41 protein-coding genes and 1 tRNA gene (2 of these 42 running past the window's edge) are annotated in these 57,671 nt (G+C 46.5%); 26 read left to right on the top strand and 16 right to left on the bottom strand.

Annotation, left to right across the window (positions count from 1 at the left end):
* The 8 genes from BF9343_RS14925 to pheS form a co-directional block, all read right to left on the bottom strand.
* A protein-coding gene (locus tag BF9343_RS14925; protein WP_010993270.1) for a tetratricopeptide repeat protein crosses the window boundary here: on the bottom strand, positions 1 to 2,128 show its 5' portion. It extends 71 nt beyond the left edge of the window; only the first 2,128 of its 2,199 coding nucleotides appear in the window; it begins with the start codon at positions 2,126 to 2,128; its stop codon lies off the left edge, out of view.
* A gap of 3 nt (positions 2,129 to 2,131) precedes the next feature.
* Positions 2,132 to 3,322, bottom strand: coding sequence for a DUF418 domain-containing protein (locus tag BF9343_RS14920; RefSeq protein ID WP_005789307.1), 1,191 nt, complete (start codon positions 3,320 to 3,322; stop codon positions 2,132 to 2,134).
* 23 nt (positions 3,323 to 3,345) lie between these two features.
* Positions 3,346 to 4,383 (bottom strand): porin family protein, encoded by a 1,038-nt coding sequence (locus BF9343_RS14915; RefSeq protein WP_010993269.1) that lies wholly within the window; start codon positions 4,381 to 4,383, stop codon positions 3,346 to 3,348.
* Between the two features lie 16 nt (positions 4,384 to 4,399).
* Positions 4,400 to 5,422 (bottom strand): ABC transporter substrate-binding protein, encoded by a 1,023-nt coding sequence (locus BF9343_RS14910; RefSeq protein ID WP_005789302.1) that lies wholly within the window; start codon positions 5,420 to 5,422, stop codon positions 4,400 to 4,402.
* Positions 5,423 to 5,429: 7 nt separating this feature from the next.
* Positions 5,430 to 6,689: a phosphoglycerate kinase gene (locus BF9343_RS14905; RefSeq protein ID WP_005789299.1), complete on the bottom strand. Its 1,260-nt coding sequence runs from the start codon at positions 6,687 to 6,689 to the stop codon at positions 5,430 to 5,432.
* 89 nt (positions 6,690 to 6,778) lie between these two features.
* Complete coding sequence (nth, locus tag BF9343_RS14900; protein ID WP_005789296.1) at positions 6,779 to 7,456, bottom strand: endonuclease III; 678 nt, start codon at positions 7,454 to 7,456, stop codon at positions 6,779 to 6,781.
* The gene (locus tag BF9343_RS14895) at positions 7,453 to 8,649 is read right to left on the bottom strand and encodes an MFS transporter (RefSeq protein ID WP_005802840.1); all 1,197 of its coding nucleotides are present in this window, start codon (positions 8,647 to 8,649) and stop codon (positions 7,453 to 7,455) included. The genes nth and BF9343_RS14895 overlap by 4 nt, the downstream gene beginning before the upstream one ends.
* Positions 8,650 to 8,760: 111 nt before the next feature.
* Positions 8,761 to 9,780 (bottom strand): phenylalanine--tRNA ligase subunit alpha, encoded by a 1,020-nt coding sequence (pheS, locus tag BF9343_RS14890; protein ID WP_005789293.1) that lies wholly within the window; start codon positions 9,778 to 9,780, stop codon positions 8,761 to 8,763.
* A 622-nt stretch (positions 9,781 to 10,402) separates the two neighbouring features.
* Between pheS and BF9343_RS14885 the strand changes: the two genes are divergently transcribed.
* Positions 10,403 to 11,743, top strand: a complete 1,341-nt coding sequence (locus BF9343_RS14885; protein WP_010993267.1) for a hypothetical protein — start codon at positions 10,403 to 10,405, stop codon at positions 11,741 to 11,743.
* 162 nt (positions 11,744 to 11,905) lie between these two features.
* Here BF9343_RS14885 and BF9343_RS14880 read toward each other — a convergent pair.
* Positions 11,906 to 11,979: transfer RNA gene (locus tag BF9343_RS14880), tRNA-Ala, on the bottom strand.
* A gap of 113 nt (positions 11,980 to 12,092) precedes the next feature.
* Between BF9343_RS14880 and BF9343_RS14875 the strand changes: the two genes are divergently transcribed.
* The 10 genes from BF9343_RS14875 (at position 12,093) to BF9343_RS14830 (ending at position 27,146) form a co-directional block, all read left to right on the top strand.
* On the top strand, positions 12,093 to 12,395 hold the full coding sequence (locus BF9343_RS14875; protein ID WP_029327278.1) for a DUF4286 family protein: 303 nt from the start codon (positions 12,093 to 12,095) through the stop codon (positions 12,393 to 12,395).
* Positions 12,392 to 12,958: a crossover junction endodeoxyribonuclease RuvC gene (gene ruvC / locus BF9343_RS14870; RefSeq protein ID WP_005789290.1), complete on the top strand. Its 567-nt coding sequence runs from the start codon at positions 12,392 to 12,394 to the stop codon at positions 12,956 to 12,958. The genes BF9343_RS14875 and ruvC overlap by 4 nt, the downstream gene beginning before the upstream one ends.
* A 59-nt stretch (positions 12,959 to 13,017) precedes the next feature.
* Positions 13,018 to 15,018 (top strand): type I pullulanase, encoded by a 2,001-nt coding sequence (gene pulA, locus BF9343_RS14865; RefSeq protein WP_010993265.1) that lies wholly within the window; start codon positions 13,018 to 13,020, stop codon positions 15,016 to 15,018.
* A 240-nt stretch (positions 15,019 to 15,258) separates the two neighbouring features.
* A complete protein-coding gene (locus BF9343_RS14860; RefSeq protein WP_005798859.1) occupies positions 15,259 to 15,819 on the top strand; it encodes an RNA polymerase sigma-70 factor in 561 nt (186 codons plus the stop codon).
* Between the two features lie 90 nt (positions 15,820 to 15,909).
* Positions 15,910 to 16,908, top strand: coding sequence for a FecR family protein (locus BF9343_RS14855; protein ID WP_010993264.1), 999 nt, complete (start codon positions 15,910 to 15,912; stop codon positions 16,906 to 16,908).
* Between the two features lie 137 nt (positions 16,909 to 17,045).
* Entirely contained in the window at positions 17,046 to 20,483 is a 3,438-nt protein-coding gene (locus BF9343_RS14850; RefSeq protein ID WP_010993263.1) for a SusC/RagA family TonB-linked outer membrane protein, read from the top strand.
* A gap of 14 nt (positions 20,484 to 20,497) precedes the next feature.
* Positions 20,498 to 22,363, top strand: coding sequence for a RagB/SusD family nutrient uptake outer membrane protein (locus tag BF9343_RS14845; protein WP_010993262.1), 1,866 nt, complete (start codon positions 20,498 to 20,500; stop codon positions 22,361 to 22,363).
* Positions 22,364 to 22,463: 100 nt separating this feature from the next.
* Positions 22,464 to 24,020, top strand: coding sequence for a beta-N-acetylhexosaminidase (locus BF9343_RS14840; protein ID WP_008769624.1), 1,557 nt, complete (start codon positions 22,464 to 22,466; stop codon positions 24,018 to 24,020).
* A gap of 15 nt (positions 24,021 to 24,035) precedes the next feature.
* The gene (locus BF9343_RS14835) at positions 24,036 to 25,550 is read left to right on the top strand and encodes an arylsulfatase (protein WP_005789275.1); all 1,515 of its coding nucleotides are present in this window, start codon (positions 24,036 to 24,038) and stop codon (positions 25,548 to 25,550) included.
* A gap of 141 nt (positions 25,551 to 25,691) precedes the next feature.
* Entirely contained in the window at positions 25,692 to 27,146 is a 1,455-nt protein-coding gene (locus BF9343_RS14830) for an ATP-binding cassette domain-containing protein (RefSeq protein WP_010993261.1), read from the top strand.
* 141 nt (positions 27,147 to 27,287) lie between these two features.
* Here BF9343_RS14830 and BF9343_RS14825 read toward each other — a convergent pair whose 3' ends face one another.
* A complete protein-coding gene (locus BF9343_RS14825) occupies positions 27,288 to 29,630 on the bottom strand; it encodes a PDZ domain-containing protein (protein ID WP_010993260.1) in 2,343 nt (780 codons plus the stop codon).
* 156 nt (positions 29,631 to 29,786) lie between these two features.
* Between BF9343_RS14825 and gpmA the strand changes: the two genes are divergently transcribed.
* Both gpmA and BF9343_RS14815 read left to right on the top strand, forming a co-directional pair.
* A complete protein-coding gene (gpmA, locus tag BF9343_RS14820; protein ID WP_005789269.1) occupies positions 29,787 to 30,533 on the top strand; it encodes a 2,3-diphosphoglycerate-dependent phosphoglycerate mutase in 747 nt (248 codons plus the stop codon).
* Positions 30,534 to 30,691: 158 nt separating this feature from the next.
* Complete coding sequence (locus tag BF9343_RS14815) at positions 30,692 to 31,744, top strand: class I fructose-bisphosphate aldolase (protein ID WP_010993259.1); 1,053 nt, start codon at positions 30,692 to 30,694, stop codon at positions 31,742 to 31,744.
* Positions 31,745 to 31,819: 75 nt separating this feature from the next.
* On the opposite strand, the gene BF9343_RS14810 is transcribed toward BF9343_RS14815, so the two are convergent.
* Positions 31,820 to 34,744, bottom strand: a complete 2,925-nt coding sequence (locus BF9343_RS14810; RefSeq protein ID WP_005798848.1) for a ligand-binding sensor domain-containing protein — start codon at positions 34,742 to 34,744, stop codon at positions 31,820 to 31,822.
* 176 nt (positions 34,745 to 34,920) lie between these two features.
* On the opposite strand from BF9343_RS14810, the gene BF9343_RS14805 reads away from it, so the two are divergent.
* Positions 34,921 to 36,570, top strand: a complete 1,650-nt coding sequence (locus BF9343_RS14805) for a beta-N-acetylhexosaminidase (RefSeq protein ID WP_010993258.1) — start codon at positions 34,921 to 34,923, stop codon at positions 36,568 to 36,570.
* Positions 36,571 to 36,692: 122 nt separating this feature from the next.
* Here the strand turns inward: BF9343_RS14805 and BF9343_RS14800 are convergent, their stop codons facing one another.
* A complete protein-coding gene (locus BF9343_RS14800) occupies positions 36,693 to 38,159 on the bottom strand; it encodes an arylsulfatase (protein ID WP_005789261.1) in 1,467 nt (488 codons plus the stop codon).
* A 414-nt stretch (positions 38,160 to 38,573) separates the two neighbouring features.
* Between BF9343_RS14800 and BF9343_RS14795 the strand changes: the two genes are divergently transcribed.
* The 6 genes from BF9343_RS14795 to BF9343_RS14770 all read left to right on the top strand — a co-directional run bounded on the left by BF9343_RS14795 (position 38,574) and on the right by BF9343_RS14770 (position 49,554).
* Positions 38,574 to 40,157 (top strand): sulfatase family protein, encoded by a 1,584-nt coding sequence (locus tag BF9343_RS14795; RefSeq protein ID WP_041926330.1) that lies wholly within the window; start codon positions 38,574 to 38,576, stop codon positions 40,155 to 40,157.
* Positions 40,158 to 40,201: 44 nt separating this feature from the next.
* Positions 40,202 to 42,517, top strand: coding sequence for a glycoside hydrolase family 20 protein (locus BF9343_RS14790; protein ID WP_005814993.1), 2,316 nt, complete (start codon positions 40,202 to 40,204; stop codon positions 42,515 to 42,517).
* Between the two features lie 77 nt (positions 42,518 to 42,594).
* Positions 42,595 to 45,657 carry a glycoside hydrolase family 2 TIM barrel-domain containing protein gene (locus BF9343_RS14785; protein ID WP_010993256.1) on the top strand — a complete coding sequence of 1,021 codons (3,063 nt, stop codon included), beginning with the start codon at positions 42,595 to 42,597 and terminating at the stop codon, positions 45,655 to 45,657.
* 49 nt (positions 45,658 to 45,706) lie between these two features.
* Positions 45,707 to 47,524, top strand: coding sequence for an alpha-L-fucosidase (locus BF9343_RS14780; RefSeq protein WP_005789248.1), 1,818 nt, complete (start codon positions 45,707 to 45,709; stop codon positions 47,522 to 47,524).
* 65 nt (positions 47,525 to 47,589) lie between these two features.
* A complete protein-coding gene (gene fsa / locus BF9343_RS14775) occupies positions 47,590 to 48,246 on the top strand; it encodes a fructose-6-phosphate aldolase (protein ID WP_005802861.1) in 657 nt (218 codons plus the stop codon).
* Positions 48,247 to 48,384: 138 nt separating this feature from the next.
* A complete protein-coding gene (locus tag BF9343_RS14770; protein ID WP_005789244.1) occupies positions 48,385 to 49,554 on the top strand; it encodes a mechanosensitive ion channel family protein in 1,170 nt (389 codons plus the stop codon).
* Here the strand turns inward: BF9343_RS14770 and BF9343_RS14765 are convergent.
* Together BF9343_RS14765 and BF9343_RS14760 are read right to left on the bottom strand one after the other, a co-directional pair.
* Positions 49,539 to 50,573, bottom strand: coding sequence for an endonuclease/exonuclease/phosphatase family protein (locus BF9343_RS14765; protein ID WP_010993255.1), 1,035 nt, complete (start codon positions 50,571 to 50,573; stop codon positions 49,539 to 49,541). The genes BF9343_RS14770 and BF9343_RS14765 overlap by 16 nt on opposite strands.
* Before the next feature lie 167 nt (positions 50,574 to 50,740).
* Positions 50,741 to 52,207, bottom strand: a complete 1,467-nt coding sequence (locus BF9343_RS14760) for an aminoacyl-histidine dipeptidase (RefSeq protein ID WP_005798834.1) — start codon at positions 52,205 to 52,207, stop codon at positions 50,741 to 50,743.
* A 161-nt stretch (positions 52,208 to 52,368) separates the two neighbouring features.
* Between BF9343_RS14760 and BF9343_RS14755 the strand changes: the two genes are divergently transcribed.
* The 5 genes from BF9343_RS14755 (at position 52,369) to BF9343_RS14735 (ending at position 56,745) form a co-directional block, all read left to right on the top strand.
* Entirely contained in the window at positions 52,369 to 52,602 is a 234-nt protein-coding gene (locus tag BF9343_RS14755) for a hypothetical protein (RefSeq protein WP_005789240.1), read from the top strand.
* Positions 52,603 to 52,629: 27 nt separating this feature from the next.
* Positions 52,630 to 53,235 (top strand): OmpH family outer membrane protein, encoded by a 606-nt coding sequence (locus BF9343_RS14750; RefSeq protein WP_005789239.1) that lies wholly within the window; start codon positions 52,630 to 52,632, stop codon positions 53,233 to 53,235.
* Between the two features lie 143 nt (positions 53,236 to 53,378).
* Positions 53,379 to 54,278 carry a LytTR family DNA-binding domain-containing protein gene (locus BF9343_RS14745; protein WP_010993254.1) on the top strand — a complete coding sequence of 300 codons (900 nt, stop codon included), beginning with the start codon at positions 53,379 to 53,381 and terminating at the stop codon, positions 54,276 to 54,278.
* Positions 54,279 to 54,380: 102 nt separating this feature from the next.
* Positions 54,381 to 56,324 (top strand): TonB-dependent receptor plug domain-containing protein, encoded by a 1,944-nt coding sequence (locus BF9343_RS14740; protein ID WP_044136468.1) that lies wholly within the window; start codon positions 54,381 to 54,383, stop codon positions 56,322 to 56,324.
* A gap of 13 nt (positions 56,325 to 56,337) precedes the next feature.
* Complete coding sequence (locus BF9343_RS14735; RefSeq protein WP_005802866.1) at positions 56,338 to 56,745, top strand: DUF2141 domain-containing protein; 408 nt, start codon at positions 56,338 to 56,340, stop codon at positions 56,743 to 56,745.
* A gap of 68 nt (positions 56,746 to 56,813) precedes the next feature.
* Here the strand turns inward: BF9343_RS14735 and BF9343_RS14730 are convergent, their stop codons facing one another.
* Both BF9343_RS14730 and BF9343_RS14725 read right to left on the bottom strand, forming a co-directional pair.
* Positions 56,814 to 57,158, bottom strand: coding sequence for a hypothetical protein (locus BF9343_RS14730; protein WP_005789226.1), 345 nt, complete (start codon positions 57,156 to 57,158; stop codon positions 56,814 to 56,816).
* Positions 57,155 to 57,457 carry an FtsB family cell division protein gene (locus tag BF9343_RS14725; protein ID WP_005789224.1) on the bottom strand — a complete coding sequence of 101 codons (303 nt, stop codon included), beginning with the start codon at positions 57,455 to 57,457 and terminating at the stop codon, positions 57,155 to 57,157. The genes BF9343_RS14730 and BF9343_RS14725 overlap by 4 nt, the downstream gene beginning before the upstream one ends.
* 147 nt (positions 57,458 to 57,604) lie before the next feature.
* On the opposite strand from BF9343_RS14725, the gene BF9343_RS14720 reads away from it, so the two are divergent.
* On the top strand, positions 57,605 to 57,671 hold the 5' end (the start) of the coding sequence (locus tag BF9343_RS14720; RefSeq protein ID WP_010993252.1) for a DNA polymerase III subunit gamma/tau. It continues 1,778 nt past the right edge of the window; 67 of the gene's 1,845 nt are visible here — the first part of the coding sequence; its start codon is at positions 57,605 to 57,607; its stop codon lies off the right edge, out of view.

The following is a 57,671-nucleotide window of genomic DNA, read 5'->3' as shown; positions in this document are numbered from 1 at the left end:
TACGGAACACTTCAAGGAACAGCTCTTTGCTGCCATATAGTTCTGCGGCTTTGGTATATAGAGAGAGGGTTTTTTCCACGTCTCCCAAAGACCATGCTACATGACCGGCGTTCAGGTAATCTACCGGCATTGGGCTTTGATCAATCACTTTATCATAATACTTCATGGCCTGTTCGCGTTTAGCGATCATGAACGAACACCAACCGATGGCACGCCAGGCTTTGACGCAGTTACTCTCCAGAAAATCAAGTTTAAAGAAGTAGTTCAACGCTTCTTCAAAATTCCACATTTCCGCCAGACAACTACCTATGTAAAAAATCACTTTCGTATCTTCCGGCAACACTTCTTCCACTTTCCGATAATATTTCAGGGCCTCTTTGAATTGCCTGTTGAGGCGATAGCAAGTGCCCAGATGATGGTTGGTCCATACGTTGTTCGATTTCAGGATATCTGCTTTCCGGTAGGCCTTGATGGCTTCGTCATATCGTTTTAGTTTCTGCAAGGAGTAGCCCTGCTTCTGGCAGATTTCTGCTTCTTCTTCATCCATAAGCATATCAACTATCGTATCGTAGGCTTCGGCGGCTTCTTCCCAGTGCTTCTTCTTGAAGTGAAAATTAGCTATGGCTTCCATGGCTTCCGGATTGAATAGAATATCTATCAAATCCGGTTCGTTGTAGAGGCAGATGGACTCTTTGAATAAGTCACGAAATTCCAGTCTCCGGGCATAGAGTTTAAAGAAGCGGTACAGATCGTGCAGATATTGGTTGCTTACCGTATCGGGACGTTCGGAGAACTTCTTTAGCGTTTCGGCTTTCGACTGGTCTGCTAATTCTTCTATCTGCTGATCCGTAAGCTGATTCAGCATCATGTCCCGCTGCGATTGTGGCAATTGCTGCATCGTGAAGAAAAGTGAGTACTTATCGCTGTTGCAGAAGAAACCCGATTGCAGGATGATTTCCAATAGGCTTCCTCCCTCTTTTCCCCGATGACGGAACTCTTTGATCACATCCGATTGCTGCTTGTCGAAAGGATAGAACCAGTTGGAGATCTCTCTGAAGAATGGATAACTCTTGAGTTGTGAGAAAGTGCTCATATATACGTCGGCTCCTTCTAGTTGCAATTCGTTCATTTCACGCAACTTGTCACCTAGCCCCGACTTCTCGATGGCATCTGCCCAGTCAGGATTGGTGTCATCTTTCTCTTCGTCGGACTCTTCGAAGCCGAATTTCATGTTGCGCATAGGCGACATGCTTTTCAGCATTTCGGGGATGATCTCCTCACGCATTTTCTTGTCGATTTTTTCCGTCTCCTGGCTGAGCAGTATCTGGATATGTATGCGTAACAAGTCTCTTTCAAATGCAGTTTCTTCCATCAGCGCTGTGATGCGCAGATTGATCTCCGGATAGAAAGAGATGCGTGGCGAATAGGCATGCAGGATAAAAGTAATTCCTACCAGGGCTCGTTGGCTGACCTGTACATTGGGATGACGGTAAGCATCTATCAGCCACAAGAGTTTCTTGAGATCGAAACACTCCATCACACTGAGGGTAACGGCGCTTGTGAAGAGGCAAAGATCGTTCACCGGAAGCAGTTCGGACTGAAGCATGGCTTGTGCGGCCGCCACTTCTTCCGCAGTCCAGTTAGTATGGGTCCAGGTTTGCAAAAACAAAGTCTTCAAACTGTCTTCATGGCGTTTCAGCACTTCCTCCATGTTTTGGTCTGAGACGAATCCGCTTACGGCAAGATCGTCATTGAACGATTCGAGCGTATGCATCAGCATCTCCAGAGTGAGGGGGGATACCTCTTCGGAAAGGCGGGTACGGTACTGGTGATAGTAATGGTTCGATACGCTGTCCAGCAACGTAATACGCGCCTGGTCGGTAATCTCGAGTGTGTCGGTCAGCAGTTTCTGATACAGCTTTCTACGTTCCGGGTCTTCTACGCCCTGGCGCATGTATTGCAACATGTAGCTGTACGAAGTCTGTATTTGTTCCAGACGGGTACGGAGCGACCATTCGGGGCACTTCCATAGGAATGATTCCAATTGAGTTAATGCTTCCTTCAGGCGTTTTTGCCCGATCAGTCGGAGAATATATTGATATTGTTCATTGATAAGTTGTTCGTTCATAATTTACTTCCGTTTATTGTTTCCAATCCATGTAAGGCGTTTCCATAAACCTTCAAAGGGGCCGTGTTTGAAGTGGCTGAGCCACCAGGAACAAAATGCCATTTGAAGAAGTACAAAAAGGATGCCAAAAAAGAAACTATAAGTAATTCCCAGGAAACGTCCTAGTTCGAAGCCCCAGTGATAGAAAAGGAGGGACCCAATGACGGATTGTCCGATATAGTTTGTCAGGCTCATCTTTCCGTACGAGGTGAAGCGCATCAGAAATCTGCGGTCTTTGATGCGATAAAAAGTGATAAGCAGTCCGCTGACCAGCAGTACCATGAAACTAAGGTTGCTGAGAGAGCTGATGATCAATTGCAGAGGGACCCGTATGGCGTTGCGGGTGATAAACTCCGGCAACATATTATTCAGTCCATACAGAGGAAAGAAACAGATTAACGAGATGCCCAATGCTTTGAGCCAGTGCTGCTCGTTTTGTTCGCTATAAAGAAATAATCCCTTACGTCCTACAAGCATACCGAAGAGGAAGAGGGCAGGGGTCTGCAAGATACGTCCATGTTCCAGTGCCCAGGTCAGGTTGGCGAGTTGCCCTTCCCAGAGATTCATACGGATTGTTTCGAGGAAGGTGCCGTTTTTCTGTACATCGAAGGCAATTCCGAAGTAATGGGAAGCCAGACCGGGACCGGCTACATAATCCGGATTGCAAAGGGCATAGATCACTTTGCACCAGTCTATCGGTTGTATGATGAGCAGAGTGGCGAAGATAGCTATGCTCCGATCGCTGAGACGACAGGACAGGGGAAGTATCAGACCGAGCATGGCGTACATCGTCAGTATCTCACCGGTAAAGAAAGCTGCATTGAACTGCCCGATGATAAAGAGCAGCGCCATTCGCCAGATGAACCGGAGACGAAAGTCTTTGCCGCGGCGTTGCTGATTGTTGTCTTGTATATAGAAACTAAAGCCGAACAGTAGGGCAAATATGGCGTATGCTTTGTTGCTGAAGACAAAAAAGAGTCCGTTCCAGATAGCTTTGTCGGTGAATTTCATCCATTCGCAGGGAACAGTGTCCGGAAAGGAATAGAAGTTGAAATGTTCGATACTGTGTAGGATGATGATGCCCATCACAGCCAGTCCTCTCAATACATCGGCCACGTCTACACGGGCATTGGGTTCGCTGATTTTGTGTTCCATTGGTTATTGTTATTATGATTATTTCAGAATCTTACCTGTACCTGCGCCTGAAACAGATTGCTGTCTTTGCCTTTATTCCGGTCGCAGAAAGTGTATTGTGCTTGCAGCCTGCACTTGGGATAGAACCAATATTGCAGTCCGGCTATATAATTGGTCTGTTTCCTACTGACGGCTTTGTTTGCATTGAAATAGTCATACGAAGCCACAAGGTCGAAATTGCGTAGCATCCGGTAGCATCCGGTGGCATAAAAACCATCACTCTTCACGCCTCCATCCTTTCCGGCCAGATATTCGGAACGGAGGCTGAACGGTGTTGTCGTGATGACGCCTCCTATGCTCCAGCGATTTTTGGTATAGTTTTCTCCTGCCCGGATGTCGGTTATTTCGGAGTCGGCAATGGCGTGTCCGGTCCCTTTGATAAACGAACCACCCACCGACAGCCATTTCAGGGGATTCACCATCAGGTTGCCGATGATATCTTTTTGATTGTTTTTATCCTTGATGTTAAGTCCTTGTCCATTCATTATGGCTAGTTTGTAGCATAGCAGATCATTCAGCAGGCCTCCATGAACCATGGCCCCGATGTCGCGTCCCGATGTCATGCCACAGGCGACATCACTGCCGCTCACCCCTGCCAGATAGCAGACTGACTGAGAATAGCAGTTGATCAGTTCTACGGTAGTGGGCGACAATTCATTTTCGATGGTATAAGGAACCTTAAATTCGCCGATACGCACTTTCAGCCCGGGTAGAATCCGGTAATCGGTGTAAACTTCGAGCATCATGCCGCCGTTGTAAAAGTCGTACATAAAATCACAGGTCCAGCGGTCCGTGATCTTTCCGTGAGCCATGAAAATGATTCGTTTGATGTCGAACGTATTCATTTTTTTTGCTGCATCGTCATAGGTATATCCCAACTGCGCGTATCCGGCCAGAGTGATTCGCTCTTTCAGTGTGTTGACCACTTTATTCAGTGTAGCAGCCTCTTCTTTCTCCTGCGCTTTCAGGGGGCTGCCTGCCAGGAGTATCAGTGCGAATGTTAACAGGAATGTGTTTTTCATCTTTACTTTGTTGTATTTATTGTGGTTTGAGTGTGCCGGGAATGAAGGTGGTATCCACTAAATTTTCTCCCGGATAATAGTCGGGGATTGCCCCTTTACTCTTCAGCCAGGCAATGATTTTTTCTATGTCGTGGTAAGACGGACGGGTAGCAGGCCGATAGTCCGGCAAGTCTATCTGCATGGCCGCCTTTTCCTGCAGTCCGAATTCTTTTACTAAAATTTCCGTCCATTCGTTTTGAGGACGGGTTTGCAAGTATTTCACGCCGAGATTGTAGCCGGTGATAAACCGCCTGATCTCTTCGTCTTTTTCCGTGATGGCTTTTTCTGAGAAAACAATTCCGGTGCAACGCAGTCCCATTTGTCTTGTGTTCAGTAATGCTGTATGCCCATCGTTCAGGGCAATTGCCGTTGCCGGTCCGGGTAAGAAAGATGCGGAGATCTGTCCATCCTCCAACATCATCAGCCTCAAGGGGATATTGTTTATTTCAGGTTTGTTCACTTCTCCGGGGTGCAGGCAGGCCCGTTTCATTACTTCGTCTGTGGCATATTCTACAAAGGTATTGCCGGAGACAGAAATATTCTTCCCTTTCAAGTCGTCCGGATTCCTAACATTGCTTTTTTTACTTGCTATCAGACTGAGGCTGCCATCGGTTTCCATAACCAGACGTAAGCGGCTTCCTTTTGCCTGCAACAGAGTTGCACCTGGGTAGTCGGTGAGCATACCATCCAGTTTCCCCGATAAAAAAGCGGCATCGCGGTCAGTTGCCGAAGCATAAGTAATGAAATCGATTTTGATATCCAGCGAGTCATAAATACCCTGACGGACAGCAACCAGAGAAGGCAGTCCATCGAAAGAAGGCATCAGTCCGAAAGTCAGAGTTTGCAGTTCCGGCAAAGCGGAATGCTTCTCTTTCTTTCCTGTGCAGGCTGATAGAAAGAAAAGGAACAGGATACTGAAAAGGAGGCTCTCTCCCCATTTCCGGCTTTTAAAAAAGGCAACTCCGAGCGGGGTTGCCTTTTCTGTCTTATAGTGATTCACTTCAGTCTTATTCCTGGATAGCGGCAATACCCGGAAGAACTTTTCCTTCGATTGCTTCGAGCAGTGCTCCACCGCCTGTAGAAACATAAGATACACCATTTGCCAGACCGAACTTGTTGACACAAGCTACAGAGTCGCCACCGCCAACGAGTGAGAAAGCGCCGTTCTTAGTAGCTTCAACGATAGCTTCGCCTACTGAACGAGAGCCGTGAGTGAAGTTTTCGAATTCGAATACACCTGTCGGACCATTCCAAAGAATTGTCTTAGAATTCTTGATCACTTCGGCAAAGATCTCTTCAGATTTCGGACCGATGTCAAGACCTTCCCATCCGTCAGGAATTTCGTTAACCGGGCAGAATTTAGTATTGGCATCGTTAGAGAAAGCGTCAGCAATCTTAGCGTCAACAGCTAATACCAGATTTACACCTTTGTCTTTGGCTTTCTGCATCAGTTCGCGAGCCAGATCCAGTTTGTCATCTTCGCAGATAGACAGACCGATCTGTCCACCCATTGCTTTGGTGAAAGTGTAAGTCATACCGCCTGTGATGATCAGGTTGTCTACCTTGTTCAGCAGGTTTTCGATGATTTCGATCTTAGAAGATACTTTTGATCCACCCATGATGGCAGTAAACGGACGCTTGATGTCGTTCAATATCTTATCAACGGCTTTCACTTCTTTTTCCATCAGGTAGCCAAACATCTTATTGTTGGTGTCGAAGTATTTAGCGATCAGTGCTGTAGAAGCATGAGCACGGTGAGCTGTACCGAATGCGTCGTTTACGTAGCAGTCTGCATACGAAGCCAATTTCTTGGTAAATTCTTTCTGGCTCTCTTTTACGGCTTTCTTGGCTGCGGCTTTTTCTTCGTCGGTTGCGTCTTCAGCCAATCCTCTTGGTTTGCCTTCTTCTTCAGCGTAGAAGCGAAGGTTTTCAAGCAACAGCACTTCGCCCGGTTGCAGAGCAGCGGCTTTTACAGCAGCTTCTTCGCCCATACAGTCGTTGGCAAACTGAACTTCAACGCCCAGTAACTCTGATACATGCTTAACAATGTGTTTCAGAGAGAATTTGTCAGCAACGCCTTTCGGACGGCCCAGGTGAGAACCGATGATGATGCTACCACCGTCTGCCAGAATCTTCTTCAGGGTAGGAAGTGCAGCACGGATACGAGTGTCGTCTGTAATGTTGAAGTTTTCGTCCAAGGGTACATTGAAGTCCACGCGAACGAATGCCTTTTTACCGGCAAAATTGAAATTGTCAATTGTCTGCATAATACTTTATTTATTTACTTTAAAAGTGTTAGTTTCTTTTATGATGACCGCAAAGTTAGTATTAATTTCTCTTTTTTGCTATGAAATCGTTATTTATTCTTCCTCTTCGGTGTGTCTTTGCTAACTTTATACTTCTCACAGTAATATTTACACATCAATTGTAAACCACAGGTTTCACATTTGGGAGTGCGGGCCTGACAGACGTAACGTCCGTGCAGGATCAGCCAGTGGTGAGCGATGGGAATCAGCTCGTCGGGGATGTTCTTCATCAGTTCTTTTTCTACACTGAACGGGGTGGTGCAGGAATTACTTACCAGTCCGATGCGGTGACTCACGCGGAAGACGTGAGTGTCTACCGCCATGGCAGCTTTGTTGAACACGACGGACTGAATGACATTGGCCGTTTTGCGCCCTACACCGGGTAACTTGATCAGTTCTTCAAGAGTATCGGGTACTTCGCTGTTGAAGTCGTTCACCAGCATGCGTGCCATGCCCACCAGATGTTTCGACTTGTTATTGGGGTAAGATACGCTGCGTATGTACTCGAATATCACCTCCGGTGTGGTAGCAGCCAGTGCTTCCGGTGTGGGGAAATCCTGATAAATTCTAGGGGTGATCATGTTCACCCGCTTGTCTGTACACTGTGCGGAGAGGATAACGGCGATCAGCAGTTCGTACGGGTTGTTGTAATGCAGTTCCGTTTCGGCCACGGGCACATTTTCCTGAAACCAGGCGATTACTTTTTCATAACGTTCTTTCTTTGTCATCTTAGTTTGTTCTTATGATAATGGGGTGCGACTTTCAGGTTGAAATAAAAGGTGGAAACCACCGTCAGGCAAGCTCCGAAGAAGTAAGCCATGTCGAACGAAGTCAGTTGGGCGATATATCCGCCCAGTATCAGGCCGATGCCGATGCCTACATCCCATGAAGTCAGGTAGGTGGAAGTGGCCGTGCCGCGTTGGCTATTAGGGGCCAGGTTGACAAACAGGGTATTGAAGGCCGGAAACATGGTGCCGAATCCGACTCCCAGCAACAGAGCCACCATAAAGAAAAGCACATCTGTCAGTTCGGGACTCAGCGACATCAATTTGCCGCAGGCTGCCAGTGTGAAAAAGCAGGCACACACCAGATAGAGTCCCAGGGTGATGACTTGTGTGATACGTCCTTTGTCCACCTGACGTCCGGAAAACATGCGTGAGACAGCCATGCCCACTGCCATAAAGGTGAAGAACAGCCCGGAGCTGAGTGTGATCCCGATCTCCTTGGCATACATGGCTATATAAGTACTCGTCATGCCGTAGGGAATGGAGAGTAGGAGCAATGCCACTCCCGCAGGTATACCTTTAATTAATACGAACCGGTCCAGTGAAATCGGTTCACGTTTTACCGGTTCCTTAACAGGTGTCTTTACCAGGCAGGCAGCCGCAAACCCCACTGTACCGGAGAGGAGTGAACACAGGAAGATGGTCTCGAACGAACAGGTGTCGTGCATAAAAAGTCCGATCATCGGTCCGAAGCTCATGGCCGTGTTGTTCATCAGTCCGTAGTAGCCTACCGCTTCTCCGCGGCGGGAAGAAGGAGTGATGTCGATTACGATGGTATTACCCGCTACGGTCACCATTCCGAAAGCCAGTCCATGCACCACCCGGAGCATGATGAACAGTGACAGCACCCCGGCAAGGATGTATCCGGCAAAGACGGTGATGAACAGGAAGTAGGCGATCAGGTAGAGTGGCTTGCGTGCCAGCGTGTCCAGCAGATAGCCCGAGAAGGGGCGGATACAGAGTGAAGCTACGGTGTAGCAGGATAAAATGACCCCTACGGCTGCATTTCCGGTTTGGAAAATTTCAGTCAGATAGAAAGGCAATACAGGCAGAATCAGATAGAAGGCAAAGTATAAAAGGAAGTTTGCTGCCAGTATCAGAACATAGCTGGGGGTGACAAGCCTATCTTTGGACATAGTATGGTGGTTTTGATTGGACCGCAGAGTAACACAAAGTCTCACAGAGAGCCTCTTTTAATTTTAAGAAAACCCTGTGAGACTCTGTGTTCATGTCTGCGGCAGTAAAATTTAATAGGCCGCTTCGAACTCCTTCAGGAAACGTGTATCGTTTTCGGAGAACATGCGGAGGTCTTTCACCTGATATTTCAGGTTTGTGATGCGTTCGATACCCATACCCAGAGCATATCCGCTATACACTTTGCTGTCTATTCCGTTGGCATCAAGTACGTTCGGGTCTACCATTCCGCAACCCAAGATTTCGACCCAGCCGGTGTGTTTGCAGAAGGGGCAGCCTTTTCCGCCGCAGATGTTACAGCTGATATCCATTTCGGCGCTGGGTTCTGTGAACGGGAAGTACGACGGACGCAGGCGAATCTTCGTATCGGCACCGAACATCTCTTTGGCGAAGAGTAGCAACACTTGTTTCAGGTCGGTGAAAGATACATTGCGGTCTACGTACAGCGCTTCTACCTGGTGGAAGAAACAGTGTGCACGATAGCTGATAGCTTCGTTACGGTAAACGCGTCCCGGACAGATGATACGGATAGGTGGTTGCGAAACCTCCATCACACGGCTCTGTACCGATGAGGTGTGTGTGCGCAGTAGTACGTCGGGATGGGATTCGATGAAGAATGTGTCTTGCATGTCTCGTGCCGGATGGTCTTCGGCAAAGTTGAGTGCGGAGAACACATGCCAGTCATCTTCTATTTCCGGACCTTCGGCAATGTTGAATCCCAGACGGGCAAAGATGTCAATGATTTCGTTGCGCACAATGGAAAGCGGATGGCGTGTGCCCAGCTCCACGGGATAAGCCGAACGGGTCAGGTCGAGATCGTCCTGTCCGTTGTCCTGGTTGTCGAACTGTTCTTTCAGTGCGTTGATTTTTTCTTGTGCTTTTGTTTTCAGCTCGTTGAGCTTCATGCCGACTTCTTTTTTCTGTTCGGCAGCCACATTGCGGAAATCTGCCATCAAGTCATTGATGGCTCCTTTCTTGCTGAGGTATTTGATGCGCAGAACTTCGAGTTCTTCGGCATTGGCGGCTTTCAAGGCCCCCACCTCTTCAAGAAGTTGATTAATCTTAGCTATCATATCTTGCGATTTATTGTTATTCGATTTTCGTTAAATTGCTGCAAAAGTAACAATAATATTGCAATCAAAGAGGATAGAAAGAAATAAAATGTGTCGGTTGGTTGCCTCTTGCCGATCTTTAGGCTTTCTCTTTCTTTATTTGTATATGATAATCGGAGGTGGAGAGATGTTTTCTCTTCCTCATGCAGTAGGTGTTGTAATCGCTCGTCTGTCTTTTATGATAACGTACATCTTCTTGTGTAAGAGGGTGCTTTCTTTCACTAGTGAATCTCTTTTTTATCATAACGGGTTACTGTAGTTGTTCCTATCATAAACTGCATGCCGGTCCTGTCCGTCGTTATCGCATCACCGAAGTCAGCTAGGAGGCGCTGATGAAATGTTTTCAGCGTTGGAGAAAACGTCGGGGATACCTTCATTGAGCCGTACGGACCTCGTGTGAATGTTAAAAGATAGGACTATGCGATTATTTTATTTACAAATGATTCGTTATTATGTAATAAATGATTAATTTAGCGGGTGCAGAAGGGTGATTGGGTGAACCGTCCGTTAATACTATTATTATGTAAATTGCGAGTGCTTCGTACTCTGCATCTGATTTCTGCAAACCTTAAATTGTATCGATATGGCCGATTGGAAGTCAGTAAAAAGTATATCTGATAAATATGGAATCAGTGTAGAGAGAGTGATAGCGTGGGTACGTGAAAGCCAAATCACCACTTCCGTTGTGGGCAGCGTGGTGCTGATTGATGACGGGAGCGTGTGCGAATTGGTAGAGAAAGAAAAACGGTTGGCGCACCTGAAAACCAATTACGAGCAACTTTGCGCGAAGTTTGAGCAGCGCATCGAGGCGGAACTGCGTGCAGACGAAGATGCCGGACTCAAGATGCGTCTTCTGGATGGTTTCCTCCCCGTTCTGCACCGACTACTCTGCGTGATGATTGACAAGCTGAACACCGAAGATCGAAAACTGTTCAACAGTGCCTTCACAGCCGCCCCTCTGTATCGGATAGCTCGGGAAATGGGATTTGAGTCTGTAAAAGACTACCTCATAGCGTACAGGAAGGTGACCAGGAGGCTGCCCGAAAGCTCGGACGAACTTATCAAGCGTCTCCAAACCGACCTTGAACGAAGCCGCGACTCTTTTAAGGAAATGGAGCATACGCTGCTGAGAGCAAGGCAGAACCATGAAGACGCTAATCGGATGTGCAGTGACCTGCGCGACAAGGAGATATATTACATTGAACGGTGCGAACGGCTGAAAGAGAAAAACCGAGAGAACGAGAAGCGCGTAGAGAGACTCAAAAAACGACTTCTCAAATGGGAAAAGTGCCCAAACGTGGGGGAGGCCGGAAACACCGGAGAGGATGAAAGCCTGCAGGAACTGTCGGACGAGGTGGGGAATTTGCATATCCGTGAAATGGAACTGCGGGCTCAGCGCCGGGAACTGATTACGAGGGTCGCCCGTCTGGAGAGGGAAATGTATAAATACAATAGCACGGAAAACAGCTTCAAAAGCAGACTGGGCGAAAAGGGCGCTTGGAGGAAAATCGAGAGCGAATTTGAAAGGTGTGCCCGAACATATTTTGGTAGAGACGTGGAGGTGGTGTCGCGGAAGGAAGCGCAGGAAATACGGCAGCTCCAGATAAAAGCGCTGGTAGACGAAAACTATGCTCAAAGCGGGGCGTGGAAAGAGATGATGGCGGCGACGGAGGCGAAGTTCGCGATGTCCGGGGAGACAATGCCGGATGCCGGGAAGCTGGAAAACGAAGAGGGCGAAACCGGAACTGAGCCGGCGGCCAAAGACGAAGTGGAGATGATAATAGAAGGTATAGCGAGCTTAGACGAAATGGGGGCATCGCTGGACAGATATAAGAAAGAAACCAGCGAGATGATCGAAAAATATAAGGCGGACGAGGAAAAAACGGAGGGCTTCTGGAATAGACTCCGTTCCATGTTTCGTTAACTCTAATAACTAACACTATCGCCTTCGTTTTTTGTCCTGTTTCGTATATAGTGTTGTATACCGGTATACTCTGTGGTAAATCCTGGAAAAACAAAATGGGGAAGTCCTCACGGATTTCCCCACTTTAATGATGAAATATTTACTATTTTTATTAATTGGGTGTGGAGAGTATCGGACTCGAACCGATCACCTTAACACTGCCAGTGTTACGCTCTAGCCAGATGAGCTAACCCCCCATGCTTAATGATAACGTTTGCGAACGTTTATCTGTTTTGGTGCTGCAAATATAATGTATTATTCTGAAATAATTGCTATGTTTGCGGAAATAATCAACTTAAAGATAAAAAATATGCTGATATACAATACTACTTTTCAGGTGGACGACGAAGTTCATGATAATTTTTTGATCTGGATCAAAGAGAGTTATATTCCTGAAGTAGAGAAACACGGTGCTCTCCGTGCTCCGCGCATCTGTCGTGTGTTGAGTCATCGTGACGAAGGTACTTCCTATTCGCTCCAATGGGAGGTGGACGATTCTGTCGTGCTGCATCGCTGGCATCAGGATCAGGGTGCGCGGCTCAACCAAGAGCTGGTGAAGATATTTAAGGATAAAGTAGTCGGATTTCCCACATTGATGGAGGTATTGGAGTGATTCAGCCGGTAAAAGAAAAGATTATTCTGGGCATTGATCCCGGTACTACGATCATGGGATACGGAGTGCTCCGTGTTTGCGGGACAAGACCCGAGATGATCGCTATGGGGATCATCGATTTGAGGAAGTTCGGCAATCATTACCTCAAACTTCGTCATATCCACGAACGGGTGCTTAGTATTATCGAAAGTTACTTGCCCGATGAACTGGCAATTGAAGCTCCTTTTTTCGGGAAAAACGTGCAGTCGATGCTGAAGCTCGGACGTGCTCAGGGAGTAGCGATGGCGGCTGCGTTGAGCCGTGATATTCCTATTACTGAATATGCCCCGCTGAAAATAAAGATGGCCATCACCGGCAACGGGCAGGCCTCTAAAGAACAAGTGGCGGATATGTTGCAACGCATGCTGCATTTTGCCAAAGAGGATATGCCTGTTTTTATGGATGCTACCGACGGATTGGCAGCTGCTTATTGTCATTTCCTGCAGATGGGGCGTCCGGTAATGGAGAAAGGGTATAGCGGTTGGAAAGATTTTATAGCCAAAAATCCCGAAAGAGTAAAGTAGCGACGGATTCTGAACTTAGACAATAAGTAGATAACAATATATATAATAGAGAGAAAAACATGAAAATGAACTATCTTGCCTTTATCGGAGTGACAGCGGCTACAGCTGTAGTGAGTTGTACTCCCGCCAAGAAAGAATATGCGTCTTACGAATTATATCCGGTACGTTCGGGTAGTCTCACGGAGATGGAATATTCACCGGAGTCTACCAAGTTTACCCTTTGGGCGCCTACTGCCGATGAAGTCCGTCTGATGTTGTTCGACTCGGGTGAAGGTGGGCATGCTTACGAAACCATTCCTATGGAACCGGGTGAAGAAGGCACTTGGATGGCAACGGTCAGAAAGGATCTGATGGGGAAGTTCTACACATTCAATGTCAAGGTAAACGATAAATGGATGGGTGATACACCCGGTATCAATGCCAAAGCGGTAGGGGTGAACGGAAAACGTGCGGCCATTATCAACTTGAAGTCCACCGATCCACAAGGTTGGGAGACAGATCAGCGACCGCCGTTGAAATCACCGGCTGATGCGATCATTTATGAAATGCACCATCGTGATTTTTCAGTAGATTCTACATCAGGGATTCAGCATAAGGGAAAATTTTTGGCATTGACAGAACATGGTACGATGAACTCTGCCAAATTGCTGACCGGAATCGATCATCTGATCGAGCTGGGAGTAACACACGTCCATTTGCTTCCGTCTTATGATTATGCTTCGGTAGACGAAACCAAGCTGGATGAAAATAAATACAACTGGGGATATGATCCGCAGAATTACAATGTACCCGATGGTTCGTATGCTACCGATCCTTACGATCCGGCTGTCCGCATCCGCGAGTTTAAGCAGATGGTACAGGCACTGCACAAAGCCGGTATACGGGTAGTGCTCGATGTGGTATACAATCATACATACAACACCGATGGCAGTAACTTCGAACGTACGGTACCTGGATATTTTTATCGCCAGAAGCCGGATGGTTCGTTGGCCAATGGTTCGGCTTGTGGTAACGAGACGGCAAGCAACCGGCCTATGATGCGTAAATATATGATTGAATCCGTGCTTCACTGGATCAGGGAATACCATATCGATGGTTTTCGCTTCGACCTGATGGGCATTCACGACATCGAGACGATGAATGAAATCCGTAAGGCGGTCAGTGCTGTAGATCCTTCTATCATTATTTATGGTGAAGGTTGGGCAGCGGAAGCACCTCAGTATCCGGGTGATTCGCTGGCAATGAAGGTCAATACTTGTAAAATGCCGGGTATTGCCGCCTTTTCCGATGAAATGCGTGATGCGTTGCGTGGTCCTTTTAATGATAATCATAAGGGAGCGTTCCTTGCCGGGATCCCCGGGGAAGAAGAGAGCATTAAGTTTGGTATTGTAGGAGCTGTCAGTCACCCTCAAGTCAACAATGATTCGGTGAATTACAGTAAAGCTCCTTGGGCTTCCCAGCCTACTCAGATGATCAGTTACGTATCCTGCCACGATGATATGTGCTTGGTAGATCGCTTGAAGTCGAGTATCCCCGGCATCACACCCGAACAACTCGTACGACTTGACAAACTGGCGCAGACGGCAGTGCTGACTTCGCAAGGTATTCCGTTCATCTATGCCGGAGAAGAGGTGATGCGTGACAAGAAAGGGGTGCATAATAGTTTTGAGAGTCCCGATTCTATTAATGCCATTGATTGGAACCGAAAGACAACTCACGAAGATGTGTTCGCCTATTATAAGCGTTTGATCAGTATTCGTAAAGCCCATCCCGCTTTCCGTATGGGAGATGCCGAGATGGTACGTAAGTACCTGGAATTCCTCCCGGTAGATGGTGGTAATCTGGTGGCTTTCCGCTTGAAAGACCGCGCTAACGGAGATACTTGGGACAACATTATCGTGGCACTTAATGCCCGTTCTGTTCCTGCCAAACTGGCGATACCCGAAGGTAAATACACTGTTGTATGCAGAGATGGTGTGATTGATGAAAGAGGGTTGGGCTCGTTATACGGACCTGAGGTGACGGTTCCGGCACAGTCTGCACTGATCATTCATCAGTAGGGAGTGTTGCGAAAAAAAATCATCACGGATTACACTGATTCACACAGATAAAAAATAAATGACTGATGGTCAATGTAAAATTCTGTGGCAATTGATGTAATCCGTGGTGATTTCTGACTATAATAACTTTTGTTGATATACAAAACCAATATAAAGTTAACCTAAATTGATTATCTCTAAAATACTGTTCTGAATGTCGAGGGATGTGTGTTTATAGAGCTATTTTAAATTATCTGTATAATGAAATTCATAAGGAAGTTTCCGGTGGCCGATGCGGATAGTCTGGAAAGTCCCCAAAAGTTTGAGGGCTTCTTTCTTGATTATTATCCCCGGGTCAAAGGATTCATTAATGGCTTGTTACAGGATGCTGAAGAGGCGGAAGATCTTTCGCAGGATATATTTATGTCATTGTGGCAGAACAGGGGAAATCTGAAGCAGATAGACAACTTGGATGCATACCTGTTCCGTATAGCCCGGAATGCGGTTTTCCGGTACATCGAGCGCTCTTTGTTATTTAAAAATTATCAATCCAGGCAGTTATCGGATGATAACTCCGATCTGTATGAAATAGAATCGGAACTGAACGCGAAAGAATTAGAACTGATTATAGCCATCGCTGTTGAAAGAATGCCTTCTCAAAGAAGAAAGATTTATCAGATGAGCCGCGAACAGGGGCTTAGTAATGAAAATATAGCCCGTGAACTGAACATTAGCAAGCGTACAGTTGAGAATCATCTGACCCAGGCTTTGGCTGATATACGTAAGATATTGTTTTGGGTCATTATGGCTACTTTCGTATAAACTTAACAAGCTATATAAAAAAAAGTGTTCTTTGAACTGTGTGTGTTTGGCGGGTTACGTATCTTATATATATAATCCATAAAACATACTATGTCTGACGCATACAAAATCATACACAACTTTATGGCCTTCATAGCCAGTCCGGACCTTAAAAATAAAGTGTGGACATGGCTTCTTGATCCTTCCGGCAAACAACGGAAAGAAGAAGCGCTTCTTCAGATATGGGACGAATATCGTCCTGAAGCAGATGCCGGTACCCGGCATTCTTTACGTAAGTTTCAAAAAAGAGCGGGGCTTTCTTCTGCCCGGCCGGCCTATCTACATCGGTGGGCGCATATAGCAGCTATTCTTCTTATCCCGTTAATATCTATTATAACAGCCTATATATATGTGGAACATCACACGCAGGAAGTCCGTTTTGTAGAATGTATCGTTCCCAAGGGAGAGCAAAAACAGATCACGTTACCGGATGGTTCGATCATCACCCTGAATTCGGGATCCGTATTTCTATATCCTACGCAATTTACCGGCGATACCCGCTCTGTATATCTTTCCGGAGAAGGGCACTTTGCGGTAGCCCCTAATAAGAAACTTCCTTTTGTGGTGGCAACTAACCATCTGGACATTTGTGTACTGGGTACTCAGTTTAATTTGCAGGCATATCCTTTTGATAGAAGGACAATTACCACATTGGAGTCCGGTTCTGTTGCTGTAAGAAAGAAAAACCAGCCGAACAGTTTTATTACCTTAGAACCCAATCAGCAGCTTGATTACGAAAATCGGAGTGGTAGATTCAACAAAACAGATATAGATGCTTCTGTTTATTCGGGTTGGACAAAGGGAGAGATGAACTTTATTTCCCAGTCACTCAGGGAAATCCTGAGAACACTGGAAAGAAGCTATGCAGTATCTATTCAGTTATCGTCTGATCTGATGGAGTCGAATCGGATCAATTCGGACCTTTATACAATAAAGTTTAAGCGTCGTGATGATATTTTCCATGTTTTGGATATTGTAACAAAAACAGTAGGAGGTATCACCTATAAAGTGGAGAAGGACGAATCCATATCTATTTGTCCATTAAAGTAAAGGAAAGGAGAACAATCATATGCAAAAAAGGGAACCGGAAACAAATTACCACACCCATTTCCGATCCCCGAAATCAATCAAAAACTTTTTAACCTTTAGAGACTTTAAACAGTATTAATTGATTAACTCACAAAATTATGAAATTAAAAATCAAATTAAGGAATATTCTATCCGTAAAAATTCATAAAATAGTTCTTTTACTTCTCGCTTTATGCATTTATAACACTGCGTACGGGCAAAATCAGCGGATAAGCGTGTATGGCAACAATCAGTCTTTGCAAAAAGTATTCGAACAAATTGAGGAGCAGACTCAATTGAGTATTACATACAATCAGACCAAACTGGATGTAAATAGGAAGATTAAAGGAAACTTTGTAGACAAGGAACTGTCTTTTGTAATGGATGCTCTTTTGAAGAATACCGGTTTTACTTGCCGTTATGAGGCTGAGCATATAGTCATTACTCCTGTTGAGCAGAAGAAAGAGAAAGCTGCTGCCGGGCAAGCTACTCAGATGAAAAAGATAACGGGTAAAGTGACGGGCGTTACCGGCGAACCTCTTATAGGAGCGAATGTGCTTGCCGTAGGCGGTAAGCAGGCCACGATTACCAATCTTGAGGGAGAATTTTCATTGGAGGTCTCTGACAACAGTAAGTTGCAGGTTACCTATATCGGTTATTTGCCTCAGGAGGTCAGTACCAATGGAAAAACTCATTTCGTCATTCAGTTGAAAGAAGATTCACAATTAATGGATGAAGTAGTGGTTGTTGGCTTCGGAACACAAAAGAAGATCAATCTGACGGGAGCAGTTACAGCAGTTAATATACAGGAAACATTAGGAGATCGTCCGATAACAAATGTTACGGCAGCTTTGCAAGGGGTGGTTCCGGGATTAAAAATAGAGGGAACGACCGGTACTCCAGGTGACAATCTATCATACAATATTCGAGGAACCACTTCTATCAACGGTGGTGGTCCGCTGGTGTTGGTCAATAATGTACCGATGGATATCAATATGATCGATCCGCAGGATATCGAGTCGGTTTCGGTCTTGAAAGATGCCGCTTCTGCAGCTATCTACGGAGCACGTGCTGCGTTTGGAGTAATCTTGATTACCACCAAGCAAGGTAAAAAGGACATGGCTCCTAAATTCAATTATAATAATAATTTCTCGTTTTCGAAAGCATTGGAACTGCCACAAAAAGCCGGTCCGTTGGAGTCCATCTTGGCATATAAAGAGATGGGATGGCCCAATGACACGTATGTAGACGGTAAGAATATTCCTCAATGGGAGACGTATATACGTGATTATATGGCTAATCCTTCCCAATATCCCAATGGATATGTATTCGATGAAGATGGGAACCTGTTTCTGATGAGAGAGAACGATATGTTTGCCGATATGATGGATAATTATGGCTTTATGCAAAATCATAGTTTTTCAGTTTCGGGAGGAAGTTCAAGAACGAATTATCGTATCGGTTTGGGATACACCAATGAAGACGGAATCCTTATTACTGATAAAGACAGGTATGAGCGTGCCAATCTCTCAAGTTTCCTGAGTGTGGAGGTCAACAAATGGCTGACCACTCAATTGGATATACGGTATGCCAATTCTACCCAGAACAAAGTGGAGCAAGGCGGTAGAAACGGAATTTGGGGAAGTGCCATGCAACTTCCTTCTTATCAGAATATATCGCCTTATGAAGAGGATGGTATTATTTATCCGGCTGAAACTTCCGCTACTTACATCCGTTATGGGGAACCACGCATTGTTAAAAAGACGGATCTCCGGGCTTTGGGACGTATCATCATTTCGCCTCTGAAAAACTTGAAGATAACAGGTGAATATACGTACAACCGGGTGACAAACTACAACCGCATGTATGTGAACCAGTATAAATACATCGGAATGAACTTTACCGGTGTCCTGAATAACACGGAAAATACACGGTATGCGCTGACGCAGGGATTTACTAACTATAATGCAATCAATATATTTGCTAATTACGACTTTTCAATAGGTAATCATCATATAAGTGTTATGGGTGGATTCAACCAGGAAGAGAATCATGCGGAATCGCAGTGGACAGAAAGAAAAGATGTATTGTTGAGTAACCTGCCGTCCATATCGGGAGCTACCGGGACCACAACGGCAACGGATACCTTTAACGAATATGCCCTCAGAGGACTCTTTTACCGTGTGAATTATTCGTACAAGGATCGCTACATGCTTGAAGCTAACGGACGATATGACGGAACTTCACGATTCCCTAAAAACAACCGTTTTGGGTTCTTCCCATCTTTCTCGGCAGGTTGGCGCATTTCGGAAGAACCTTTTATGACAGCGACACGCGATGTTCTATCCAACTTTAAATTTCGTGCTTCGTGGGGATCGATCGGAAATCAGATCATCTTGCTGGCAGACGGCTCACCGGACAATTATCCGTATATACCGGAGATGGCTCCAGGGCTTACCAATTGGCTGGTAGACGGTCAAAGACCTACGACTTTGTCCACTCCGCCTATGGTCAGCAGTGCGTTCACCTGGGAAAAAGTATATACGCTCGACTTCGGTGTTGACTTCGGATTTTTTGATAATCGCCTGAATGGTACTTTCGATTGGTATCGGCGTGATACAAAAGGTATGCTGGCACCGGGAATGGATTTGCCGTGGGTTGTGGGAGTGGCTGCTGCCAAGCAGAATGCTGCGAATTTGAAAACTTATGGTTGGGAGCTGGAATTGAACTGGAGAGACCGTATCAAAGATTTCAATTACCGTATCGGATTCAATCTTTACGATTCGCAGAGTGAAATTACCAAGTTTAACAACGAGACCAACTTGCTGGGCACCTATCGCAAAGGGCAGAAGATTGGTGAAATATGGGGATATGTAACCGATCGTTTTTATAGAGAAGATGATTTCAATGCCGACGGAACGCTTAAAGAAGGCATTCCTATTCCTAAAGGAGTAGGGAAAGTATATCCGGGTGATATACTTTATAAAAACTTTGATGATGATGCCAGCACTATATGGAGTGGAAAAGGAACAGCGGACGATCCGGGCGACCAACGTATCATCGGTAACTCTACACCTCGTTTCCATTATGGCATCAATGCAGGTTTGAGTTGGAAAGGGTTCGATCTTTCTGTCTTTCTTCGTGGTGTGGGCAAACGTGACTTTTGGCGTACCGATCAGATTGCATGGCCTACCGGAACGTGGGGAAGTCTGTTTAAGGAAACCCTTGACTTCTGGACACCGGAGCATACGGATGCCTATTTCCCAAGGGTATATGCAAACAACGGTGTGAATACTGCTTCGAACCGCTGGAAGCAGACCAAATATCTGGCTAATGCGGCTTACTTGAAGTTGCAAAATATCACCTTATCCTATACTTTGCCTAAAACCTGGGCTAAGCAGATTTGCTTCGATGAGGTCAAGGTATTTTTCAGTGGAGAAAACCTTCACACATGGGATCACTTGCCGGAAGGTCTGGAGTCTGATATGCTTTCGAAAGGAGCATGGGAATATCCGTTTATGAAGAAGTTTTCACTTGGATTTAATGTCACATTCTAAATAACCGAAATAGTATGAAGAAATATACATTTGCCCTGTTTATATTCTGTGCGATCGCTTTTACCGGTTGCCTGAACAATGATTTTATGGAAAGGTATCCGTTGGGCAACCCGACGGAAGAGACTGCCTTTGTGACGTATGACAACTTCAAGGCATACGCCTGGGGATTGTATGAGACACTGCCGAAATTGGGATACGGTGATACCTCGGCAGATGATATCTCGTACAATCAGACTCGTGGAAGCAGTGAGAGCAACTGGATCAGAGGACTGGTCACTGTACCCGATAAGCGGAATGATACAGCATGGGACTATTATGCCTTTATTCGTCGTGTCAATCTGATGTTGGGGCGGATAGACAGCTCTCAGATGACTGAAGCCGAGAAGGCACATTGGAAAAGTGTCGGATATTTCTTTCGTTCATATCGCTACTTCTCATTGCTGTCTGCTTATGGTGGAGTACCTTGGATAGACCGTGTGCTGAGTGATAACGATACAGAGCTGATTAATGGGCCCCGTGCATCCAGAGATGAAATTGCGAAGCATATTCTTGAAGACCTGCAATATGCCGAACAGCATATTAATGTTAACGGAGATGGTAATAATACGATTAATAGAGCAGTCGTTCAAGCCTTTATATCACGATTCTGTCTTTTTGAGGGTACATGGAGGAAATATCACGGATTGAATGATGCCGAAACTTATCTGAAAGAATGTAAGCGGGTGTCTGCCGAAGTTATGAATAGTTTCCCCGAGATTTGCAGCAACTACGATGATCTTTTTTGTTCGCTTGAATTGAAGGATGTCCCCGGAGTCATACTCTATCGGGAGTTCTCGAATGCGGAAAACGTAATACATGCTACTAGTATCGGAGGAACCACAGGAGCCTCGTACTATAATCCGACCCGTGACTTGGTGGACAGTTATCTCTGTTCGGATGGTAAAACCCGTTGGAATAGTCCGCTATATAAGGGAGACAAAGATATGTATGACGAGTTTAGTTGCCGGGATCACCGACTCTGGTTGCAAGTGACTCCTCCGTACAGAATAGACCGTTCGGCTTCTACCGATGCCTGGGGTAATAAATGGCAATTTACCGAAGTTGCCAAGGACAGAAGTTTCATCGATAGCTTGAATATCCGTTTGGGGATAGGCTATGGCAGTGCTAAAGAGAGACAAAAAACTTTACCTTTCCGTCAAGGCTATGACGGGGGGATCCTGGGAGCAGTCCCGCATTTCGATTTTTATTTGGAGAATCAGCCTTGGTACAAGTCAGCTTTCGGCTATAATAACTGGAAATATTATTGTACGTATCTGTCAATGGGATCACAGCGAAATGAAGAGACCGATATGCCACTGTTCAGGGTGGAAGAGGTGATGCTGAATTATGCTGAAGCAATGTGTGAATTAGGCGAATTCGATCAGTCGGTAGCCGATCGGACGGTAAATAAATTGCGTAGCCGTGCTAACGTGGCTCCTATGAAGGTGGCGGAAATTAACGACAGTTTCGATCCTAAACGTGATTTGGGTAACCCTGCTTATCCGGGTGATTATGCTGTAAATCCCTTGTTGTGGGAGATTCGCCGCGAACGCCGCATTGAATTGTTTTCCGAAGGATTCAGGTTCGACGATTTGCGGAGATGGAAGAAGTGTCATTATGCATTGAAGAAGAAACTGGGCATGTACGTCAAAGCATCGGATTTTCCGGCCGGAACCAAAGTGACAGTCGATGGTGGAGGAACGGAAGGCTATCTTGAATTTCATCCTGCACAGAACCATACTTGGCCTGATTATTATTACCTGAATCCTATTCCCCGCAACGAAAGGGTGCTGAATCCTCAGCTTGAACAGAATCCGGGTTGGGATGACGGAATAAAGTAGGAAATGTTTGATTGACAAATGGTTTTAACCGTGTGATAAAAAACTGTCCGGAGAAAATCTTATCTTTGGACAGTTTTTGCACTCAAAATACTACATTTAAATGAAATACCTGATTTTAATACTACTTTCCCTGTGTTCGTATTCCATCGACTTGTCCGGACAAATCATCATGCCTACCCCCGGTAAAATAGAGAGGGCAGATGGCCGGTTACGGCTTCAAGGTAAAATACGAATGTACGCAGAGGAGTCTCCCGGCTCTTTCATACGTTTGTTTTATGAAAAACTGGTGCCCGAAAGCGCTGTGGAATGGTGCAAAGAGGAGGTAAACAGCCACATCTCCTGGAAAAAAGATGTTACTTTGCCGACAGAAGGTTATCGCATCCGTGTGACGCCTGAGCGAATAATTGTCGAGGCAGCGGATGATGCCGGCTTTATCTATGCCATTCAAAGTCTGAGGCAATGGAACACGGGTGAGGAAAGAGGACTGATATTTCCTTGTGTCGAGATCACCGATTTTCCACGGGTGAAATGGCGCAGCTTTATGCTGGATTCCGGACGCCAGTATCAGAAAGTGTCTACGATCAAGAAATATATCGACATGGCTTCGATGCTGAAGATGAATTACTTTCATTGGCATCTGACCGAAGGACTTGGCTGGCGCATCGAAATAAAACGCTATCCGTTCCTGACCCGTATAGGAGCTTTTGTAGGGCAGGGGCCGGAACAGCAGGGCTTCTACTCTCAAGAAGAGGTGAAAGAGATCATCGGCTATGCGGCGGACCGGGGCATTACGGTTGTTCCCGAGATTGACATGCCCGGACATGCCGAAGCGGCACTTAATGCATATCCCCGGCTGGGATGTTTCAATGTTGCGGTAAAGGTTCCCCAAAGCGGATTTACGCAGAATATATTTTGTGCGGGAAAAGACAGTACACTCATCTTCCTGAAGAATGTGTTGGACGAAGTATGCCGGATGTTTCCGTCCGCTTATATTCATCTCGGAGGCGACGAAGCACCTAAAGGGAATTGGGATAAATGTCCCGATTGCCGGTCACGGATTGAAAAAGAAAAACTAAAAGACAGTCATGACCTACAATTGTGGTTTTCGGCCCGGATGGCCGATTATCTGAAACAAAAAGGGAGGAAGGCCATCTTTTGGGGAGATGTGATTTACAAAGACGGCTATTCCTTGCCGGACAATGTGGTGATACAGTGGTGGAACTGGAGAGGACACCGGGATCTGGCCTTGAAGAATGCCGTCAGACATAATTATCCGGTGATTTGCGGTACAAACTATTATACGTATCTGAACTTCCCGCTTACCCCCTGGAAGGGATATACTCAAGCTCGCACTTTCGATCTGGAAGATGTGTATTTGCGTAATCCTTCTTATAGGCCCCGGGAGGAAAATCCGCTTATTCTCGGAATGAGCTCTGCCTTGTGGACGGACGACGGGGTGACGGAAAGCATGATCGATCGTCGGGTCTTTCCGCGTATTCTCGCACTTGCCGAGCAGATGTGGCATTCCGGCAATCCGGAAAATTTTGATGAGTTTTATGGCAAAGTACTCTCTAAGCAACTGTGGTTTGAACAGCAGGGGTATTCATTCGGGCCTGCATTGAAGGAAGATGCGGGTACAAATTATAAATGGGACTAAAAAAAGAAACTAATCATGAAAAGAATAGAAATCTATATCGGACTGTCCGTTTTCGCTTTATCGGCCAAAAGCCAGGTGAAAGAATCTCGACCCAATGTCATATATATCATAATGGATGATCTGGGCTACGGGGATATCGGTTGTTATGGTTCGGAGAAAATAGAAACACCGAACATCGATCGGTTGTATAAGGATGGCATCAGTTTCACACAGCATTACACAGGTTCACCCGTTTCGGCACCCGCCCGCTGTGTGTTGATGACAGGTATGCACTCGGGACATGCGCAAATCCGGGCTAATGATGAAATGGCTTATCGGGGCGCTATCATGAATTACGACTCCATGTATGTACATCCCGGTTTGGAGGGGCAGTATCCTTTGAAAGCCCATACCATGACTCTCGGAAGAATGATGCAGCAAGCCGGATACGTCACCGGATGCTTTGGAAAATGGGGACTGGGGGCTCCGGGCACGGAAGGTACTCCCAACAAACAGGGATTCGACAGTTTCTACGGATACAACTGCCAGCGGCAGGCACACAGTTATTACCCCGCCTTTTTGTATAAGAATGAAGACCGGGTATACTTGGCCAATAAAGTGCTCGATCCTCACACGACCAAGCTGGATGCAGGAGCCGACCCCCGTGATGAAGCCGCCTATGCCAAGTTCTCGCAGAAAGAGTATGCCAATGATCTTATTTTCGATGAACTGATTTCGTTTGTCGGGCAGAACAGAAAGAAACCGTTTTTCCTGATGTGGACTACTCCGCTACCGCACGTGTCGTTGCAGGCACCGGAGAAATGGGTGAAGTATTATGTCGGGAAGTTTGGAGACGAAGCCCCCTACATCGGAAAAGCCGGATATATGCCTTGTCGCTATCCGCATGCGACTTATGCTGCTATGATCAGTTATTTTGACGAGCAAATAGGCAAGCTGATAGAGAAGCTGAAGAAGGAACGTCTGTACGACAATACGGTTATCATGTTTACTTCCGATAATGGACCGACTTTTAATGGCGGTAGCGATTCTCCGTGGTTCGACAGCGGAGGTCCTTTCAGGTCTGAGTATGGTTGGGGAAAATGTTTTGTTCACGAAGGAGGAATACGTATCCCTGCTATTGTCACCTGGCCCGGGAAAATCAAACCGTCTACCCAGAGCGATCATATCTGCGGATTTCAGGATGTGATGCCTACCTTGGCGGATATCGCAAACATTGCTTGTCCGGAGACCGATGGCATCAGTTTCTTGCCTGCTTTGCTTGGCGAAACGGAACGCCAGAAAGAACACGAATATTTGTATTGGGAATATCCCGATCCCACAATCGGCCTCAAAGCCATTCGCATGGGTAAGTGGAAAGGAATTGTCAACAACATCCGTAAGGGCAACTCTACAATGGAGCTTTATGACTTGGAGAGTGATCTTAGGGAAGAACATGATGTGGCTGCCGAACATCCCGATATCGTCCGGAAACTGACGAGGTTGATGGAAAAGTCACATACCGAGCCGGAGAATCCCAAATTCAGGTTCTGATGGGACCATAGGTCTAAAACAGTTTGAGTATCCGATGATAAAAGTACATAATAGGTTGTTCAGATTGTTTTTTTAGCATTATTCTGTCTCTTTGTGCGGATTTTGGTATAATTTTGCCCCGCCCAATAATGAAATAGGATTATGGAACAATACACATTCAATATAGCGGGTGGCGTGGCACGCAACCCGCTTGTGCGTTTGGCACAACCTGTCACAGCACAAATCGCTACCGGCGAACATATCGCCATCGTAGGACCCAATGGGGGAGGGAAAAGCTTGTTTGTAGACACGCTTTTGGGTAAATATCCTTTGCGTGAGGGTACATTGGACTACGATTTTTCTCCTTCTTCTACCCGGACGGTATATGATAACGTGAAATATATTGCTTTCCGTGACACCTATGGGGCGGCGGATGCCAACTATTACTATCAGCAACGCTGGAATGCCCACGATCAGGAAGATGCCTCTACGGTGCGGGAGATGTTGGGAGAGATCAAGGATGAAAGACTGAAAGAGGAATTGTTCGAACTCTTCCACATCGAGCCATTGTTGGACAAGAAGATCATTCTTCTTTCCAGTGGCGAATTACGTAAATTTCAACTGACTAAAACCCTCCTGACAGCTCCCCGGGTATTGATTATGGACAATCCTTTTATCGGTTTGGATGCACCTACCCGTGAATTGCTTTTCTCGCTGCTCGAACGTCTCACCCGCTTGTCATCCGTGCAAATCATTCTTGTGCTTTCGATGCTCGATGATATCCCTTCGTTCATTACCCATGTGATTCCGGTAGAAGACCTGCACGTGCTTCCGAAAATGGAAAGGGAGGCTTATCTGGCTTCATTTTGTGTGACCGATGAGGCCGAAGTCCTGGACGCACTGCAACAGCGTATAGCCGGATTACCTTATGACGGAGCAAACTATGACTCCGGGGAGGTGGTAAAATTAAATAAGGTAAGTATTCGTTATGATGACCGCACTATCCTGAAGGAGCTCGACTGGACAGTCCGCCGGGGTGAAAAGTGGGCATTGAGTGGAGAAAACGGTGCCGGTAAATCTACACTGCTCAGCTTGGTTTGTGCGGACAACCCTCAGTCGTACGCCTGTGACATCAGTCTTTTCGGACGTAAGCGGGGTACGGGCGAAAGCATTTGGGAGATTAAAAAACACATCGGTTACGTCAGTCCTGAAATGCACCGTGCCTATCTCAAAAATCTGCCGGCCATTGAGATTGTGGCTTCTGGATTGCATGACAGCATCGGTTTGTACAAACGCCCGCAGGAAAGCCAGATGGCTGCCTGCGAGTGGTGGATGGATGTGTTCGGCATTGCGGCTCTGAAGGACAAACCTTTTCTTCAGCTGTCGAGCGGTGAGCAGCGTCTGGCATTATTGGCCCGTGCTTTTGTGAAAGATCCGGAATTGCTTATTCTGGACGAGCCGCTGCACGGACTCGATACGTATAATCGCCGGCGGGTGAAAAAGATTATCGAAGCTTTTTGCCGTCGGCAGGACAAGACGATGATTATGGTAACCCATTACGAATCGGAACTTCCTTCTACCATCACCGACCGCCTTTTCCTGAAAAGAAATCGTTGAGCGTGGCCGTTTTTTATTTTGTCATTCTCCAACCTGTGTTATCGGTCGTTTGGGTGGCGGATATGGAAAAAAAACTCTCCTGTCCGTGTGATAACTGCCTTTTTGCAAATAGACAACATTGGTACCTATTGTTATATGTCTTTACATCGTTACCGCATTTTCTTTCTGATTTCGGAAGAAGATGATCCGGAACTTATTGCCTTCGGGTGACTTCCGGATCTCGGTTTCCATATCCGTCCGGTTATCTACCGGTTTGCCGTTAATGCGCAGAATCACGTCGTTGGCTTGCAGGGCGGTTATTCCCTTTTCGACCTGCACTACCAGTATGCCTCGTATTTTGTCGAGCCCCGTGGCCGAACGTTCTCCTTCGGTCGACACCTCTTTCAATGTTAACCCCTTCCACGAATACGTCTGTACCGTCTCCGGCTTTTCTTCCGGAATTTTGAAAACCGGCAATTCCGGAGTAGCCGCCAAAGCTTTCAGGTGTGGGCATTGTACGCCGAAGTGCTCCATATCGAAATTCCGGAACCCCGTCTTCAAGGCAGGCGAATTTTCTTTTACCCGGTAGTCTCCTTTTTCAGGAGCGATGAAGAGTGGATCACCGTAAAGTGAATGGAGGTCCGTTCCTCTCTTTTGTGCCTGTTCCAGTCCTTGCTTGGTGACAAAAAAGTTAGTATCTGTTTCCTTTCCCCATTCCTTTACCTGAATGGGGCGATAGGGAGTCGTGACGATGTTATGACGGAAAATGTCTTGAGAGTTTGCAAACCAGACGTGCGGATGGAATGTGTTGTTGACCATAATGTTGTTTTCCACCGTTCGCGCGAAGCCTTCGCGCAATTTCAATCCTCCGTGTAGGCAGAGGTTGTTGTAGATGTGATAGTTGGAAGAACCGTCGTCCAGATCGATGTCCCATCCATGGTCACACCTCCAGCGGTTGTTGCGGATGACAGTCGTTTCGGTAGCGTCCCGGAATACCATTTGAGGATGTTCTTTCGCGAATTCATCCATCACATTCCGGTCGGGATGCCAATAGCGGTCGCGTCCCCAGGAGTTGAAGGACCCGTGGTCGCCTGTTTCAAGTACGGTGTCGAACACATCGTTTCCTTCTATCAGATGTCCTCCCCAGGTACCTTCACTGACGTTGATGCCGGCACGGGGCAGGTCGTAAATACTGTTGTTACGGATGGTGATTCGTGCGGACATAGATAGTTGGATACCGGCTCCCTGCTTTTCTGTCTCTCCGATCGAGTGAATCAGATTGTCGTCCACCAGGCAGTCTGAGGGATAGTCGGGGGTGAGGGGGCCTGTCCCTTTATCCATCTGCTCCCAGGTTTGCGACTTTCCGTACTCGAACAGAGGGGAACGGACGGCATCCGGAGAGCCTACAAAGCAAACGGCACTGGCTCCTATACGGGTGATATGATTTTGGCTGACACGGTGGTTGCGGTTATAATTGGAGAAGAAGATAGCATTGCCTCCTATATCGTGCAGGTAGCAGCCGTTTACAGAGCATTTTTCGGCATTTTCAATTATCAGGGCTCCTCCCCGATAGATTTTCCAGTCACTGCGCAATAGGGGTTCATTGGTTTTCATAAAGGTGCGCAGGGTTTGTGTCAGTTCCAAATGGTCTACGGATACGTGACGGACCGGACTTCCGGGTTTTCCTTTCAGGATAAAGAGGTTTTCTGCCTGCGGCACTTCGAATAAGGCGGTTTGCAGGTCGAGTTCTCGCGGCGGATAGAAATAGAGTGTATGGGTTTCTTTATCAAAATACCATTCCCCTTCGGCATCCAACTCTTCAAAGATGTTTTCTACCATGCGGTAGGTGCGGTGCATACCCATCTGGCGGTTGTTCTGAAATCCGCCTTCCAGTATCAGTTCGCCCTTGGCGTCTTTGCCTTCGATGCTGTATTGGTAGCCTCCCCATTCTCTGCTGTGCATGGCGTGCAGATAACCTCCCGCGGGGTTGCTCCAGTTTTTCACACGTTCGGGTGAGCAGGCGTCAGCTGCATATCCGTTGAAGATGCGTATATTCGGATCAAAATTCGGATACCGTGCCGATATCTGTTTTTTCCCGTTCACAAAGAGCTGGTCGGGGATCAGTTCTTCTTCCACTTTGGCTTGCATGATACCGTTTTTATACTCTTTCCAACGCAGGTTCCGGAGTATACGCGAACCGCTGATGACCGCCTTTTGTCCGGGATACGAAGAAAAACGGATCGGATGTTCGGGTGTGCCCGAAGTCTCGTTTGTGATAAGAATCGGAGCGGACAGGTAGTTGGTGCCTTCGCAGTAGATGGTGATGGAACGCCGGCCGGCCTGCCGTGAGGCCTTTTTCCAGGCATATTCTAAAGTAGCCATCGGCTTTTCCGCTGTTCCGGGATGATGGTCGCTGCCCGAAGGTGATACATAGAGTGTTATCTCTGTTTGGGCGGATAGCAGACCGGATACGAATAGTAGTAATGGAAAAAAGAGCTTTCTCATGTGTTGTTCATTTAGGAATTAAATAAAAAGGTTACTTACAGTGTACAAAGGTAACTTTTATCAGCATACTTCAGCATAGATATTTAGAAAAAGTTTCGTGAACTTTGTACTCAGTACAAATGTTCTATAGTAAACACCTAAAGAAAGGAGAGTTGAATGAAAAAGATTGTATTGCTCCGTCATGGAGAAAGTGCATGGAACAAAGAGAACCGTTTTACCGGTTGGACAGATGTCGATCTGACAGAAAAAGGAATTGCCGAAGCCTGTAAAGCAGGCGAACTACTGAAAGAGAATGGATTTAACTTCGATAAAGCTTATACGTCATACCTTAAACGAGCGGTGAAAACGCTGAATTGCGTACTCGACCGGATGGATCAGGACTGGATTCCGGTAGAGAAAAGCTGGCGCCTGAATGAAAAACATTACGGCGATCTGCAAGGACTGAACAAAAGCGAAACAGCCGCTAAATACGGGGATGAACAGGTGCTTATCTGGCGCAGGAGTTATGATATAGCTCCCAATGCCCTGTCGGAAGACGATCCGAGAAATCCCCGCTTTGAGAATCGTTATCAGGAAGTACCCGATGCGGAACTTCCCCGGACAGAATCTCTGAAAGATACCATCGAACGTATCATGCCTTATTGGAAGTGTATCATCTTCCCGAATCTGAAAACGGCTGATGAAATTCTGGTTGTTGCCCACGGAAATAGTTTGCGCGGCATCATCAAGCACTTGAAGCACATCTCCGATGAAGAGATCGTAAAACTGAATCTGCCGACTGCCGTCCCTTACGTATTTGAGTTCAGTGACGAACTGAATCTGGAAAAAGACTATTTCCTGGGTGATCCCGAAGAAATCCGTAAGTTGATGGAAGCGGTTGCCAACCAGGGAAAGAAAAAATAAGAGGAGAGAGACCTCGTAAATGTTTAGAAATGAATACAACTCACCACAGATTATACGGAATCTCACAGAACTTTAATTTCTTGTTTATAAGATATTAGGAGAAAATAATCTCTGTGGAACTCTGTGTAATCTGTGGTGAACTCAAAACCATTACAATTATGAATAAAATAATAGAACTGTTGGGAAATCAGGCTGAATATTACCTGAACCACACTTGCAAAACCATTGATAAATCACTGATTCACGTACCGTCACCGGATACAATCGATAAGATATGGATTGACTCTGACCGTAACATACAGACTTTGCGCAGTTTGCAGACATTGCTGGGGCATGGTCGTCTGGCAAACACCGGATATGTATCCATTCTTCCGGTCGATCAGGACATCGAACATACGGCCGGAGCTTCGTTCGCTCCGAATCCGATTTATTTCGATCCGGAAAACATTGTGAAGCTTGCCATTGAAGGCGGTTGTAATGCAGTTGCATCCACTTTCGGCAATCTGGGTGCTGTTGCCCGAAAATATGCGCATAAGATACCGTTTGTAGTAAAACTGAACCATAATGAGTTGTTGTCTTATCCCAATACTTACGATCAGGTTCTGTTTGGCACCGTCAAGGAGGCTTGGGAAATGGGGGCAGTGGCTGTAGGTGCTACTATCTATTTCGGTTCCGAACAGAGTCGCCGCCAATTGGTGGAAATCGCTGAGGCTTTCGATTATGCGCATGAACTGGGTATGGCCACCATCCTGTGGTGCTATCTGCGTAACAACGAGTTCAAGAAAGATGGTATAGACTATCATGCGGCTGCTGACCTTACCGGACAAGCCAACCGTCTGGGAGTTACCATCAAGGCCGATATCGTAAAACAGAAATTGCCGACTAACAATGGTGGTTTCAAAGCGATTCATTTCGGAAAGACGGATGAAAGAATGTATACCGAGCTGACTACGGACCATCCGATCGATCTTTGCCGCTATCAGGTGGCCAATGGATATATGGGACGTGTCGGGCTGATCAACTCCGGTGGAGAGTCACATGGAGCGTCCGACCTGAAGGATGCTGTCGTTACGGCAGTAGTAAACAAACGTGCCGGCGGTATGGGATTGATCAGCGGACGTAAAGCTTTCCAGAAACCCATGAACGAAGGAGTGGAGTTACTTCACGCCATTCAGGATGTCTATCTGGATGCGTCTGTCACCATTGCCTGATAGAGAGGGTGTAGCTATCCGACAGACAGGGTGTAACCATGCAGTCCGGATGGCTACACCCTAATTGGCGGATGGCTACACCTTACTGCTTTTCCTTATTTTCTCTTTATACTGAGTCGGTGTTTCTCCGGTATATTGCTTAAATGATGTACTGAAATAGCGGGATGTTGTAAATCCTATCTTTTCTGCTATCTCTGTGAAAGTGAGATCGGTGGTTGATATCAGTTGGATGGCCTTTTCCATACGGAATTTATTGATGTAATCGTTGGCTCCCATATTGGTCATTGCTTTTAGTTTGTTATAGAGTGAGGCGCGGCTCAATCCCATCTCCGTGCAGAGGAATGTGACGTCCAGTTCGGGACTGTCCAGATGGTCGGTGATCAACTGGTTCAGCTTCCGTAGGAAAGTTTCATCGGGTTGGCTGAGTTCCTCCTTGACAATATTCGGACTGCTTGCTATTTCGGCAGGTGCTTTGCTTTTTTCGCCGTTACGGAGACGGTTACGTATCAGTTCTACGATTTGCAGTTCCCGTTCCCCCTTCTCCGTGAACGATGGGAGGAGTTCATTGCTGACATTGACGAGGAATCGAATCTTTTCTTCATATTCCTGCAATTCCCGTTCTTTTAATTCCCATTTCAACCGGTTCTTCCTACGGCGCAAAATGGCGAAGATGATAGCGGTGATGCCTCCCGACACAAATAGTAACAAGCAGATGATGAACCATCCGCTTCGGTACCAGGGAGGGAGTATGGTCAGTGACAGGATCGGGTGGAAGGGAGTCCAGTCGCCATTTTGAGTACTGCATGCAGCCTGTATGCGGTAGTTGCCTGCCGGTAGTGAGCGGATGACCAGTTCCGGATCGTATGATTCGATCGGTTCCTCATTGAGTCCGTCTATCCGGTAGCGGTATCTTTTTTTTCGGAAGATGTCTTCTTCGTGAGACATCACGCGCAGGGTGATTGCCCGGCTGTCTTGTGGTAGGGTGAGTTTGTCGGGATTTCCTGCCGTCCGGTTCGTGGCCGGTTCACCGTTTACACGTACATCGGTCAGTACTACTTCCGGATAGTTGGAGGAAGTTGCCGGGAAGCGGTTATCGATACAGAGCAACCCATTGACACCCCCCATATAGACTTCACCCTTCCCTGAGACGAGCCGGGGCTTGGCAAGATATTCATTCGGAATGACCCCGTCCGATTCACCGAAAAGAATGAACTTCCGGGATTGCAGCATCCAGGCAAATAACATGTGGTCTGCACCAATCCATACTTTTCCCCGATGATCACATATCACCGAACTGGCTTCGCCGAACAGTGAAGTGATCAATGGGTGATATTGCCGGGTCCGGATGCTGTATTGTCCCAACCCTGTATTGCTGCCTATCCAGAAATCACCTTTCTCGTCCATCGAAACGGAGTAGAGCAGTGTGTCGCCCGTGCAGCTGAAAAGTTTTTTCAGCCTATTGCCGGTTCGATCCAGTTCGTAGAGGGTACGACTGTCGTGCAGGTAAGTGAAACGTTCGTTATGCGCAATGGCATTCATACTGCCTGCGATCTCCATACCTTCTTCTTCATTTACTACGCGTATTTTCTGCGAACCGATGTCATACCGGTAAGTATGTCCTGCCAACAAAAGTACGCTGCCCGGTTCGTCCCGGTAGATATTGACCGCCATACCGCTATAGTAAATATATTGTTTGAGGTCGGGATGGTCGATAGGTAGCGGTTTCCGCTTACCGTTCTCTTTGTTATAAACAAACAATCCCCTGGAAAAGACCGATAAAAGGATGGATTCTCGGGTAAATCCGGTGATCGAGACCACTTTGTCACCCCAGGTAGAACGGTCGTGACGGAACTCTTCGGTGACAGGGTCGAGGCTGTTGACACCCCCACCATCTGTACCTATCCAGATTCGTCCGTTCGGTTCGTCTTGATACAGACTCAGCACGGTGGGGTCACTCAGGCCTTGGGTGCTTCCGGGAAAGACATCGGTATAGGTCTTCATGGACACTTCTCGGATATTGATCAATCCTTTGCGGATACTGCCTGCCCACATGTTATTGTAATTGTCATTGTAGAGTGACAAGATGGAGTTAACCGGAAGCGAATAGTTATCTCCCGGAATATGTTCGAGTACTGTGATTCGATGGCTGTCCGGGTGTATGATGTTGATGCCTCCTCCGTCTGTACCGACCCAGATGTGTGAGTCCCGTTCGGCCATGCTCAGCACCACGTTGTTGCTGAGCCCGGAATTGTCGGTGGTGTACGAGGCCAGCAGTCGGCCTTCGGGGTTGAAGCAGCGGAGTCCTTCATTATAAGGAGCCAGCCAGATGCGGTTGTGAGAATCGATCAGGAGTGCCATGATCTCCTTTCCGCAGTCGAAAGGGGGGAGACGGCGTTCGCCCGAACGGAGATTGATCAGTCGGAGCCCTTGCCAACGGCTGCAACAGAGCAGAGTCTCTTCATCCCACCGACTGATGGCGGAGATAGCGAAATAAGGATCGGAACTAAAATCCAGCAGGAGTTTTATCGAGCGGCTGTCATAGTCGTAGCGATAGATGCGGTTGCGTCCGCCGAAGATTACTCCTTGTTCTGTCAGGCAGGCAGAGTAGGCGAGGATCGGATGCCCCCGATCGTCTAGCGGAATGGCGAAATCGTCACTTGACCTGCGATATTGCGCTATTCCACCGTCTGTCAGTATCCATATATTATGTTGAATATCTTCGGTAATTTGATGGATGTAGTTGTGCGGCAACGAATGTACGTCCTCTTGCCGGTGGACATATTTTCTCAGCTTTTGTCCGTCAAATCGTCCCAATCCTGCATTGGTTCCTATCCATACAAATCCTTTTGGCTCGGTATAGACACAACGTACAGTAGAGGGAAGTCCCTCCTTCAGGGAAATTTGTTTATAGTAGTAATGGCTGGCTTTCAGCGGGAGGCAACAGACAGTAAAAAGTACGGTCAGCCAGGTCAGAAAGCCGGTATATGGATTGTTTTTCATGGATGTTTTTCTATCACGTTACCGGCAAAAGTAACAGTTTGCATAGACGTGACCAAAAAAATGGAAATAAAATCCTATCTTTGCACTGTCTTGTTTTCCTGCCTGTCTTCTCTTCCTGGTTCTATGGAAGAAGAGGCGGGGGCGAGGCTTCCCTTGTAACTCTAATTAATTAAACCATGAACAAGAAACTACTATCCCGTTTAGCTCCCGGTTTGTTTGCCGTTGTGCTATTCACAGCCTGCCGCCCGGCAGCCACCGTAAAGGGTAATTTGGACGTAATCCCTCAACCGCAGGAGATTGTCCTTGCCCGGGACACTACTCCTTTTATTATTGACCGCAGCACTACGATTGTCTACCCGGCAACCAATGAAAAGATGCATCGTACTGCTGATTTTCTGGCTACTTTTATTAAAGAAATGACCGGAACCGAGGTTCATGTATCGGACAAAGAGAAAAGCAGCAATGCTATTATTCTTGCTGTAGACTCCACAATGGGGCATCCGGAAGGTTATAAACTTCAAATCACTCCTGAAAAGGTTCTTTTGACGGGAGGCAGTGAAGCCGGTGTCTTTTATGGTATCCAGACTATTCATAAAGCTCTTCCGATCCTGAAAGACGGTAAGGTGGCAGCTGCTCTTCCTGCCGGTACGGTTACCGACTTTCCCCGTTTCCGTTACCGGGGATTCATGATCGATGTAGGCCGTCACTTCTTCCCGGTCAGCTACCTTAAGCAGATGATTGACCTGATGGCACTGCATAACATCAACTACTTTCATTGGCACCTGACCGAAGATCAGGGATGGCGAATCGAAATCAAGAAATATCCCAAACTGACAGAGATCGGTTCTAAACGAGACTCTACCATTATCGATTGGGAAACCAAGAAATTCGACGGGAAGCCCCATAGCGGATTTTATACACAGGACGAAGCTCGTGAGATTGTTCGCTATGCTGCCGACCGTTTCATTACGGTAGTTCCCGAAATTGACCTTCCGGGACATACTACTGCTGCACTGGCTTCTTATCCGGAACTGGGATGTACAGGTGGTCCGTACAAAGTACTTTGCTCATTCGGTGTCTTCCCCGATGTACTCTGTGCAGGTAATGACCAGACACTTCAGTTCACCAAAGATGTATTGGATGAAATTATGGATATCTTCCCTTCCGAATATATTCATATCGGCGGTGACGAATGTCCGAAAAGCCGTTGGGAGAAGTGCCCCAAATGTCAGGCTAAAATTAAGGAGTTGGGTATCAAAGCCCTGCCTAAACATTCGAAAGAGAATCAGTTGCAAACCTACTTCATGTCCGAGCTGGAGAAAGAAATCAATGCTCACGGACGCCGTATGCTGGGATGGGATGAGGTATTGGAAGGAGGTCTGACTCCGAACTCCACTATCATGTCATGGAGAGGAATCCAGGGAGGAATCGAAGCTGCCCGCCAGCATCATGATGTCATTATGACTCCTATTCAGCGGCTCTATTTCAGTAATCCGCGTATCAATAAAATGACGGGATTCGAATGGATGAACCGTGTATACAACTTTGAACCGGTACCTGCAGAACTGACCGATGCGGAAAAGAAGTTTGTGATAGGTACTCAAGGATGTATCTGGACCGAATGGACAGCCGATTCAACGAAGATGGAGTGGCAGATTCTGCCCCGAATGGCTGCTTTGTCCGAAATACAATGGACATTGCCGGAGCATAAGAACTTTGAGCGTTTCATGGAGCGCCTGCCCGAGATGCTGAAGATTTATTCTTCTCTGGATTATGGTTATCGGGAAGATGTATTCGCGGCGGATACCTTGAAGACTCATAAATAAAAGTTCACCACAGATTACACGGATTAACACAGATAAGTAATTAATTTCATTGATACGGAATTAAATAATCTGTGTTAATCCGTGTAATCTGTGGTGAATCTTGTTACCGGTCCGTCCGGATATTATTTCTCTCCCGGAAGTAACGGGAAGTTCGGATTAGGTATATGCGATGACTGCATGATAGCCTTCAATTCCGTCACCTTTTCCGGATATTGGTTCAGCACATTATGTCGTTCCGACGGATCAGAATTGAGATTATAGAGTTCATAATACGGATTCTTGCCACGAACATTCATGTGGACCAGTTTCCACGGTCCTTTGCGTACGGCTTGGCGTCCGTTCATCTCCTGAAATTCAAAGTACAGATATTCATGTTCTTTCTGCCCTTTACGGTTTTCGAGCAACGGTAGCAGACTGACACCATCCATTTGCTGATTCTTTGCTTTCGGATTCAGAATTTCACGGAACGTAGGCATTACATCCCAGAACGAACACATGAAGTCGGTTTGAGTACTGGGCTGTACACGTCCCGGCCATGAAATAATCATCGGTACACGGATTCCTCCTTCGTACAAGTCGCGTTTGTATCCGCGCCAGATTCCGTTGCTGTTGAAGAAGTCCGGATCGGCTCCACCTTCCATGTGCGGACCGTTGTCACTTGCAAAGATGATGATCGTATTGTCATAAACCCCCATCTCTTTCAATTTCTGTACAATCTGACCTACATATACATCCAGACGATAGACCATAGCTGCAAATGTGGCGTGTGGATAGAATTGTGAGCAGTAACCTCCCTTGCGGAATGCGGGATTACCCGGTTCGGTTCCATGGAAAGGTTTTTCGGGATATTTGCCGCGGAACTTCTTTATAATGCTGTCTTCGGGTACAATCAGTTCGGCGTGGGGGATGATGGTGGGATACCACATGCAGAACGATTCTCCGCTTTTTCCCATCCGATCGAGGAAGTCAAGTGCCTTTGAGTGAATCAGATCCTGAGAATAAGTACCTTTACCGTACTGTACGTCCAGTGTGTTATCTTTCAGTTCTACTCGTTTGTCATTGTCCCACAGATGATCGGGATAATAACTGTGTGCCAGCAACTGGCAGTTGTAGCCATAGAACTCGTCGATGCCCTGTTTTTTAGGATCACCCGTGGAACCGATAAAACCGAGTCCCCATTTACCGAAAGCGCCGGTCTTGTATCCTGCGTTCTGGAAATCGTGGAAGATGGTTTGTGCATCTGCCGGTAGAGGGAATTGTCCTTCCGGATCGAGTTCTACATTTCCACGAATGGCCGTATGTCCACTGTGGGTACCGGTCAGCAGGCAAGAGCGTGAAGGGGCGCTGACGGTGGTACCCGAATAACACTGGGTGAAGCGCATTCCTTCCTGAGCCAACTTGTCTATGTTGGGAGTTTCGAACTTCTCTTGTCCGTAACAACTGAGGTCACCGAATCCGAGGTCGTCGGCCAGGATGAAAACGACGTTGGGTCTCTTTTGATCCTGGACTTTCTTTTTTTGTGCAAGCGCCTGTTGTGTTCCTGCTATGCCGACAAGCAACGCGCTACTGAACAATAATTTTTGATTCATAAAAGTGTTTGTTGATTAGGTTGGTATTTAGTTCATTTGAGTTAGATTTTGAATTCACCACAGAGTAGCACTGAGTTTCACGGAGGTTTATTTCTCGTTATAGACGTTTAAGAGAGAAAAGATTCTCTGTGAGACTCCGTGTTACTCTGTGGTGAAACAGATTCGTTTTTATCGGGTGATGTCCCGGTTTTCGGGAGGTTTTTCATGTCTGCAAATATACAAATTTCAGCTAAGACTTGTTAGTTAGAGGCTTCCGATTTTGTCTATCGGATGTTCAAAAACGTCTATTTATGTCTTTTCTATCCTATTATTAGACGTTTTCAGAAGAATCATAGTTGTTTTTGAACTCGACGGACTGTTAAAACTCTTTATATTTGCACCACTAATTAATCCCTAATAGAAAAACTACTTATGATGAACAATCTACCATCCGGAATTCTCTACTCGCTGACCGGTGCGGCAGCTGTAGCTTCTTTGACTTCATGTGCCACGGGCAAACAGAAAGAAGAGCAAAAACCTCTGAACATTGTTTATATTATGACGGACGATCATACGGCGCAAATGATGAGCTGCTACGATACCCGTTATATAGAAACTCCCAACCTCGATCGCATTGCCCGCGATGGCGTGCGCTTTACGAATTCTTTTGTAGCCAACTCACTGAGCGGCCCCAGCCGTGCCTGCATGATCACCGGCAAACATAGCTGTGCCAATAAATTCTACGACAATACGACTTGCGTGTTTGACAGTGCCCAGCAAACTTTCCCGAAACTGCTTCAGAAAGCCGGTTACCAAACCGCTCTTGTAGGTAAGTGGCACTTGGAGAGCCTGCCCTCAGGCTTCAATTATTGGGAGATTGTGCCCGGACAAGGCGACTATTATAATCCCGACTTCATTACACAAGATAACGATACCGTTCAGAAACACGGTTATATCACCAACCTGATCACTGATGACGCTATCGACTGGATGGAGAATAAGCGTGACGAGAGCAAACCGTTTTGCCTGTTGATTCATCATAAAGCTATTCACCGTAACTGGATGGCAGATACCTGTAACCTGGCTTTGTACGAGGACAAAACCTTCCCGCTACCCGATAACTTCTTTGATGATTACGAAGGCCGTCTGGCTGCTGCGGCACAGGAGATGAGTATCGTGAAGGACATGGACATGATTTATGACCTGAAGATGCTGCGTCCGGATAAGGACTCACGTCTGAAATCACTTTATCAGAAGTTTCTGGGACGTATGGACGAAGGACAGCGTGCGGCATGGGACAAGTTCTATGGTCCGGTGATCGATGACTTCTACAAGCAAAACCTGAGTGGGAAGGAATTGGCTGACTGGAAGTTCCAGCGCTACATGCGCGACTACATGAAGACTGTGAAGTCACTGGATGACAATGTGGGACGTGTGCTCGACTATCTTGAAAAGAAGGGATTACTGGACAACACGTTGGTGGTCTATACCTCCGACCAGGGCTTCTATATGGGCGAACACGGTTGGTTCGACAAGCGTTTCATGTATGAAGAGTCCATGCGTACACCGCTGATCATGCGTATGCCGAAAGGATTCGACCGTCGTGGTGACATCACCGAGATGGTTCAGAACATTGACTATGCACCTACTTTCCTCGAACTGGCCGGTGCTCCTGTTCCTGCTGATATACAGGGTGTGTCATTGCTGCCATTGCTGAAAGGCGAACAGCCCAAAGACTGGCGGAATGCATTATACTATCACTTCTATGAATATCCGGCCGAGCACATGGTGAAACGTCATTATGGAATACGTACCGAACGCTATAAACTAATTCATTTCTATAACGACATCAATTGGTGGGAACTGTATGACATGCAAGCCGACCCGACGGAAATGCACAATCTGTACGGACAGAAAGAGTATGAACCTGTGGTGAAAGAGCTCAAAGAGCAGATGCTGAAGTTGCAGGAACAATACAATGATCCGGTACGCTTCTCTCCGGAGCGGGATAAAGAATAGAGTTCCCTTTCCCACTCCAAACAGAAATCCATTGACTAAACTATATGAAACACATTATATATATACTCCTGTTGGCGTTCTGCCCCCTTGCAACGCTGCAGGCCGATAACTTAACACCAATCGTTTCTGTAGTTCCCTGCCCGGTACAAATGGTACCGGGTACCGGGAACTTCCTTTTCTCCGGGAGCACCGTGTTGAGGGTGGAAAACGCGGAACAGGCCCGCGTGGCACGGAATTTCGTCAACCTCTTCACCCGGGCCGCCGGATTCACCCCCGTGCTGAAAACGGGAAAGGGGAAAGGTGATGTATGCTTTGTCACCGACCCCTTGCTGAAAAGCGAGGCTTACAGGCTGAGCGTCAGTCCCGAACAGATCAGCATAGAGGCGTCTGACGCCAAAGGATTCTTCTATGCCTTACAGACGATCCGTCAGTTGCTTCCTCCCGATATTGAAAATTCCCGTACGGTAAATGCCATGTGGACGGTTCCTTGTCTGACTATTCAGGATGAACCCCGTTTCGGTTACCGGGGATTAATGCTGGATGTTTCCCGCTTTTTCATTCCTAAAGAGAGTGTGTTGCGAATCATTGACTGCATGGCTATGCTGAAAATCAATAAGCTTCACTTCCACCTGGTGGACGATAACGGCTGGCGACTCGAGATCAAGAAATATCCCCGTTTGACTGAGATAGGCGCGTGGCGGGTAGACCATACGGACGTACCGTTCCATTCACGGCGGAATCCGTTACCCGGTGAACCCACCCCTGTAGGTGGCTTTTACACTCAAGAGGATATGAAGGAAATGATTGCCTATGCCGCCGATCGTCAGGTAGAGATTATTCCCGAGATAGAGATGCCGGCACATACCAATTCGTCGCTGGCAGCTTATCCTCAACTGGCTTGTCCGGTGGTAGATCAATTTATCGGTGTGTTGCCGGGTTTGGGCGGTGATCATGCCAGCATCATCTATTGTGCCGGAAACGACAGCGTATTCACTTTCCTGCAAAACGTCATCGATGAGGTGGCAGCACTGTTTCCGTCACGTTATATTCACTTGGGGGGCGATGAAGCCCAGAAAACCTACTGGAAAAAGTGTCCCCTCTGCCAGGAACGTATGAAGAAAGAGCACCTCGCCCATGAAGAGGACCTTCAAGGTTACTTCATGAAGCGGATAGGCGAATATGTACGCAGCAAAGGCAAAGAGGTGATGGGATGGGACGAGCTGACCAACAGCTTCATTCCCGAAGGTGCTGTCATCTTTGGCTGGCAAGGGATGGGCAATGCGGCTTTGAAAGCTGCCGACCGGGGGCACCGGTTTGTGATGACCCCCGCCCGAGTGATGTATCTGATCCGTTATCAGGGACCGCAATGGTTTGAACCGCTTACTTATTTCGGTAACAATACGCTGAAAGATGTTTATCAGTACGAACCGGTCCAGAAGAACTGGAAACCTGAGTACGCTTCGTTGCTGATGGGGGTACAGGCTTCATTGTGGACTGAGTTCTGTAATCGTCCCGAGGATGTGGACTATCTTGTTTTCCCCCGTTTGGCGGCGCTTGCCGAAGTGGGATGGAGTCGTCCGGAACAGAAAAACTGGGACTTGTTTCTGAAAGCGATGGATCGGTATAATGAACACCTCGATGTGAAAGGTATCGGATATGCCCGCTCGATGTACAATATTCAGCATACCTCGACTCCTGTCGACGGTGCATTACAGATAAAATTGGAATGTATCCGCCCCGATGTGGAAATTCGTTATACAACCGATGGTTCCGAACCGGAAGCAACTTCCACCCTTTACACCCGGCCGTTGGAATTCCATACTGTGCAGACACTGAAGTGCGCCACTTTCGCCGCCGGCCGCCAGATGGGAAAGACTCTCGTATTACCGTTGTTACACAACAAGGCTACTGCCAAACCGATATTCACTCAAGGAGCTTCCGGAGCATTTGTTTTGACCAACGGAGTGCGGGGCAGCTTGAAGCAAACTGACTTCGAATGGTGCTCGTGGAGTAAGAGTGATTGCATTTCTTTTACATTAGATTTGCAGAAAGACGAAAATATTCATACTTTTACGCTGGGTTCCATTACGGTGTACGGGATGGCAGTTCATAAGCCGGAGTCCATTAGTGTTGCCTTGTCTTCGGACAACGTAAACTTTACGGAAGTGGGAGAGAAGCATTTCACTCCCGAAGAGATTTTCCGTGAAGGAACTTATGTAGAAGACTTGAAATTCGATTTGGGAACGGCAAAGGCCAGATATGTACGCGTCACCGCCCGTGGAGTCGGAAAATGCCCTCCCGATCACGTCCGTCCGGGACAGGAAGCACGAATCTTTTTTGACGAAATAATTGTGGAATAAGAGTCCGCTTTTACTTTATAAAACCTAAGGGACGTTGGAACTTATTAAGATTTTGAATATTAAATACCTGATAAACAATGAACAAACCAATCAAACTAACCTTCCTGCTGATATTGGCCTGTCTGATGTTGTTGCCTGTAAATGCGCAGAATACTCCCGAATGGCAGAGCCAGTATGCAGTAGGTTTGAACAAACTGGCACCTCACACCTATGTGTGGCCCTATGCCAGTGCTACTGACGTGAAAAAAGGGGATTATGAACAGTCACCCTATTATCTCAACCTCAACGGTAAATGGAAATTCCATTGGGTGAAAAATCCTGATCTCCGTCCGAAAGACTTTTATAAACCCTCGTTCTATACCGGAGGCTGGGCAGATATCAACGTTCCGGGAAACTGGGAGCGCCAGGGATACGGAACGGCCATCTACGTAAATGAGACTTATGAATTTGATGACAAAATGTTCAACTTTAAGAAGAATCCCCCTCTTGTGCCTTATAAGGAGAACGAAGTAGGATCTTATCGCCGTACTTTCACTGTGCCTGCCGGATGGAAGGGCCGCCGGGTAGTACTCTGCTGCGAAGGTGTGATTTCTTTTTATTATGTGTGGGTGAACGGACATTTTCTCGGTTACAACCAAGGTTCCAAGACAGCTGCCGAATGGGATATCACCGATCAGTTGGAAGAAGGTGAGAATACGATTGCCCTCGAAGTATATCGCTGGAGTTCAGGTTCCTATCTGGAGTGTCAGGATATGTGGCGTCTGAGTGGTATTGAGCGTGATGTGTATCTGTATAGTACTCCCAAACAGTATATAGCCGATTATAAGGTAAACGCAACTCTTGAAAAGGAACGTTATAAAGATGGTATTTTCGGACTCGACGTTACGGTCGGAGGGCCTGCAGACGGTGTGGCATCCGTATCTTATACACTGAACGATCCGCTCGGACGTCCTGTACTGTCGGGTGAGATGCCTGTCAAGTCGCGCGGACTGAGTAACTTCATCACATTCGGAGAACAGCGCCTGAAGGATGTGAAACGTTGGAGTGCCGAGCATCCCAATCTCTACACCCTCGTGTTGGAGTTGAAAAATGCAGGAGGACAGGTGACCGAAGTCACCGGTTGTGAAGTCGGTTTCCGTACTTCGGAGATCAAAGACGGACGTTTCTGCATCAACGGTGTGCCTGTATTGGTCAAAGGAACCAATCGTCATGAACATTCGCAGTTGGGGCGTACCGTCAGCAAAGAGCTCATGGAGCAAGATATACGTCTGATGAAACTGTATAATATCAATACTGTGCGCAACTCACATTATCCCACCGATCCGTATTGGTATCGGCTGTGCGATCGTTACGGACTTTATATGATCGATGAAGCGAATATCGAGTCACACGGTATGGGATATGGACCCGCTTCGCTTGCCAAAGACAGCACTTGGCTGACAGCACACATGGATCGTACACATCGCATGTATGAACGTTCGAAAAATCATCCTGCCATCGTTATCTGGTCATTGGGCAACGAAGCCGGAAACGGAATCAATTTCGAGCGTACCTACGATTGGCTGAAATCGGTAGAGAAAAGCCGTCCCGTCCAGTACGAACGTGCCGAACAGAATTACAATACCGATATCTATTGTCGAATGTATCGCAGTGTCGACGAAATCAAGGCCTATCTGGCCCAGAAAGATATCTACCGTCCGTTCATTCTTTGTGAATATGTGCATGCCATGGGTAACAGTGTAGGCGGCCTGAAAGAGTACTGGGATGTATTCGAGAATAATCCGATGGCACAGGGTGGCTGTGTGTGGGACTGGGTAGACCAGTCGTTCCGTGAGATCGACTCAAACGGTCGCTGGTACTGGTCGTATGGTGGAGACTACGGACCGAAGGGAATTCCGAGCTTCGGTAATTTTTGCTGCAACGGTCTGGTGAGTGCCGATCGTGTGCCCCATCCGCATTTACTCGAAGTGAAAAAAATCTATCAGAACATCAAATGCACCTTGATCAATAAGAACAATCTGACCGTAAGGGTGAAAAACTGGTTCGACTTCTCTAACCTCAACGAATATATCCTCCACTGGCAGGTGGTGGGTGACAATGGCAAATTGCTGGCCGAAGGTAACAAAGAGGTGAACTGTGCGCCACACGCTACAGCCGATGTGACTTTGGGAAAAGTTGCCTTGCCTGCCAATGTCCGTGAGGGTTATCTTAATCTGAGCTGGACCCGCAAAGAAGCTTCACCGATGGTTGGCACCGATTGGGAGGTGGCTTACGACCAATTTGTGTTGCCCGGAACCAAAGGTAGTACAGCCTATCTGCCTGCTAAGGCCGGGCAGACAGCTTTCACGGTGGATAAAGAAACCGGTGCTCTCAACTCATTGACACTGGATGGACAAGAATTGCTGGCAACTCCTGTTACGCTGAGTTTGTTCCGTCCCGCTACGGATAATGATAACCGTGATCGTAATGGTGCATACCTTTGGCGTAAAGCCGGACTCAATCAGTTGACCCAGAAAGTGGTGTCGCTGAAAGACGGCAAGAAAGCCGCTACTGCGAAAGTGGAGATTCTGAATGCGAAAGGGATGAAAGTGGGTGATGCCGATTTCGCCTATTCACTAAACTCTGCCGGAGCCTTGAAGGTGAAAGTGACTTTCCGGCCCGATACTGCCGTGGTGAAATCGATGGCACGCCTGGGGCTTACTTTCGAGATGAATGATACGTATGGCAATGTAGCTTATCTGGGTCGGGGCGACAACGAGACTTATTCCGACCGTATGCAGTCGGGCAAGATCGCTCTGTATCAGACTACGGCCGAACGTATGTTTCATTACTACGTCACTCCGCAGTCTACCGGGAACCGTACGGATGTCCGCTGGATGAAGCTGACGGACGAAACCGGACAGGGCATCTTTGTCGATTCCAACCGTCCTTTCCAGTTCAGTGTCATCCCCTTTGCCGATGATGTATTGGAAAAAGCCCGCCACATCAACGACCTCGAACGTAACGGTCATGTCACCGTACATCTGGATGCCGAACAGGCCGGTGTGGGAACGGCAACCTGCGGGCCGGGCGTACAGCCGCAATATCGGGTTCCTGTGACGGAACAAAGCTTTGAGTTCACGCTGCGTACAGTGAAGTAAATAGAATACTAACCAATCCATTTCACCCCAAAAACATAACAATACATTTATGAAGAAATTAATCTTATCGACGGCCCTTCTTGCCGCTATCTGCACAGCCGGACAAGCCCAGGAGACGAACGACTATTATGTGAAGCACGTAGAGTTTCCACAAGGAGCCACTCTGGAACAAAAGGTAGACATGGCGGCACGTCTTGTACCTACTCCGCAGCAATTGGAATGGCAGCAGATGGAGTTGACTGCTTTCCTGCATTTTGGTATCAATACTTTTACAGGACGTGAATGGGGAGACGGCAAAGAAAATCCCGCACTCTTCAATCCCACCGATTTCGATGCGGAGCAGTGGGTACGTTCGCTCAAGGAAGCTGGTTTCAAGATGGCCATCCTGACAGCCAAGCATCATGATGGATTCTGCCTGTGGCCGACCAAGACAACCGGGCACTCCGTGGCGGCCTCTCCCTGGAAAGACGGGAAAGGGGATGTGGTACGCGAGCTGCGCGATGCTTGTGATAAATACGGCATCAAGTTTGGTGTTTATCTTTCTCCTTGGGATCGGAACGCCTCTTGCTATGGAGACTCTCCAAAATACAATGAATTCTTTATCGAACAACTGACCGAACTGTTGACCAACTATGGTGAGGTGCACGAAGTCTGGTTCGACGGTGCCAATGGTGAAGGTCCTAATGGAAAGAAGCAGGAGTATGACTGGACTGCCATCCTTTCTACCATCCGTCGTCTCCAACCCCGTGCTGTGACTGCCATTATGGGCGATGATGTACGTTGGGTAGGCAACGAACGTGGATTAGGACGTGAAACGGAATGGAGTGCCACCGTGCTGACTCCCGGTACGTATGCCCGCTGTGAAGAGCAGAACAAGGCGTTGGGTGTGAAGGCGACTTCCAAGGACTTGGGCGGACGCGACATGTTGGTCAATGCCAAGGAACTCTTCTGGTATCCTTCCGAAGTGGATGTATCGATCCGTCCGGGATGGTTCTATCATCAGCAGGAAGACAATCAGGTGAAGAGCCTCAAGCACCTGACCGATATTTATTTCAAATCTGTGGGCTACAACTCAGTGTTGTTGCTCAATATTCCTCCTGACCAGCGCGGACGCATCAGTGATGCCGATGTCAATCGTCTGAAAGAGTTTGCCGATTATCGTAAAGAGATTTTTGCCGATAACCGTGTCAAAGGCGGCTTGAAAGCGTGGACTGCCCGGCCGGGTGATACGCGTGTCTACCAGTTGAAGCCGAAATCGGAAATCAATGTGGTGATGCTGCGCGAAGACATTTCGAAAGGACAACGCATGGAGGCTTTCACAGTCGAAGCGTTGACTGCCGATGGATGGAAAGAGATAGCGAAAGGAACGACCGTCGGTTATAAACGCCTGATACGTATTCCGGCTGTCGAAGCCCGTCAATTGAGGGTGAAGGTCGATGCTTGTCGTCTGGCGGCTAATATCAGCGAAGTGGCTGCTTACTATGCCCGTCCGCTCGAAGAGTCGGCTGCAAAAGAAAACTGGAATGATCTGCCCCGTACTGCATGGAAACAGGTAACTGCCACTCCGTTGGTGATTGATCTCGGTAAAGCTGTGGATATGACCGGATTTGTATATGCCCCGGCTAATGCGGAAGCGAAGCCGACGATGGCCTTCCGTTATAAATTCTATATCAGCACTAATGGCAGAGACTGGAAAGAGGTGCCGACTACCGGAGAATTCAGTAACATCATGCACAATCCTGTACCGCAGACTGTCTCGTTCGGTAACAAAGTCAGTGCACGCTACATTAAACTTGATGCTACCACTCCGGATGCTACGCCGGCCCGGGTAGATTTGAAAGAAATAGGGATCCGCTTGCAGAAGTAAGTCGTTCTGTTGAACAACTGTTCCGGGTTATCTGTTTGAATGTAAGATATTAAACACTAGTAGGTATGAAATTCTTTATTGATACAGCTAACCTGGATCAAATCCGGGAAGCACATGATTTGGGAGTTCTGGACGGAGTGACCACCAATCCTTCTCTGATGGCGAAAGAAGGCATTAAAGGTGTCGAAAATCAGCGAAGACATTACGTGGAGATATGCAATATCGTACAAGGTGATGTCAGTGCCGAGGTGATTGCGACTGATTACGAAGGAATGGTCAGGGAAGGTAAGGAACTGGCAGCCCTCAATCCGCATATTGTGGTGAAGGTACCGTGCATTGCCGATGGCATAAAAGCCATCAAGCACTTTTCGGGGCAAGGCATCCGTACCAATTGCACATTGGTTTTCTCCACTGGTCAGGCTTTACTGGCTGCTAAAGCGGGAGCTACGTATGTTTCTCCTTTCGTGGGACGTTTGGATGACATCTGTGAGGATGGAGTCGGATTGGTTGCCGATATCGTTCGGATGTACCGCTTCTACAATTATCCTACTCAGGTGCTGGCCGCCTCTATCCGTAGTTCCAAGCACATCATGGAATGTGTGGAGGCCGGTGCCGATGTAGCAACTTGTCCGTTGAGTGCCATTAAAGGACTGCTGAACCACCCGTTGACAGATGCCGGATTGAAGAAATTCCTGGAAGATTATAAGAAGGTAAATGAATGATAATTCTTGCTGACAGATAAAAAAAGGCTGTATTGGAACGTATCGTTTTCAGTGCAGCCTTTTTTATTTGGACTAAACCTAAAGCCTGTTTAGGTGTTATTTGGATAGAATGAACATTTTAAAATAAAGACGATAGTTATGATAGATTTAGGAAGCTGGATGAACAAAATCCTTATCGGTTGGGGGGTAGACCCTAAAATTGCAAATACTTTTGATGAAACGATTATTGCCATCCTGATGATTTTTATAGCGGTCGGACTGGATTATCTTTGTCAGGCCATTTTTGTAGGCGGGATGAAGCGTCTGGCACGGAAGACCTCTTATAAATGGGATACATTGATGGTCAAACATAAAGTTATTCATCACCTGATCCATATCCTTCCCGGTATCCTGATGTATATGCTTCTTCCTATGGCGTTCGTACATGGAAAAACGCTGCTGCTGGTTTCGCAGAAGATCTGTGTTATTTACATGATTTTTGCTTTGTTGCTGGCTCTCAACAGTAGTCTGTTGATGTTGTTGGATATACTCAGTGCTAAGGAGAAGTTGAAAGATCGGCCGATGAAGGGCTTTATCCAGGTATTGCAGGTACTTGTTTTCTTTATCGGAGGCATTGTGATTGTGGCTATCATTGTCGATAAGTCTCCTGCTACATTGTTTGCGGGATTAGGTGCATCCGCCGCCATCCTGATGTTGGTTTTTAAAGACAGTATTCTGGGCTTCGTGGCAGGTATACAGTTATCGGCTAATGATATGATACGTCCCGGTGACTGGGTGACTATCCCTTCGACTAATGCCAATGGGATTGTAGAAGAAATAACCCTAAACACGGTGAAGATACAGAATTTCGATAATACCATTTCTACTGTCCCTCCCTATTCACTGGTCAACGGTTCGTTTCAGAACTGGCGGGGAATGACGGAATCCGGAGGGCGTCGGGTGATGAAGAGTATCTTTCTTGATCTGACTACATTGAAATTCTGTACTCCCGAAATGCTTGATACTTTTCGGAAGGAGATACCCTTGTTGGCCGATTATCAGCCGGAGGAAGGAGTGATTCCCACTAACTCGCAGGTGTTCAGGGTGTATGTAGAACGTTATCTTTGCAGCCTGCCCGTGGTCAATCAGGATCTTGACTTGATTATCAGTCAAAAAGAAGCTACGGAATATGGAGTACCTATTCAAATTTACTTCTTTTCCCGCAATAAAATCTGGAAAGAATACGAACGTATCCAGTCCGATATCTTTGATCACTTTTTTGCGATGATACCGAAGTTTGAACTAAAGGTATATCAGTATTCGGATTGATTGGTTTCAAAATCGACATACACCGGTAAGTGATCGCTGTATCCTTCCTGGTATTTCATTCCGACATAGGTTCGGAAGGGTTGCATGCCTCCGTACTTTTCATCTTTTGTCAGAAGGAAAGGCAAGCATGCTACGTTTGCCTTTTTTTCTTCGGTAAAGAGTGTGCCCGAAACATCAAGTAGCGTTCCTGATACGATGAGATGGTCCAGCAGTCCCCATTCGCCCTGATACTTATAGGAACCGAAGTTACGGTCTTTTGCCTTTCGTGCCAGCAGGTGGTAAAGTCGGTCATGATGGGTACTCACTTCGGGAGACAGTGCCTGTAGCACTTGTACTACTGATTTATCTGTAGGATAATCGTTAAAGTCCCCCATAATGATCAGTTTGGTGGAGGGACGTACATTGATAAGACTATCTGCCGCATCCTTTAACTTTTGTGCAGCGTAAAGCCGGTAAGGTTCCGACTGCCGTACTCCGCCTGAGCGGGAAGGGAGATGTGCCACCATTATGTCCAGCGTATCGCCTGTGAGCAGTAATCCGCTGACGTGCAGAATATCTCTTGTCGGGCGATGACCTTTGAAATTCCCGACGGAGAGGGCAGAGTAGGATAGAAGTTTGAACCGGTCACGTTGATACAGTAATGCCACATTGATGCCGCGCAGATCGGAGCAGTGGGTCATCACGTACCGATAACCGGCTTCTTTCAGTGGGGAATAAAGGGTCAGGTCACGCATAACTGTATCGTTTTCCACTTCACAGAGACCTATCAATGCGGGAAAATTCCATTCTCCGATGGCTGTGAGTGTTCGGGCTACATTATCTAATTTCTTTTTATATCGTCGGTGGTTCCAGTGACGCATTGAATGGGGCAGAAATTCCATATCGTTTTTCAGTGAATCATGTCGGGTATCGAAAAAGTTTTCGGTATTCCAAAAGACGACACGGAAAGGAGGTCGATTCTGTGCAGAAAGAAAAAGGGAAGAGAGGGAAATAAGTAATATGAAGAAGAGACGGAGCATAGATTGGATTCCTTTTAAATGCTGTTCGGTTGAAGTTCACCACAGAGTAACACGAAGTAATACAGGGTAATACAGAGTAATACGGAGTGACACAGAGCCTTTTTGTTAATAATCAACAATTACCCGTCTCCTCTGTGTAACTCTGTGTCCTCTGTGGTGAAATAGCTTTAGTTCTTAGCCGGAATATGTGCCAACACATCCAGCAGATGTTTCCAGAATTTATCTACCGAAGGAATATGCATCCGTTCGTCCGGAGAGTGAACTCCTGTCAAGGTGGGGCCGAATGAAATCATATCCAGGGCAGGATATTTGTCGAGGAACAAGCCACATTCCAGTCCTGCATGGATTGCCTTTACTTTGGCATCAACACCGAACAGGCGTTTATATGACTCTTCCGCCACTTTTAGGATTTCCGAATCCGGATTGGGTTTCCATCCCGGATAACCTTCACCCCAGTTGACCTGAGCACCGGCGAGTCTGAATACGGCACGGACCGTTGTTGCTATATCGTCGCGAGAAGAAAGGATAGAACTGCGCTGGCTGGTTTCGATACGGATGGTGTTTTCCGGCTTCATTTTTACAGATGCCAGGTTCGTTGAAGTTTCTACCAGTCCCGGAATATCTTGACTCATGGCATATACTCCGTGCGGGCAACCGTATAGCGAAGTAATCAGCCGATAGGAAGTACTCGAGTCGATGGACCAGTCGCGGTGCGGCTCTGTTTCAAGAAGAATGTTCAGATCCGGTTCCACCCGATGAAGTTCGTTTTCGATTTCGGCGGTGAATACGTTCAAGGCTGTACGTATGTCATGTTTGTAATGTTCGGGCACGGAGAATACAGCCGAAGCTTCACGCGGAATGGCGTTACGCAGATTACCTCCGTTGAATTCATAGAGGTGGAAGTCCTCCTGGTAAGTAGTCATCATCTGATAGAGAAACCGGTTCAGTATCTTGTTGGCATTACCGCGTCCCAGATGTATATCCCCTCCGGAGTGTCCGCCTTTCAGACCTTTAACGGTTATGCGGAAGCAGAGGTGGCTGATGGGTGTCATTTCATTTTCATATTGAAATTCGGCCACTGTATCAATACCGCCCGCACAACCGATGTAAAGTTCACCTTCGTCTTCCGAGTCGAGATTAAGCAGAATTTCTCCGCTCATAAAGCCTTCTTTCAAGGCGAAAGCACCGGTCAGTCCTGTCTCTTCATCTACAGTGAACAGACATTCGATAGGACCGTGTTCAATACTGTCGTCAGCCAGAATGGCCAGTTCGGTCGCTACTCCGATGCCGTTGTCGGCTCCCAAGGTTGTTCCTTTGGCTTTCATCCACTCTCCGTCAATCTCCGTTTCGATGGGATCGGTCAGGAAGTCATGGTCCGTATCATTATTCTTTTCGCACACCATGTCTACGTGCGATTGCAGAATCACTGTCTTCAGATTTTCTTTACCCGGTGTTGCCGGTTTTTTGATAAGCACGTTGCCGGCTTCGTCTACTTTGGTTTCTAAATTATGTTTTTCTCCGAACGCCTTTAAATAGGCGATCATCTTCTCTTCCTTCTTTGAAGGACGGGGCACCTGGCAGATTTCATTGAAGAAGTGAAATACACCGGCCGGTTTCAGTTCTGATTTTTCCATTCTCTTTTCTTTTTATGGAATTAAAAATTCAATTTTAACCCCTTATTGCTAAATATGGTTAATTTACTTGCGAATTTTGAACTCGTTTCTCTTTTTTTATGGTAAAAAAGGAGGCTTAGTCAGTACAAAAGTCTATATTTGCACCCACAAAATTAATAGAAATGCTCTATACAATACTGATAACTCTGTTAATAGTTGCTATTTGCCTTGGTTTATTAGGCATAAAAGTCTTTTTTACAAAGGGTGGAAAATTTCCCAACGGGCACGTTAGCGGCAATAAAGCGTTAAGGGAGAGAGGCATAAGTTGTGCACAGTCCCAAGACCGGGAAGCACAGAAGAAACGACGTTTCTCTATTGATGAAATTGAAAAAGCCTTAAACGATAGTATGAACTAATTAATTAAAAAACTATATTTTACAAGTATGAAGAGAATGAATTACCTCATTAACGGATTTGCTGCTCTTGCATTCCTCTTTCTTTTTTCACAATGCGCTGGTAAAGCTGATAATGCTGCTGCTCCTGCCGCTTCCGGAAATGCAAATGCCACTTCTGGTTTGAAAATCGCTTATGTAGAAGTAGATACTTTGTTGTCTCAATATAATTTCTGCAAAGACCTGAATGCTGACATGATCAGCAAAGAGGAGAACAGCCGCATGGTGCTGAATCAGAAAGCAAATGAACTGCGTAAATCTCAACAGGAATTCCAGAAGAAATATGAAAGTAATGCTTTTATTTCTCCGGAAAGAGCACAGCAGGAATATGCACGCTTAGGTAAATTGGAACAGGATTTGCAGGCTCTGCAGAACAAACTGGCTACAGAGATGGCATCGGAGAATGCTAAAAACAGTCAGATTCTGCGTGACTCTATTAACGCTTTTCTGAAAGAATATAATAAAACAAAAGGTTATAACCTGATTATCAGCAATACCAGCTTTGATAATCTGCTGTATGCCGATAGCACACTGAACATTACTAAAGAGATCGTAGACGGACTTAACGCAAGATATACTCCTGTGGCTAAGAAATAAAATCGGTTTACTATACTATAGAATAGAAGAGGCAATTCCAATTACCGGGTTGCCTCTTTTTTTAGTTAAGATAATCTCCCTGTTTATCGTATCTGTCCGATATTTTATATTACTTTGCAGGGAAAGCGAATAAAATACAATATATGGGAAGTCATTGGGGTGAAAAAATACGAAGATACCTGCAAAGCCTTTATCCGGTTGCATATCAAAGATGGAAGGTTGTGTTGATTTCTTCCCTGGTTGTATTTCTGATATTACTGGTTTTACAGCCATTTGGGATATCCGGCATTAGGCAGCATAAGTTCTGGATACTTGTGGGCTTTATGGGCGTGACGGCAGTATCTCTGAGTATTCCGATGTATGTCTTTGGCAAACTGTTTCCGAAGTTCTATAAAGAAGAAACATGGACTGTGTGGAAACAGATTGTCAATCTGTTACAGATACTTTTTTTTATAGCTATCGGGAACTGGATTTATTCTACTCTCGTTTTTGGTTGGGGATTACGTTGGGATGTCTTTTGTGCCTTTGCATTATTCACTTTGGTCATCGGACTTTTTCCTACTGTACTTTTCATTTTGTTGAATCAAAATAGACTGTTGGCCATTCATCTGAAAGAGGCTACCGAGATGAATCTCCATTTGCAACGTTCGGTATTGCCGGCCGAATCTGTGGAAACAAAACAAGACAGCCCTTTTCTTTTGTTTCAAGGAGGCATCCGGGAATCCTTGGAATTGGACTCTAAAGACTTGTTGTATGTAGAATCCAATGGAAACTACATCCGGGTAAATTATCAGAAAGCAGGTAAAAACGTTCAGTGTCTGTTGCGTGCAACCATGAAGCAGGCAGAAGAAGTAACAGCCGTTTGTCCGTTGGTGCTGAAGTGTCACCGGGCCTTCCTGGTCAACGTCCGTAAGGTGGTGAAAGTGAATGGAAACTCCCAGGGACATCGTTTGCTCCTGGAGGGTTGCCCGGAAGAGATACCTGTATCCCGAGGCTATTCGAAACAGGTTAAAGAACTGATAGAAGGTATCTCTGGCGACTAACTATTGATCACAAAAGGATGCAGTTCGTCACACGTGAGGTGCTGCTTATCACATATCCGGGCTGTCCGTCCCGGATATTTTTTTGCTTTGTGCCAATCCTTTATGTTTGCCGATGAAAACGTTAGCAAACAGATCACCATGAAAGGATTTTATGTACCAGCCGCATTGAGCCTGATGTTACTCTCGCTCCCGATTGCTGCACAAAGTGTAGCTACGGATACCATTCTCCTGGCCACTTTCAATGATAGTATATCGTTGGACGAGGTAGTAATCAAAGCACATAAGACACCGAGGGCCAACAGTCGTTGGAGTGATCTGCAACCTGTCGATCTGGTAACAGTAGGAGGTTCCAACGGAGATTTATATCGGGCTTTGCAAACACTTCCGGGGGTTCAACTCCAAGGTGAAAGCGGTCGTTTACTGGTACGTGGAGGGAACAGCAACGAGACACAAACCTATATAGACGGCATGCATGTGTTGAATCCCTATACTACTACAGGGACTGATACTCCTGCACGCGGGCGTTATTCTACATTTATGTTCAGTGGTGTCAATCTGGCTTCCGGAGGACAGTCGCAGGAGTATGGAGAGGCTTTGTCTGCTGTTCTTCCTTTGGAGACCAAAGACTATAGTACGGTTAATAAGTTCGGGATGAATGTTTCGACTGTCGGAATGGGTGGAGGCGGTACACGGGCTTTCAATCGATCCTCATTGTCATTGAATCTCGATTATCAGAATCTGGTTCCTTATGATCGGGTTTATCCTTCGCGCACAGATTTTAAACGGCCGTATCGCATGCTATCCGGTGCGACCCAATTTCGCTACACACCGAATGAAAAGACCCTTTTTAAATTTTATGTGGGATATGATCGTACGGATTTTTCGAATTACACAGATATCGATCATCATCTTTTCGGCCTGGGTGAAAACAATATATACCTCAATACAACATTCCGCAAACGTACAGCTTCCGATTGGAATTGGTTTATCGGAACTGCCTACTCTTTTTATGATCGGAAAGTGAAAGGAGCAGTGAAGGACCGGGATGTATGGAACGAACGCCAACAAGAGTTCCATCTGAAAGCAAAGTTCTTCAAACTGTTTACTTCGCGGTTGCGTCTGGATATGGGTGTGGAGACTTTTGTGCGTTCTTATCGGAACCACTATCAGTTGGAAACATTGCGTGATATGCATCAAATGTATCCCACTATCTATGCCGGATTTCTTTCGTCTGCTTTTTATCTGTCGGAGAATCTTAAAACTGAAATATCTCTCCGCCCCGAATATACTTCGTTAAACCGGACAATGAACTGGTCTCCCCGGGCTGCTGTCAGTTATACGTGGAATCATCTGCTGGTGTCGGTCGTAGCAGGGCAATATACCCAACTTCCGGAAAACGACTATCTGATAAGGAATATCTCTTTGCCTTCTAATGTTTGCAGACAAGTTCTTTTTAGTCTCCAATATGAACAGGGAGGCCGGTTTTACAAAGCAGAGTTCTATTATAAAAATTATAAGAAACTGGAATTATCGGTTCCGGACGGTATCACTCCTGATGGATATGGATACAGTAAAGGTATTGATCTGTATTTTTGTGACAATGTCCTATGGAAGAATTTTGAGTACCGTTTGTCTTACTCTTATAACCTCTCGAAACGTAAATATCGGGAATATACAGAACTTACGGTGCCACAGTATGCTACCCGTCATCACGCATCGCTGGTGTTGAAATACAGTGTTCCCCGATTGCGAACCATCTTTAGCGTGACCGATGGGGTGGCAAGCGGGCGTCCCTACCACAATCCGGAACTGTCCGGACTGATGAATGATGAAGTAAAACCCTATCATTCTCTCGATTTGGGTATTACGGTTCTGGCGGGCAAAAAAGTGATTGTACATGCTTCTGCCACCAATCTGCTGGGACGTAAGAATGAATACGGGCGTATTGACGGAGAGGCTGTCCGTACTTCAAGCGACCACTTTTTCTATCTGGGAGTGTATATCACATTGGGTAAGAAGGTAGCTTATGATGTTTCTAATTTTTAAATATTATACCATTATGAAAACAATGATTATTTCAATTATCGCAGTATTAGCAAGTGTGGCCGTATCCGGTCAAAGTCTGACATTAACAGTTAAAGACGTGGAACATGTGGAGGGAACTCTTTATGTGGCTATCTATTCGTCCAAAGAGAACTTTATGAAGAAACCTCTTTTCGGTTTTCGGGTGGCTGTGAAAGACCGTACAATGACAATACCTTGTAAAGGAATTCCTGCCGGGACCTATGCCATCTCCCTCTTTCAGGATGAAAACGGAAATGGAAAGTTAGACACCGGTTCATTCGGGCGCCCTTTAGAGAAATTTGGATTCAGCAATGATGCCGAGGGTATCATGGGAGCTCCTTCGTATGAAAAGTGTTGTTTCGAATTTAAACGAGATACTACGGTGGTCATTCATTTAAAATGATAATGCGGCATCCTGCCGACTGTTGTCTTGTTGACCAGAGCTCTGTCTTACCTATCGGAAAACAAATTCTATTTGGAAAGTTCTTTTTCTTCTTCCTGCGGAATACGGAATGCCGTGTATAATTCCAGTATGGCTGCGATAGTAAGGCAGGCAATCCATTCATTGCCACGTGTGGTGAACATAAAAGCTCCTGTCAATATCAGTGCTAATGCACCGAAGATCTGCTGGATACGCAGTCGGCGGAGCGTCTTGCTTTTAGCCCGAAGCGGAGTATTCACCTGAGCCAATGCGACAAAACCTGCCCCGATGGTATATATATAAGGTGCATAGACCCATCCGGTGATAAAGACAGCGGCCCCTATGAGGGCCATTACTGCGCCTACGGCGAAAAGTGCGGGTATCAGTTGTTTCATTCTTCCTCGTCAAATACGTAAATGTCTTCGTTGGGCTTTTTCATCAGGTATTTTTCGCGCGCTATCTGTTCGATAGCTTCGGGATTGGTACTCAGTTCGTTGAGGCGCTCCGTATTCTCTTCGTATTCTGCGCGATATTTATCAATCTCTCCCTGCAAGCGGCTGATTTCGCGTGCGTAGCCGATGCGGCGGATCATACTGTTTTCGTCCAGAAATCCGATGATGACACCGAATGCCACAACGGTAATCCAGTATTTATGTCTGCCTATGAACTCCCAGATAGTGATTAATTTGCCCATGATTTTCTCATTAATTCCAGTTGCAAAGATAAAACTAATAACTTAAAACGTATCATTTCCGCTCTAAAACTTATTTCGCTTCCTTTTTTATCCTTGCACTTTTTTGCGTACATTTGCACAAACTCAAAAATAGAGATTATCCGGAATATGGAAAACTATATCGTATCCGCCCGTAAATACCGCCCTTCCACTTTTGAGTCGGTTGTGGGACAAC

Origin of the sequence: Bacteroides fragilis NCTC 9343, from assembly GCF_000025985.1 — a bacterium.
GTDB classification, from domain to species: Bacteria; Bacteroidota; Bacteroidia; order Bacteroidales; family Bacteroidaceae; genus Bacteroides; species Bacteroides fragilis.
The sequence above is the reverse complement of the archived record's forward strand: the minus strand, read 5'-3'. Positions and strand labels throughout refer to the sequence as shown.

Excerpts from the sequence above, each read along its gene's own strand:
- BF9343_RS14760 (WP_005798834.1), bottom strand. The coding sequence starts at position 52,207 with ATGGAAAAATCAGAACTGAAACCGGCCGGTGTATTTCACTTCTTCAAT.
- BF9343_RS14855 (WP_010993264.1), top strand. The coding sequence starts at position 15,910 with ATGTCTGACGCATACAAAATCATACACAACTTTATGGCCTTCATAGCC.
- BF9343_RS14790 (WP_005814993.1), top strand. The coding sequence starts at position 40,202 with ATGAAACACATTATATATATACTCCTGTTGGCGTTCTGCCCCCTTGCA.
- BF9343_RS14835 (WP_005789275.1), top strand. The coding sequence starts at position 24,036 with ATGAAAAGAATAGAAATCTATATCGGACTGTCCGTTTTCGCTTTATCG.
- BF9343_RS14805 (WP_010993258.1), top strand. The coding sequence starts at position 34,921 with ATGAACAAGAAACTACTATCCCGTTTAGCTCCCGGTTTGTTTGCCGTT.
- BF9343_RS14745 (WP_010993254.1), top strand. The coding sequence starts at position 53,379 with ATGGGAAGTCATTGGGGTGAAAAAATACGAAGATACCTGCAAAGCCTT.
- pulA (WP_010993265.1), top strand. The coding sequence starts at position 13,018 with ATGAAAATGAACTATCTTGCCTTTATCGGAGTGACAGCGGCTACAGCT.
- BF9343_RS14770 (WP_005789244.1), top strand. The coding sequence starts at position 48,385 with ATGATAGATTTAGGAAGCTGGATGAACAAAATCCTTATCGGTTGGGGG.
- BF9343_RS14735 (WP_005802866.1), top strand. The coding sequence starts at position 56,338 with ATGAAAACAATGATTATTTCAATTATCGCAGTATTAGCAAGTGTGGCC.
- BF9343_RS14895 (WP_005802840.1), bottom strand. The coding sequence starts at position 8,649 with ATGTCCAAAGATAGGCTTGTCACCCCCAGCTATGTTCTGATACTGGCA.
- BF9343_RS14840 (WP_008769624.1), top strand. The coding sequence starts at position 22,464 with ATGAAATACCTGATTTTAATACTACTTTCCCTGTGTTCGTATTCCATC.
- BF9343_RS14785 (WP_010993256.1), top strand. The coding sequence starts at position 42,595 with ATGAACAAACCAATCAAACTAACCTTCCTGCTGATATTGGCCTGTCTG.
- BF9343_RS14765 (WP_010993255.1), bottom strand. The coding sequence starts at position 50,573 with ATGCTCCGTCTCTTCTTCATATTACTTATTTCCCTCTCTTCCCTTTTT.
- BF9343_RS14850 (WP_010993263.1), top strand. The coding sequence starts at position 17,046 with ATGAAATTAAAAATCAAATTAAGGAATATTCTATCCGTAAAAATTCAT.
- BF9343_RS14860 (WP_005798859.1), top strand. The coding sequence starts at position 15,259 with ATGAAATTCATAAGGAAGTTTCCGGTGGCCGATGCGGATAGTCTGGAA.
- BF9343_RS14875 (WP_029327278.1), top strand. The coding sequence starts at position 12,093 with ATGCTGATATACAATACTACTTTTCAGGTGGACGACGAAGTTCATGAT.
- BF9343_RS14905 (WP_005789299.1), bottom strand. The coding sequence starts at position 6,689 with ATGCAGACAATTGACAATTTCAATTTTGCCGGTAAAAAGGCATTCGTT.
- fsa (WP_005802861.1), top strand. The coding sequence starts at position 47,590 with ATGAAATTCTTTATTGATACAGCTAACCTGGATCAAATCCGGGAAGCA.
- BF9343_RS14780 (WP_005789248.1), top strand. The coding sequence starts at position 45,707 with ATGAAGAAATTAATCTTATCGACGGCCCTTCTTGCCGCTATCTGCACA.
- BF9343_RS14920 (WP_005789307.1), bottom strand. The coding sequence starts at position 3,322 with ATGGAACACAAAATCAGCGAACCCAATGCCCGTGTAGACGTGGCCGAT.
- gpmA (WP_005789269.1), top strand. The coding sequence starts at position 29,787 with ATGAAAAAGATTGTATTGCTCCGTCATGGAGAAAGTGCATGGAACAAA.
- BF9343_RS14725 (WP_005789224.1), bottom strand. The coding sequence starts at position 57,457 with ATGGGCAAATTAATCACTATCTGGGAGTTCATAGGCAGACATAAATAC.
- BF9343_RS14730 (WP_005789226.1), bottom strand. The coding sequence starts at position 57,158 with ATGAAACAACTGATACCCGCACTTTTCGCCGTAGGCGCAGTAATGGCC.
- nth (WP_005789296.1), bottom strand. The coding sequence starts at position 7,456 with ATGACAAAGAAAGAACGTTATGAAAAAGTAATCGCCTGGTTTCAGGAA.
- BF9343_RS14740 (WP_044136468.1), top strand. The coding sequence starts at position 54,381 with ATGTTTGCCGATGAAAACGTTAGCAAACAGATCACCATGAAAGGATTT.
- pheS (WP_005789293.1), bottom strand. The coding sequence starts at position 9,780 with ATGATAGCTAAGATTAATCAACTTCTTGAAGAGGTGGGGGCCTTGAAA.
- BF9343_RS14755 (WP_005789240.1), top strand. The coding sequence starts at position 52,369 with ATGCTCTATACAATACTGATAACTCTGTTAATAGTTGCTATTTGCCTT.
- BF9343_RS14815 (WP_010993259.1), top strand. The coding sequence starts at position 30,692 with ATGAATAAAATAATAGAACTGTTGGGAAATCAGGCTGAATATTACCTG.
- BF9343_RS14885 (WP_010993267.1), top strand. The coding sequence starts at position 10,403 with ATGGCCGATTGGAAGTCAGTAAAAAGTATATCTGATAAATATGGAATC.
- BF9343_RS14750 (WP_005789239.1), top strand. The coding sequence starts at position 52,630 with ATGAAGAGAATGAATTACCTCATTAACGGATTTGCTGCTCTTGCATTC.
- BF9343_RS14830 (WP_010993261.1), top strand. The coding sequence starts at position 25,692 with ATGGAACAATACACATTCAATATAGCGGGTGGCGTGGCACGCAACCCG.
- BF9343_RS14795 (WP_041926330.1), top strand. The coding sequence starts at position 38,574 with ATGAACAATCTACCATCCGGAATTCTCTACTCGCTGACCGGTGCGGCA.
- BF9343_RS14825 (WP_010993260.1), bottom strand. The coding sequence starts at position 29,630 with ATGAGAAAGCTCTTTTTTCCATTACTACTATTCGTATCCGGTCTGCTA.
- BF9343_RS14810 (WP_005798848.1), bottom strand. The coding sequence starts at position 34,744 with ATGAAAAACAATCCATATACCGGCTTTCTGACCTGGCTGACCGTACTT.
- BF9343_RS14915 (WP_010993269.1), bottom strand. The coding sequence starts at position 4,383 with ATGAAAAACACATTCCTGTTAACATTCGCACTGATACTCCTGGCAGGC.
- BF9343_RS14845 (WP_010993262.1), top strand. The coding sequence starts at position 20,498 with ATGAAGAAATATACATTTGCCCTGTTTATATTCTGTGCGATCGCTTTT.
- BF9343_RS14800 (WP_005789261.1), bottom strand. The coding sequence starts at position 38,159 with ATGAATCAAAAATTATTGTTCAGTAGCGCGTTGCTTGTCGGCATAGCA.